Source organism: Nocardiopsis sp. iso_40, from assembly GCF_056173285.1.
In genome coordinates, this window is the sequence record NZ_CM149666.1 from 5,722,813 (window position 1) to 5,780,005 (window position 57,193).

The 57,193-nt window shown below is 71.8% G+C and carries 50 protein-coding genes (2 of these 50 running past the window's edge); 14 read left to right on the forward strand and 36 right to left on the reverse strand.

The features are described 5' to 3' along the window. The 9 genes from AC0VYD_RS25050 to AC0VYD_RS25090 all read right to left on the reverse strand — a co-directional run. A protein-coding gene (locus tag AC0VYD_RS25050) for a PQQ-dependent sugar dehydrogenase (protein WP_475477767.1) crosses the window boundary here: on the reverse strand, window positions 1-829 show its 5' portion. 311 nt of this gene lie to the left of the window's left edge; 829 of the gene's 1,140 nt are visible here — the first part of the coding sequence; its start codon is at window positions 827-829; the stop codon falls past the left edge of the window. Window positions 830-865: 36 nt separating this feature from the next. Beyond that, window positions 866-2,020 carry an FUSC family protein gene (locus tag AC0VYD_RS25055; protein WP_475477768.1) on the reverse strand — a complete coding sequence of 385 codons (1,155 nt, stop codon included), beginning with the start codon at window positions 2,018-2,020 and terminating at the stop codon, window positions 866-868. Between the two features lie 13 nt (window positions 2,021-2,033). Then, entirely contained in the window at window positions 2,034-2,771 is a 738-nt protein-coding gene (locus tag AC0VYD_RS25060; protein WP_475477769.1) for a polyamine aminopropyltransferase, read from the reverse strand. A 105-nt stretch (window positions 2,772-2,876) separates the two neighbouring features. Next, entirely contained in the window at window positions 2,877-3,476 is a 600-nt protein-coding gene (locus tag AC0VYD_RS25065; protein ID WP_475477770.1) for an O-methyltransferase, read from the reverse strand. A gap of 356 nt (window positions 3,477-3,832) precedes the next feature. Continuing rightward, window positions 3,833-5,215: an MFS transporter gene (locus AC0VYD_RS25070; RefSeq protein WP_475477771.1), complete on the reverse strand. Its 1,383-nt coding sequence runs from the start codon at window positions 5,213-5,215 to the stop codon at window positions 3,833-3,835. 348 nt (window positions 5,216-5,563) lie between these two features. Then, complete coding sequence (locus tag AC0VYD_RS25075) at window positions 5,564-5,863, reverse strand: VapC50 family PIN domain-containing toxin (RefSeq protein ID WP_475477772.1); 300 nt, start codon at window positions 5,861-5,863, stop codon at window positions 5,564-5,566. Next, window positions 5,864-6,313 carry a helix-turn-helix domain-containing protein gene (locus AC0VYD_RS25080; protein ID WP_475477773.1) on the reverse strand — a complete coding sequence of 150 codons (450 nt, stop codon included), beginning with the start codon at window positions 6,311-6,313 and terminating at the stop codon, window positions 5,864-5,866. Between the two features lie 128 nt (window positions 6,314-6,441). Continuing rightward, the gene (locus tag AC0VYD_RS25085) at window positions 6,442-6,927 is read right to left on the reverse strand and encodes a hypothetical protein (protein ID WP_475477774.1); all 486 of its coding nucleotides are present in this window, start codon (window positions 6,925-6,927) and stop codon (window positions 6,442-6,444) included. Next, on the reverse strand, window positions 6,924-7,463 hold the full coding sequence (locus AC0VYD_RS25090; RefSeq protein WP_475477775.1) for an ATP-binding protein: 540 nt from the start codon (window positions 7,461-7,463) through the stop codon (window positions 6,924-6,926). The genes AC0VYD_RS25085 and AC0VYD_RS25090 overlap by 4 nt, the downstream gene beginning before the upstream one ends. A 248-nt stretch (window positions 7,464-7,711) precedes the next feature. Between AC0VYD_RS25090 and AC0VYD_RS25095 the strand changes: the two genes are divergently transcribed. From AC0VYD_RS25095 to AC0VYD_RS25120, 6 genes are all read left to right on the forward strand, one after another. Next, the gene (locus tag AC0VYD_RS25095) at window positions 7,712-8,557 is read left to right on the forward strand and encodes a helix-turn-helix domain-containing protein (protein WP_475477776.1); all 846 of its coding nucleotides are present in this window, start codon (window positions 7,712-7,714) and stop codon (window positions 8,555-8,557) included. An 11-nt stretch (window positions 8,558-8,568) separates the two neighbouring features. Then, on the forward strand, window positions 8,569-8,766 hold the full coding sequence (locus tag AC0VYD_RS25100) for a DUF397 domain-containing protein (protein ID WP_475477777.1): 198 nt from the start codon (window positions 8,569-8,571) through the stop codon (window positions 8,764-8,766). A 587-nt stretch (window positions 8,767-9,353) separates the two neighbouring features. Further along, complete coding sequence (locus AC0VYD_RS25105) at window positions 9,354-10,004, forward strand: hypothetical protein (RefSeq protein ID WP_475477778.1); 651 nt, start codon at window positions 9,354-9,356, stop codon at window positions 10,002-10,004. Between the two features lie 108 nt (window positions 10,005-10,112). Beyond that, entirely contained in the window at window positions 10,113-10,709 is a 597-nt protein-coding gene (locus tag AC0VYD_RS25110; protein ID WP_475480367.1) for a class F sortase, read from the forward strand. A gap of 180 nt (window positions 10,710-10,889) precedes the next feature. Then, on the forward strand, window positions 10,890-11,339 hold the full coding sequence (locus AC0VYD_RS25115) for a helix-turn-helix domain-containing protein (protein ID WP_475477779.1): 450 nt from the start codon (window positions 10,890-10,892) through the stop codon (window positions 11,337-11,339). A 1-nt stretch (window position 11,340) separates the two neighbouring features. Then, complete coding sequence (locus tag AC0VYD_RS25120; RefSeq protein WP_475477780.1) at window positions 11,341-11,895, forward strand: PIN domain-containing protein; 555 nt, start codon at window positions 11,341-11,343, stop codon at window positions 11,893-11,895. Between the two features lie 126 nt (window positions 11,896-12,021). Here AC0VYD_RS25120 and AC0VYD_RS25125 read toward each other — a convergent pair whose 3' ends face one another. Genes AC0VYD_RS25125 through AC0VYD_RS25145 form a run of 5 tightly spaced genes read right to left on the reverse strand, consistent with a single transcriptional unit; the run spans window position 12,022 to window position 19,371 of the window. Next, window positions 12,022-13,215: a vWA domain-containing protein gene (locus tag AC0VYD_RS25125; protein ID WP_475477781.1), complete on the reverse strand. Its 1,194-nt coding sequence runs from the start codon at window positions 13,213-13,215 to the stop codon at window positions 12,022-12,024. Next, window positions 13,212-15,503 (reverse strand): DUF5682 family protein, encoded by a 2,292-nt coding sequence (locus tag AC0VYD_RS25130; RefSeq protein WP_475477782.1) that lies wholly within the window; start codon window positions 15,501-15,503, stop codon window positions 13,212-13,214. The genes AC0VYD_RS25125 and AC0VYD_RS25130 overlap by 4 nt, the downstream gene beginning before the upstream one ends. Beyond that, window positions 15,503-16,624 (reverse strand): ATP-binding protein, encoded by a 1,122-nt coding sequence (locus AC0VYD_RS25135; RefSeq protein WP_475477783.1) that lies wholly within the window; start codon window positions 16,622-16,624, stop codon window positions 15,503-15,505. Before AC0VYD_RS25135 ends, AC0VYD_RS25130 begins: the two co-directional genes overlap by 1 nt. Continuing rightward, window positions 16,625-18,127: a DUF5691 domain-containing protein gene (locus tag AC0VYD_RS25140; RefSeq protein ID WP_475477784.1), complete on the reverse strand. Its 1,503-nt coding sequence runs from the start codon at window positions 18,125-18,127 to the stop codon at window positions 16,625-16,627. Next, window positions 18,124-19,371 carry an SWIM zinc finger family protein gene (locus AC0VYD_RS25145; protein WP_475480368.1) on the reverse strand — a complete coding sequence of 416 codons (1,248 nt, stop codon included), beginning with the start codon at window positions 19,369-19,371 and terminating at the stop codon, window positions 18,124-18,126. The genes AC0VYD_RS25140 and AC0VYD_RS25145 overlap by 4 nt, the downstream gene beginning before the upstream one ends. Before the next feature lie 378 nt (window positions 19,372-19,749). Here AC0VYD_RS25145 and AC0VYD_RS25150 point away from each other — a divergent pair, with 378 nt between their 5' ends. Continuing rightward, window positions 19,750-21,132: a cytochrome P450 family protein gene (locus AC0VYD_RS25150; RefSeq protein ID WP_475477785.1), complete on the forward strand. Its 1,383-nt coding sequence runs from the start codon at window positions 19,750-19,752 to the stop codon at window positions 21,130-21,132. 18 nt (window positions 21,133-21,150) lie between these two features. Here AC0VYD_RS25150 and AC0VYD_RS25155 read toward each other — a convergent pair whose 3' ends face one another. Next, a complete protein-coding gene (locus AC0VYD_RS25155; RefSeq protein WP_475477786.1) occupies window positions 21,151-22,122 on the reverse strand; it encodes a TIGR03557 family F420-dependent LLM class oxidoreductase in 972 nt (323 codons plus the stop codon). A 434-nt stretch (window positions 22,123-22,556) separates the two neighbouring features. On the opposite strand from AC0VYD_RS25155, the gene AC0VYD_RS25160 reads away from it, so the two are divergent. Then, on the forward strand, window positions 22,557-23,489 hold the full coding sequence (locus tag AC0VYD_RS25160) for a dienelactone hydrolase family protein (protein ID WP_475477787.1): 933 nt from the start codon (window positions 22,557-22,559) through the stop codon (window positions 23,487-23,489). 666 nt (window positions 23,490-24,155) lie between these two features. Here AC0VYD_RS25160 and AC0VYD_RS25165 read toward each other — a convergent pair. The 6 genes from AC0VYD_RS25165 to AC0VYD_RS25190 form a co-directional block, all read right to left on the reverse strand. Continuing rightward, on the reverse strand, window positions 24,156-25,481 hold the full coding sequence (locus tag AC0VYD_RS25165; RefSeq protein WP_475477788.1) for an ABC transporter substrate-binding protein: 1,326 nt from the start codon (window positions 25,479-25,481) through the stop codon (window positions 24,156-24,158). Window positions 25,482-25,503: 22 nt separating this feature from the next. Further along, window positions 25,504-26,598 (reverse strand): branched-chain amino acid ABC transporter permease, encoded by a 1,095-nt coding sequence (locus tag AC0VYD_RS25170; RefSeq protein WP_475477789.1) that lies wholly within the window; start codon window positions 26,596-26,598, stop codon window positions 25,504-25,506. 6 nt (window positions 26,599-26,604) lie between these two features. Further along, a complete protein-coding gene (locus AC0VYD_RS25175) occupies window positions 26,605-27,456 on the reverse strand; it encodes a branched-chain amino acid ABC transporter permease (protein ID WP_452543380.1) in 852 nt (283 codons plus the stop codon). A gap of 9 nt (window positions 27,457-27,465) precedes the next feature. Further along, window positions 27,466-28,215: an ABC transporter ATP-binding protein gene (locus tag AC0VYD_RS25180; protein ID WP_475477790.1), complete on the reverse strand. Its 750-nt coding sequence runs from the start codon at window positions 28,213-28,215 to the stop codon at window positions 27,466-27,468. After that, window positions 28,212-29,060, reverse strand: a complete 849-nt coding sequence (locus AC0VYD_RS25185) for an ABC transporter ATP-binding protein (RefSeq protein ID WP_475477791.1) — start codon at window positions 29,058-29,060, stop codon at window positions 28,212-28,214. The genes AC0VYD_RS25180 and AC0VYD_RS25185 overlap by 4 nt, the downstream gene beginning before the upstream one ends. A 109-nt stretch (window positions 29,061-29,169) precedes the next feature. Then, window positions 29,170-31,998 (reverse strand): helix-turn-helix transcriptional regulator, encoded by a 2,829-nt coding sequence (locus AC0VYD_RS25190; protein ID WP_475477792.1) that lies wholly within the window; start codon window positions 31,996-31,998, stop codon window positions 29,170-29,172. 421 nt (window positions 31,999-32,419) lie between these two features. Here AC0VYD_RS25190 and AC0VYD_RS25195 point away from each other — a divergent pair, with 421 nt between their 5' ends. Beyond that, complete coding sequence (locus tag AC0VYD_RS25195; RefSeq protein ID WP_475477793.1) at window positions 32,420-33,574, forward strand: carboxylate-amine ligase; 1,155 nt, start codon at window positions 32,420-32,422, stop codon at window positions 33,572-33,574. A gap of 18 nt (window positions 33,575-33,592) precedes the next feature. Here AC0VYD_RS25195 and AC0VYD_RS25200 read toward each other — a convergent pair whose 3' ends face one another. Next, window positions 33,593-34,570 carry a carbohydrate kinase family protein gene (locus AC0VYD_RS25200; RefSeq protein ID WP_475477794.1) on the reverse strand — a complete coding sequence of 326 codons (978 nt, stop codon included), beginning with the start codon at window positions 34,568-34,570 and terminating at the stop codon, window positions 33,593-33,595. After that, complete coding sequence (locus AC0VYD_RS25205; RefSeq protein ID WP_475477795.1) at window positions 34,567-35,853, reverse strand: AGE family epimerase/isomerase; 1,287 nt, start codon at window positions 35,851-35,853, stop codon at window positions 34,567-34,569. The genes AC0VYD_RS25200 and AC0VYD_RS25205 overlap by 4 nt, the downstream gene beginning before the upstream one ends. Window positions 35,854-36,105: 252 nt before the next feature. On the opposite strand from AC0VYD_RS25205, the gene AC0VYD_RS25210 reads away from it, so the two are divergent. Then, the gene (locus AC0VYD_RS25210) at window positions 36,106-38,067 is read left to right on the forward strand and encodes a cation:proton antiporter domain-containing protein (protein WP_475477796.1); all 1,962 of its coding nucleotides are present in this window, start codon (window positions 36,106-36,108) and stop codon (window positions 38,065-38,067) included. On the opposite strand, the gene AC0VYD_RS25215 is transcribed toward AC0VYD_RS25210, so the two are convergent. The 8 genes from AC0VYD_RS25215 to AC0VYD_RS25250 form a co-directional block, all read right to left on the reverse strand. After that, a complete protein-coding gene (locus tag AC0VYD_RS25215) occupies window positions 38,042-38,866 on the reverse strand; it encodes an alpha/beta fold hydrolase (protein WP_475477797.1) in 825 nt (274 codons plus the stop codon). The two genes, AC0VYD_RS25210 and AC0VYD_RS25215, sit on opposite strands and share 26 nt — an antisense overlap. 112 nt (window positions 38,867-38,978) lie before the next feature. Continuing rightward, window positions 38,979-40,352: an acyltransferase family protein gene (locus AC0VYD_RS25220; protein ID WP_475477798.1), complete on the reverse strand. Its 1,374-nt coding sequence runs from the start codon at window positions 40,350-40,352 to the stop codon at window positions 38,979-38,981. A gap of 310 nt (window positions 40,353-40,662) precedes the next feature. Further along, the gene (gene nadE, locus AC0VYD_RS25225) at window positions 40,663-41,493 is read right to left on the reverse strand and encodes an ammonia-dependent NAD(+) synthetase (RefSeq protein ID WP_475477799.1); all 831 of its coding nucleotides are present in this window, start codon (window positions 41,491-41,493) and stop codon (window positions 40,663-40,665) included. A 106-nt stretch (window positions 41,494-41,599) separates the two neighbouring features. Beyond that, window positions 41,600-42,184 carry a putative glycolipid-binding domain-containing protein gene (locus tag AC0VYD_RS25230; protein ID WP_191267785.1) on the reverse strand — a complete coding sequence of 195 codons (585 nt, stop codon included), beginning with the start codon at window positions 42,182-42,184 and terminating at the stop codon, window positions 41,600-41,602. Window positions 42,185-42,329: 145 nt separating this feature from the next. Further along, the gene (putP, locus tag AC0VYD_RS25235) at window positions 42,330-43,889 is read right to left on the reverse strand and encodes a sodium/proline symporter PutP (RefSeq protein ID WP_475480369.1); all 1,560 of its coding nucleotides are present in this window, start codon (window positions 43,887-43,889) and stop codon (window positions 42,330-42,332) included. 583 nt (window positions 43,890-44,472) lie between these two features. Then, complete coding sequence (locus AC0VYD_RS25240) at window positions 44,473-44,664, reverse strand: DUF397 domain-containing protein (RefSeq protein ID WP_475477800.1); 192 nt, start codon at window positions 44,662-44,664, stop codon at window positions 44,473-44,475. A 255-nt stretch (window positions 44,665-44,919) separates the two neighbouring features. Next, the gene (locus AC0VYD_RS25245) at window positions 44,920-45,108 is read right to left on the reverse strand and encodes a DUF397 domain-containing protein (RefSeq protein ID WP_475477801.1); all 189 of its coding nucleotides are present in this window, start codon (window positions 45,106-45,108) and stop codon (window positions 44,920-44,922) included. 18 nt (window positions 45,109-45,126) lie between these two features. Continuing rightward, window positions 45,127-45,960 carry a helix-turn-helix domain-containing protein gene (locus AC0VYD_RS25250; RefSeq protein WP_475477802.1) on the reverse strand — a complete coding sequence of 278 codons (834 nt, stop codon included), beginning with the start codon at window positions 45,958-45,960 and terminating at the stop codon, window positions 45,127-45,129. Between the two features lie 224 nt (window positions 45,961-46,184). On the opposite strand from AC0VYD_RS25250, the gene AC0VYD_RS25255 reads away from it, so the two are divergent. The 4 genes from AC0VYD_RS25255 to AC0VYD_RS25270 are packed head-to-tail and all read left to right on the forward strand — an operon-like array spanning window position 46,185 to window position 47,218. Next, complete coding sequence (locus tag AC0VYD_RS25255) at window positions 46,185-46,406, forward strand: hypothetical protein (RefSeq protein ID WP_475477803.1); 222 nt, start codon at window positions 46,185-46,187, stop codon at window positions 46,404-46,406. Beyond that, window positions 46,403-46,624, forward strand: a complete 222-nt coding sequence (locus AC0VYD_RS25260; protein ID WP_475477804.1) for a hypothetical protein — start codon at window positions 46,403-46,405, stop codon at window positions 46,622-46,624. Before AC0VYD_RS25255 ends, AC0VYD_RS25260 begins: the two co-directional genes overlap by 4 nt. Further along, the gene (locus AC0VYD_RS25265) at window positions 46,621-47,031 is read left to right on the forward strand and encodes a hypothetical protein (RefSeq protein WP_475477805.1); all 411 of its coding nucleotides are present in this window, start codon (window positions 46,621-46,623) and stop codon (window positions 47,029-47,031) included. The genes AC0VYD_RS25260 and AC0VYD_RS25265 overlap by 4 nt, the downstream gene beginning before the upstream one ends. Next, entirely contained in the window at window positions 47,024-47,218 is a 195-nt protein-coding gene (locus AC0VYD_RS25270; RefSeq protein ID WP_475477806.1) for a BldC family transcriptional regulator, read from the forward strand. Before AC0VYD_RS25265 ends, AC0VYD_RS25270 begins: the two co-directional genes overlap by 8 nt. Before the next feature lie 80 nt (window positions 47,219-47,298). Here AC0VYD_RS25270 and AC0VYD_RS25275 read toward each other — a convergent pair whose 3' ends face one another. The 5 genes from AC0VYD_RS25275 to AC0VYD_RS25295 form a co-directional block, all read right to left on the reverse strand. Beyond that, the gene (locus AC0VYD_RS25275) at window positions 47,299-48,381 is read right to left on the reverse strand and encodes a ribonucleotide-diphosphate reductase subunit beta (protein ID WP_475477807.1); all 1,083 of its coding nucleotides are present in this window, start codon (window positions 48,379-48,381) and stop codon (window positions 47,299-47,301) included. A gap of 106 nt (window positions 48,382-48,487) precedes the next feature. Continuing rightward, complete coding sequence (locus AC0VYD_RS25280) at window positions 48,488-51,043, reverse strand: ribonucleoside-diphosphate reductase subunit alpha (protein ID WP_475477808.1); 2,556 nt, start codon at window positions 51,041-51,043, stop codon at window positions 48,488-48,490. A 691-nt stretch (window positions 51,044-51,734) separates the two neighbouring features. After that, on the reverse strand, window positions 51,735-52,307 hold the full coding sequence (locus AC0VYD_RS25285; RefSeq protein ID WP_473037625.1) for a hypothetical protein: 573 nt from the start codon (window positions 52,305-52,307) through the stop codon (window positions 51,735-51,737). Window positions 52,308-52,332: 25 nt separating this feature from the next. Beyond that, window positions 52,333-54,114 (reverse strand): NYN domain-containing protein, encoded by a 1,782-nt coding sequence (locus AC0VYD_RS25290; RefSeq protein ID WP_475477809.1) that lies wholly within the window; start codon window positions 54,112-54,114, stop codon window positions 52,333-52,335. Window positions 54,115-54,313: 199 nt separating this feature from the next. Then, window positions 54,314-57,193, reverse strand: the 3' portion of a protein-coding gene (locus tag AC0VYD_RS25295; protein ID WP_475477810.1) for a sigma-70 family RNA polymerase sigma factor. Its footprint extends 51 nt past the window's final position; 2,880 of the gene's 2,931 nt are visible here — the last part of the coding sequence; the start codon falls outside the window, past its right edge; its stop codon occupies window positions 54,314-54,316.

Below are 57,193 nucleotides of genomic sequence, written 5' to 3' on the forward strand. Positions count from 1 at the left end.
CGGGGCCCTCCACCTCCGGCCAGCCGTAGTTGTTCCCGGCTTCGATCAGGTTGACCTCGTCCAGGGCGTCCTGGCCGAACTCGGTCGCGTACAGGTTCTCCTCGTCGTCCCAGGCCAGTCCCTGCACGTTGCGGTGGCCGTAGCTGTGGACGGGGTTGTCGAACGGGTTGCCCGGCGCGGGCTCGCCCGTGGCGGTGATCCGCAGGATCTTCCCGCCCAGGGAGTCGGTGTCCTGGGAGTTGCCGGGGTTCTGGGCGTCCCCGGTCGCCACGTACAGGTACCCGTCCGGGCCGAAGGCGATCCGGCCGCCGTTGTGGGTGTTCGCGGCGGGGATGCCGTCCAGGATCACCTCCGCCCCGCCGAGGGTGTTCGCGTCGGCGTCGTAGGCGATCCGGCTGACCCGGTTGTCGGAGTCGGTGGTGAAGTAGACGTAGACGTAGGGCTCCTCCGGGAAGTCCGGGTCCACGGCCAGCCCGAGGAGGCCGCCCTCGCCGCCGTGCTCGACCCCCTCGACGGTCCCCGCCCCGTCAGTGGTGCCGTCCGGGGCCACCCGGACGACGGCCGCGGAGTCGCGCTGGGCGACCAGGGCGGAGCCGTCGGGCAGGAAGCCGATCCCCCACGGGACTTCGAGGCCGGTGGCGACGTCCTCGGGCTGGCCGGGGTCGGAGGCGACCGCCTCCGTGGACCCCTCACCGGGTTCGGTGCCCTCCCCCGCACCGGCGCCGTCGGCCCCGGTGGTGGAACAGCCGCTCACGAGAAGGGCGGTGCCCAGGAGGGCGAGGGTTCGGGTGGTGCTGTTCTTCCGTGTGCGTGCCGGTGTCCGTTCCATGTCCGAACCCTGCCCGCGGGCGACCCGTGTGTACCCTCACCTGCCGTCCGCGGGCTCTCCGTGCTCACTGGTGCTGTTCTCGTAGCCCTGACTGATCTCCTCGAAGAGCCGCTCGGCGTCGGTGAGCAGGGCGCCGTGGGCCGGCCAGAAACTGTCGTCCCACTGTTCGCGCATCCGCAGGTGTTCGCTGTGCACCATCCGCAACGCGTCATCGACCTGCGCGCACAGCTCGTCAGAGGCGACGTGGCGTTCGGGCTCCTCGGAGTCGTGGATGGTCTGGAAGATGTCCGAGGCACGCCTGAGCAGCGGGGCGAACTCACGGAGGAAGGTGTCGTCCGGGCCGGGGAAGCGCGAGCTGGAACGGGTGGTGGAGCGCAGGGTCCGCACGATGGACTGCACGTGGCGGGACGCCCTGCTCAGTGCGGAGACCCAGTCCTGGTAGGTGTCCAGGTCCCTGGGCGAGGCCCGGTGCGCGGAGATGGCCCGCCGCGGGTTGAACCGGGTCCGGTCCTGCTGGCGGCGGACCGCCTCCTGGGCGTTGCGGACCGTTCCGTCGAACCCCTCGGCAGCCTGGCCCCAGTGGTCCAGGTCCAGGCCGTCACGGCCCTGGTTGAGCCCCTCCGCCATCTCCCCGGTGAGGGAGCGCAGCCCGTCCGCGAAGTCCAGGACGGCGTTCTCCGCGTCCCGGAACCGGATGGCCGGCGCGAACAGCGTGTTGGTGGCCAGGGCGCAGGCGGCGCCCACGCAGACCATCAGCAGGAGGTCGCCGAGGTCGGAGGGGCTCTCAGCCGTGCCGCCCGCGAGTGCGAAGGCCGCGACCACGGGCAACTGAGTGCCCTGGCTGCCGAAGAACCGGAACTGCCCGGCGACCAGTGCGACCAGGACGACCAGGGCGAACGACCACAGTTGCGCGCCGACGGTGAGCCCGGCCAGTCCGGCGATCAGTGCGCCCGCGAAGACCGCCGCGACGTAGCGGGACGACTGGAGCACCGACCCGTACACGCTCGGCCGGACCACGAGCAGCGCGGTGAAGGGCGCGAACCCGATCTGGGAGGTGGCGCCGAGGAGGTTCCCCACGAACCAGGCGACGGTCGCTGCCAGCGCGCACTTGAGGATGATGACGAGAGTCTCGCGCTCGAAACCGCGCCGTTGGCGGGCGCGCCTGACCCCGTTCCGCAGACGTTCGAACACCCCTGGCCTCCGTTCAGACGTGCGCGGGAGCCGTGGCCAGGTACACCGTGTTGGTGGCGGGCCGCTCCTGGTAGGGGTTGGGAAAGCTGACCACCTCGGCGCGTACGTCCGTGAAGACCTCGCGCAGTACGGACAGGTAGTCCTCGTCCGGCGGGTCGTTGGACCACAGGGCGAAGACCCCGCCGGGGTGCAGGTGGCCCAGGATGCGGCGGGTCCCCTCGGGTTCGTAGAAGGGCGCGTGCGAGGGGTTGAGCAGGTGGCGGGGCGAGTGGTCGATGTCCACGACCACGGCGTGGAAGCGGCGTGCCGGCTCGGCCGGGTCCAGGCCCTCCCCTGCGGCGAGCGCGAAGAAGTCACCCTGGGCCAGGCCGCAGCGGGGGTCCGCGGTGAGCCGTTCCCCTGCCGGGATGAGTTTCTCCTCGTGCCAGTCGACCACCTCGGGGAGGGCCTCGACCACCACGAGGGAGCGCACGTCGGGGTCGTCGAGCACGGTCAGTGCGGTGTGACCGAGTCCCAGGCCGCCGACCACCACGTCGTATCCGCCGTCCGGGACGGGGCCGCGGTGGAGTTCGGCCAGGGCGAGCCGGGCCACGTCGATCTCACCCTGGACGAACAGGCTGGACATGAGGAAGTCGTCGTCGAGTTTGATCTCGTGGACCTCGGCCTTGGCCATCGGGTCCCAGCGGACCCGGAGACTGATGACCCCCATGGGCGTGGGCCGCCAGTCGAGCTCCTGGAAACGCAGGTTCACGGTGCCCCCGGTTGGTTCGTGTACGCGGTCGCGTGCAGTCCCCGAGCCTAGAGCGTGGAGCGGCGCCGGGGGCGGAGTCACACGGGCCGCTCCCGGCGCGTCGCCCTACTTGCGAACCATGACGAGGACCCCGCAGGACCAGCCGAGCAGCGGGAGCCGTTCCCAGCCGGAGCGGGACTCCAGGCCCTCGACGAGGGCCTCCACGGCCAGGCAGTGGTCCTCCGGGGCGGAGGTGCCCGGGGGTTGGCGGGCGAGGTCGTCCACCACGTAGAAGCCGCCCCGGTCCACCAGGGACAGGGCCTCGTCGAGGTGGGTGAACTTGCCCGGGCCGGTGTCGGCGAAGACCAGGTCGTAGCCGGGACCGTCGTCGGTGGCGCGGGCACCGAGCCATTCGCCGGCGTCGGCCTCGAAGATCGTCACCCGGGGGTCGGCCGTGTGGTGCCGACGGGCCACGCCCAGGCACTCGGGGTCGTTGTCGAGGGTGTCCAGCCTGGCGTCCGAGTCCATCCCGGCCAGCAGCCAGGCGGTGCCCGCCCCGGTGCCGGTGCCGAGTTCGAGGAGGCGGCCGCCGGGTTTGGCTGCGGCGAGGGCGCGCAGGAGGTGGCCGACGCCCTCCTCGCAGGACATCCGGAAACCGATGCCCTCGGTGTCGTTCTCGATGGCGTCCAGGGCGGTGGGGCGCGAAGCGGACCGGGTGGCGACCACAGGGGCTCCTCGGCTCGGCGGGCTCGTAACCGAAGGTTATGCCGGAGGTGCCGACCGATCCAGGAGCCGTCCCGGAGGTGGATCGGACGGGGCGGCCCGGACAGGGGGCACGCAGGTCTCGCGACGGACCGCGCCCTCGGCGACGACACGGCCCGAGCACCGTAGGCGGACCGCCTCGCCCCTGGCGTGTGCCTCGCGCAGCCCCCCGGGAGACGGGCCCGACCGAACCAGCGGGCGAACAGGTGAGCGGCCGATTCGGGGAGGAGGTGCAGCACGAGCTCGAACAAGGCGGTGGTTCTCCGGGGAGGGTCGCGGGTGGAGGGCCCGGCACCGTGGTGCGCCGGGCCCTCCGAACGTCACCGACGGGCGGGGGCTCCGGCCCGCGGCGCCCGGGCCAGAACCAGGACCGCGAGGACCGCAAGCAGCACGAACCCGCCCAGTGCCAGGGCGACCCCGTGCAGGGCTCCGGTGAACGCGGGCCCACTGAGCCGACCGCCGGTGAGGACTGCCAGGGAGGCTCCCACGGCGGCGATGGAGACGGTTTCGAGGCTGAGCCGGGTCGCGTTGAACACCCCGGACGCCGTCCCCACCCGCTCGGGCGGGACGGCACTCAACCCCAGCCCGTCGATCATCCCTCCGGTGAGGCCCACACCCGAACCGACCAGCAGGAACGGGAGCATGACCGTCCAAGGGGTCGCGTCCGGTCCCAGGGTGGTGAACCCGAGGACCCCTGCCCCCGACAGCAGGAGCGCTCCGACGACCACCGCCGTGTGCGGCAGCCGGTTGGCCAGCTCGGCACCGACCGAGGGCAGCAGCAGGGTGGGGGCGGTGAGGAACAGCAGCCACAGGCCCGCAGTACCCGAACCGAGTCCGACCACGTTGATCAGGTAGGACGGCAGATAGACCAGGAGGGGTACCAGCACCGACATGAAGGTCGCCGCGGCCAGGGCATAGGCCAGGAACCGGCGGTTGGCCAGCAGGGCGATGTCGACCAGTGGTTCTTTACGCCGTCGCTCCACCGAGACGAACAGGACGAGCAGGACGGAGGAGAGGGCGAGTAGACCGAGGAGCACGGGGGCGCCCCGACCCGGGCCCTCCACCAGGCCACCGATCAGGCTGAGCAGCGCCGCGGTGAACAGAACGCCGCCGGGCCAGTCGACCGGCTGCCCGCTGCCGCGCATCACCGGCACCATCGCGACCAGCAGCAGGACCAGCCCTGCCACCACCGCGGGACCGGCGAAGGCGAACCGCCAACCCAGGGTCTGGACCAGTATCCCGGCCACTGCGGGACCGAATGCGGTACCGGCGCCCAGGACCGTGCCGAGCAGCCCGAAGGCCCGCGCCCGTGCGGGCCCCTCGAAGGCCAGGGCGAGGATCGACCCCCCTCCGGCCACAGCGGCGGCGGCACCGACGCCGCCCAGGGCGCGCAACGCGACCAGGACCCCGATGTGCTGCGCGAACAGGCACAGCAGGCCGCTGACGCAGAAGAGGCCCACCCCGAAGGCGTAGACCCGGCGCCGCCCGACCGCGTCCGCGATCGACCCGGCGCTCACCAGGAAGGCGGCGAAACAGGCGTTGTAGGCGTTGACCACCCACTGCGCCGACGTGAGACCGGTACCCAGGTCGTCCTGGATGTCGGGCAGAGCGACCGAGGCCCCGGTCAGGGACAGCGGGAGGGTGAGGGTGGACAGCAGGACGGTGACGAGCACGATCGTGCCGCCACCCGAAGTTGTTTTCACGGGAACATCCGGTGTGTTTCGAAGGACACCGGGCAGCCCGGAGGACCGCACCGGCAGGGAAGCTGATGCGGCGGTCGGGACGTGGAGTGGGTCAGGCCGCCGCTAGAGGGCGGCCATCTCTTTCGCGAGCGGCATGGGAGGCAGGTTAGCCCGGGTCCGGGCGGGTCGGCCACGGGTTTTCCGTTGTGGTTGCCCGGCCGGATGGGTAAGCGAATCGTGGTGCGGTGGGAGCACCCGGGTCATCGTCCGCAGGAGGGCATCCGGCCCAGCGCCGGGACCGGGAGGATCTGCACCCGAACCGGTGGTTCGGGCGACTGGTTGTCGCCCGAGCCCCGCCCGGCCGCACCGTCACCGCTTGTCCAGGGCCTCCCTGAGCCGGTCGGCGAAGTCAGGCACACCTGCCCTGCTCAGGGTTTCCACGAGGTTCTCGGGGGTCTTCGGCGGTCGACGCTTCTCGGCAGCCAAGCGCACGACGGTCTCCGTGATCTCGTCCGGCGCTCCTTCGAACAGCTCACAGAGGTAGGTGTCCGGATCTGTGACTCTCAGCCCGAGTTCGGCCAGGGCCCCTCTGGGGGGAGTCGGGCAGGTTCCAGGTGAGGACGGTGTGCGCCCCTCCTGCCAGTGCCGCCGCCATGTGATGCCGGTCATTCAGTACGGGAGATCGGCGGAATCGGCTGCAGCAGCGATCCTCCGTCTGCCCTCCCTACGCCGCTCCCGCTTGGCTTGGAAGGCCAGGACGTCCTCCAGTCGGACCAGCCGGTGGCGGCTGTCCGGCAGGCGCTCGGAAGGGATCTCCCCGTCGTCCAGCAGGCGAACCACGAACGGTCGGGACAGACCCAGCATCTCCGCGGTCTCAGCCAGGGTCAGGGTGGTCTCAGAAGCCAGCACCCGGATCGTGTGACCGGCCGAGAGCTCCCCGGCCGAAGCCAGCAAGGCCTTCACCAGCGCCTCGGACAGGGGGAGTTCGCTGCCGTCAGCCAGCTTCAGCGTCAGCCCGGGCCTGTCACCGGCCTCGCGAACCACCTTCCCGGCCACCAATCGGTCCTCAGCGTCGGGCTCGATCCTGGGGGCGCCACTCAGCACACTCGCTCGGGCCATCACGACCACCTCCATCGCATCATCTGAAATAAGTGTGACCAATACTCCGGTGGGCCGCACCGGGTCCCGAGTTCCGGTGCGGCCTCCTGAGTGGTCCGATACTTCGCCGGGCCGATGGTGCTGGTGGTTCAGCCCAGCAGCCCGCTGAGGTTGTGGGCCAGGGCTCCGAGTGCGGCCGAGAGGGTGTAGCCGGTCAGGATCCATCCGGTGCGGCGGCGGGGTTTGCGGTGGCTGGCCGGGCGCCGGGGCCGTCGCGGCAGCGGCGGCCGGGAGGGGCGGGGAGGTGTTGACGGCTCCCGCCCCGGGGCGGGACCGTCGTCGGGCGCGGGCCGTGGGCGCGGCACCGGGGGCACGACCGGTGCCGGTCCGGGGCGCGATGCCTTCCGGCGCTGGGCGACGTGCATCCAGTCGGGGAGGTCGCCGTGCCGGAGCCGGTGCTCGACCCGGGGGTTACCGCGCATCTGCGCCAGCAGGAGCTCTTCGCGGGAGGGCTGCCGGTCGGGCCGCCGGGTGGCCTGCGGGGCTGCCAGGCGCTCACCCGGGCGGCCGAAGCGGCGACCGTGCGGGCTGTCCAGGACCCTTCGCACCCCCGGGGTCATCGTGGTCGCGGTCATCGCGCACCTCCGCAGACGCACGCCCGTCGACGGCGGGCGGCAGGGGCGGGGTAGGTGAACTCCGCCCACAGGACCGCGCCCAGCACGTCACCGGTGTCGGGATCGGCCCAGCGCTGGGTGCCCCACTCGGTGGCCAACTGGTGGATAAGGAGCAGGCCCCGCCCGGACTCGGACTCCTCCCACTCCTGGACCGAGCGCTGCGCGGGGACCATCGGGCGGCTGTCCATCGGCCCGTCGTCCAGCACCGACAGGCGCAGGGTGGTCTGGTGTCCCATCACGACCGGGGTGGAGAGCAGGCGCATCACCGTGCCGCCGCGCCGGTGGGAACGCGAGTGCAGGACGGCGTTGGCGAACGCCTCGCTCGCGCAGAGTTCGACGTCGTCGCGGATCTGGGAGGACGCACCGGCGAGGGACGCGAGGTCCAGGCGCAGGTCGGAGCGGAAGACAGGGCTTGCGGCGAGAGCCCCGGGGTACTGCCGGGCCTCCCACCTCCGGCCCGGGTAGGCAGGGGTCGGGGTTTGAGGAAGAATGGACACGTCGGCAACTCCTGTTGTGGAAGACGGACGGTTGTCGATGCGGCCCTGGCGGGTGGTGCAAGCACCCACCAGGGCCTTTTCGCGCCCGGCTTCGGGCACGTTGCCCACGGGGGGGCAGCCGGTCCACGCGTGCTGATTCACGCGAACCCCCTGCACTAGCGGAGGTAGCCAGCCATAGTTAGAGTATGACCCTGCGTGATTGCTTTGGCAAGGCTAATTGGCAACTCTAATTTGATGGGATCTGATTGATGCCGACCACCACCCCTACCGTCGCCCAGTGGCAACTCGGCCGTGAGCTCCAACAACTGCGCGCACAGCACAGGCTGACCATCACCCAGGTCGCGAAGATCCTTGAGGTGACCACCTCAACGGTGAGCCGCTGGGAAGCCGCCGAACGAGTACCCCGCGAGAAGGAACTGCGGCAACTGACCCGGTACTACGAACTCCCCGAACAGGAAGCAGAGGCCCTACTCCAGCTCAGGCGCCAGGCAGGCAAACGTGGCTGGTGGCAGTCCTACGACCTGGAGCAGCGCTACGGCACGTTCATCGGGTTGGAGGCCAGCGCCTCCGAGATCGAGGCATACACCAGCACCGTCGTCACGGGCCTGTTCCAAACAGAGAGCTACGCCCGCGCGATCATCAGAGGCGTCAACAGTTCGGTTTCACCAGAAAACCTTGAGCGCCAGATCGAAGTCCGACGTACACGGGTCAGCCAGAACCTCGCGGAAGACGGCCCCAAGATGTGGGTGATCCTCGGGGAGAGCGCCGTCCGCCAGCAGGTGGGAGGCGCGGAGGTGATGCGTGAGCAGATCACACACCTATTGGAACTCTCTGCCCACTCGAACATCACGCTCCAGGTCATACCCCATGAGGCAGGCGCGAACATCGGCATGGTCGTGCCGACCTTCATGATCCTCAAGCTGCCCCAAAACGGGCTATCAACCGTATATGTGGAGGGTTACCGGAGTAACCTCTTCCTGGAGAGCGCCGAGGACCTCAGCAGCCACGAAGCGATCTTCAACCAACTCCGGCTCGCCGGTGTCGGCGGCAACATGCTGCGGAACCTGCTGTCCGGGATCCGTAAGGAACTCTAGAGAGACGAGCGATGACGCCAAAGCACCAGCCCAGCACCCCGAGCGCGGCGAACTGGAGGAAGGCGAGCTACAGCGCTGACCAGACCGCCTGCGTCGAGGTGGCGGGAGGGCCGGTCACCGGGGTCCGCGACACCAAACACCGTGAGCTCGGGGCGCTCTTCTTCTCCAGCAGCGAGTGGGAAGCCTTCCTCCGCACCGCCAAGCACTGACACACGACCGGCCCCGGAATCCCCTCCCCCCACAGGGACCCCCAGGGTCGAGGTGTCCCCGACACCGCTCGATCGGCTGCGTGCGCACAGCGGTACGACGACACCTGACCTACATCTGGCGGGCCGAGCAGCGCGGTAACCGCAAGAGGGCGCCAGGCTCCGCCCCTTGCCGCGCTGATCTTGCCCCGAGCGCGGCCCTGAGCACGCGAGAACCGCACTACGAGCAAGATCATCGGCAATGGGACCCGGACTCACCCCGGCAACGACTACAGCCAGTCCGGGAGTGGCCGCTCCACCAACGCCGTCACACGGTCGAGCCAACACTTCCCCTGGGTCGGATTCGGATGTCTCCCACAGCCAGGGCGACATGCCGAGGTTCCACTGCGGTCCAGGCCGCCGCGCAGGCTGGAGACACCCCCGCGACACGACGCTGACCTGGACCAACGAGTTTTGGTGCATAGCGTGTCGGGAATGTCACGAATCGCATTATTCGTGGGTGGATGTCCTGTTGAGCTATTCGTGGCGCCGAGCGTCATGGGTGAGCGCGTGCCTGGCCGCAGGATCCACCGAGATCACGAGGGGGGCACATGAACCTGGCCCACACCGCAACGACCACTGCCGCGACCCTGGCCTGCGGCGCCGCACTCGCTCTGGGAGCGGGTGCCCCGGCCATGGCCGAAAACTCGATCCCGTCACCGCCGCCGGACCTGGACTGCGCGGACATCGATGAGACCGACTTCGAGGTCAGCGAAGGCGACCCGCACAACTTCGACGCCGACGGCGACGGCATCGGCTGCGAAACCAATGGCGGGAACGGCTCCGCTCCATCGGGCTCGATCCCGTCACCGCCGCCGGACCTGGACTGCGCGGACGTCGACGAGACCGACTTCGAGGTCAGCGAGAACGATCCGCACAACTTCGACGCCGACAACGACGGCATCGGCTGCGAGACCTTCGACGACGGCACTGCCCCGCCGGAAGACGGGGAGGACACCGACTCGTCCTCCGACAACGGCGACGATGCCGCCACGGACGACGAGAACGGGACCATGGCCGACGACGAGGGCGAGACCATGGTCGAGGACGAGGACACGGCACCGGTCGGCGGTGTGGACACCGGTGGCGGCGGAACCGCGAACGGGTCGCCGGACGCCTGGCTCCTCGGCGCAGGAGGCGCCTTCGCCGCGGCCACGGTCGGCGGATTCGTCCTCACCCGGAGACTGGGCCACAACGGCTGACCCATGGGCCGACACTCTCGACCCAGTCGTGGCCGCCGCGGAAGCATCATCGCCGCAGCGGCCACGGTGGTGTGCGCGAGCATCAGCACCGTCCTGCTGACACTCGGGATGACGGAGAAACAGAGCCTCCCCCAACCCCCTGTCGCAGCGACCGGGCCCGCCCAACCCTCGATCGCCCCGAGCCCGACCGACGCGCCGAGCAGCGCGGAAGACGTCGCTTCCCTTCCGAGGTCCGCCCCGGTGGCCCTGACCATTCCGGCGATCGAACTGCACACCACACACATGGTCGAGCTCGGCCTCACCCCGGACCGCCGCCTCGAAGCCCCCCGGGAATGGCAGGCGGTCGGCTGGTACGCGCGCGGTGCCGCCCCGGGCCAGGCGGGCCCTGCCGTCCTGGCCGGGCACCTCGACTCCGTGGACGGCCCCGCCGTCTTCCACCGACTGGGCGGTCTACGCACCGGCGACCGGGCGAGCGTGCGCCGCGCCGACGGCACGAGCGCCGAGTTCACCGTGTACGCCGTCGAATCGCACCCCAAGGACGCCTTCCCCACCGACAGCGTCTACGAGGACACCCGCCTGCCCGAACTGAGACTCATCACCTGCGGTGGCGGCTTCGACGCGGCCACCGGGCACTACACGGACAACGTCATCGTCTACGCCCGGCTCGCAGCCGAACACGACCAACAGGGAACGCCTTCGGGGTAGCTGCCAGGAAACCCCGTTTCGGTGACGGCTGGGAGTACGGCTGGGCGATGCCCTGGTGCGGTCGCGGGCGGGGCCAAGGCTCAGGAACAGCGCCAAATCTCTTGCGCTTACTTCGCTTGTTTCGAATAATGCGACTGTAGATTGGGTATCTACTGCTGGACCGAGCGAAGAGGAGGAACCATGGCCGTGTTGTCCTCACACCCGGACAGCAAGCAGATCCAGGCAGCCGAAAGCGCCCTGCCCCAGATCCGCCGCTATCTGGACGAGCACCAGGAGGCGTTGACGCCTGTCCCCGTGATCGTCGAGGACAGCCAGGAAAAGCTCCTGCTCCCTCGGGCGGCTGTCGAACTGCTGGTCGGCGTACTCACGCACATGGCAGCCGGGCGGGGAGTGTCCATCGTTCCGGATCACGCCGAACTGACGACCCAGCAGGCCGCGGACATGCTCAACGTCTCGCGGCCCCACCTGATCGGCCTGCTCCAAGCCGAGGAGATCGACTACCGCAAGGTCGGCACCCATCGCCGGGTCCGGGCAGCCTCACTGATGGAGTACATGCGCAGAGACGATCAGCGCCGCCGCGAGGCCGCAGACGAACTGTCCGAGATGAACCGGGAACTGCGCCTGGACTGAGATGCCCTTCGTCGTTCTCTACGATGCGAACGTCCTCTACCCGAACACGTTGAGGGATCTGCTCATCAGAGTGGCGCAGGCAGGTCTCGTCCAGGCCAAGTGGACACATCAGATCCTGGATGAGACCTTCGACAACCTCAGGAGGAATCGCCCCGAACTGTCGACCGATGCACTGAGGCGCACGAGGGAACTCATGATCTGCGCTGTCCGAGACTGTCTTGTCACCGGCTACGAACCGCTGATCGAAACCCTGGACCTCCCGGATCTCGATGACCGGCACGTGCTGGCCGCCGCCATTCGCGCCCGCGCTCAGGTGATCGTCACGGAAAACCTGCGCGATTTTCCCTCCTCGGTCTTGTCCGCGTGGGACATCGAGGCCAAGAGTCCGGATGACTTCATCCTCGACCAGATCCACCTGGACAGAAAGGTGGTCTGGTCCTGCGCGCAGCAGATCGCCGACTCGTGGCGCAAGCCCCCTGGGACCGTCGCTGACGTGCTGGCCCGCCTCCAGCACAACGGCCTGCACGGTTCAGTGGCGGAATTACAGTCCGAATAATGAGGGCGGTGACCACCGACGATCGGTAAGACCAGGCGTTGAGACTCGCACGGTCCCGGTCAGCTGAGGTAACCGGGCGGGGCCGCAGGGGGTCCGGCCCCGCCCGGTGGTAGGACCCGGCACCCCCTACTCGTCCAGGTGCTTCTCGACCCAGGCGTCCAGCGGCTGGCCCTGGATGGCCGCCGCCATCAGCTCCGGGAAGACGTCCGGGGTGCAGGCGAACGCGGGGACGCCGAGTTCGGCCAGGGCGGCGGCGTTCCGGCGGTCGTAGGAGGGCGCCCCCTCGTCGGACAGGGCCAACAGCACCACCACCTGGACCCCGGCGGACCTCATCGCCGCCACCCTCCGGAGCATCTCCTCCCGGACGCCGCCCTCGTAGAGGTCGCTGACCAGCACGAAGATCGAGTCCTGCGGGCGGTCGATCAGCTCCTGGCCGTAGCCGATCGCCCTGTTGATGTTGGTGCCGCCGCCCAACTGGGTGCCGAAGAGGACCTCGACGGGGTCGGTGAGCTGGTCGGTCAGGTCCACGACCGCGGTGTCGAAGACGATCAGGGACGTCTTCAGGGTGCTCATCGAGGCCAGGACGGCCCCGAAGACGCTGGCGTAGACCACCGAGGAGGCCATCGAACCGCTCTGGTCGACGGCCAGCACCACGTCCTTGTGCACGCCCCGGCTGCGGCGGCCGTGCCCCACCAGGGTCTGCGGGACCACCGTGCGGTGTTCGGGCAGGTAGTGCGCCAGGTTGCGGCGGATCGTCGCGTTCCAGTCGATGTCGGCGACCCTGCGAGGACGGTGCGTGCGGGCGGTCCGGTCGATCGCCCCTCGAACCACCGACCGGGTCTTCTGGGCGACCCGCCTCTCCAGGTCGTCGACCACCGTGCGGACGACCGCCCGGGCACTCTCCCGGGCCTCGGCGGGCATCACCCGGTTCAGGGACAGGAGCGTGCCCACGAGGTGCACGTCGGGTTCGACCGCCGCCATCATCTCCGGTTCCAACAGGAGCTGGTGCAGGCCCAGCCGGTCCATGGCGTCGGACTGCATCACCTGGACCACCGAGGACGGGAAGTACTCCCGGATGTCCCCCAGCCACCGGGACACCCGGGGCGCCGAACCGCTGAGGTCGGCCCCCCGCTCGTCCGAGTCGGGACGGCCCGCCCCGGGGACCCGGTCACCGCGGTTGTACAGGGCCTCCAGCGCCGAGTCCATCGCCTGGTCGGTACCGGACAGGGTGGCGCACCGCGACTCCCGGCCCAGGACCAGGCGCCAGCGGCGGGCCCTCTCGCTCACCGCGGAACCCTCCGTCGTCGCCACCGCACTCATCCGCCGCTCCTGTCCAGTAGTGCCGTCACGGCCGCCACGGCGGGGGCCGCGCGCCCGGTGTCGATCGGGCGTCGGGTCCGGGACGGTGCCGTCGGCCCGCCGTCAGCCCTGGTCACGGCCTCACCGATCTCCTGGCGCTCGGGGCCGACGAAGGCCCCGAAGGTCCTGCGCAGCAGCGGCAGGACCGCGGTGAACCGGTCCTCCGGCAACCCCAGCAGCCAGGTGTCGACGAGTTCGAGCAGCCGCTCGTCGTGGACCAGGACCAGCCCGCTGCCCTGCAGGAAACCCTCCAGCCAGGCCGCGGCGCGGGTGGGTTCGGTGCCGGGCGACATCGCCAGCCCCAACAGTCGGCGCAGCTCCTCGGGTCCGGTGCGGCCCGCGTCCGCCAGGATCCGGTTGACCCGGCCCGCGATCCGGCCCGGGACGTTCTCCCGTAGGGCCAGTGCCCCCAGCGCCTCCGTCCAGTCCCCGGTGCCCTCGCCCAAGAGGCTGGCGGCGTGGTGGGTGCTGTCGATCGCCCTGGTGAACACGGCCGCAGCGTCGTCGTCCAGCCCGCGCACCGCCGGGGCCAGGCCGACGCACACCCGGGCGAGGAGCCGCCGGGCGACGGCGCGCAGCCGGGCCCCGTCGGTGCCGCGCACGTCCCCGTACCTGGCCGCGCGGGCCAGCGGCGGCAGCGCCGACATCAGGTGGGTGATGTCGCTGTCGGTGGCGGCCCGATCGGTGAGCCGGGCGAGCACGTCGGGCAGCGCCCCGTCGAGTTCGGCGAACAGGCACTGTTCGGTGAGCGCGGTCAGGGCGGGGAGTTCGGCGTCGGCGGCGCTCTCCACCGCCCGGGCGGTCGCGGCGGAGGCGACGGTGGTCCCCCACGGCGCGGCCTCGATCAGCGCCACGTCCATGTCGGGGTCCCAGCACAGCCGCCAGGACTCCCGGAAGGTGCCCCGGGCGCCGCCCCCGGAGGTGCGCGGCACGCCCCACTCCACGCCGAGCACGCGCAGCCGGTGCAGCAGGACGCTGCGTTCGCGCTGACCGTCCTTGCGCAGGTCGAGGTCGAGGTCGCGTTCGAAGGCCTCGGGTTTGAGGCGGAGCCGCCGCTGCGCGGCCACGAGGTCGCGCTGCAACGGCACCATGGGCGTGTCCGGGGGGACCGAACCCAGCCGTTCACCGACCGCCATCCGACCGTGCACCAGGGCGGCCCGGGTCCGTTCGCCCTCGCAGAGCACGGCGGTGACCGCCTCGGACACCTCGTCGATCCCGGCGAGCGGGCGCCCGCGCAGCACCGCGAGGCTCTCGGCGAGCCTTACCCCCTCGATGACGTGCGAGGAGGAGACCGGCTGGCCCTCCTGACGCAGGATCCGGGCGGCCTCGGTGAGCCACCGGTGGACCGGCAGGTCGGGGGCGGTGAACAGGTGGTGGTACCAGCCGGGCGCCCGCACCCCGGCGCCGTACCCGCTGGCGGCGGCGAGCCGCCCGTGCGTCCACGGCACCCAGGTGGCGGTGGTCCTGACCCTGGGCAGTCCCCTGAGCAGCGCGGTGTCGTCCTTGACCCGGTAGTCGGCCAGGTCGCGCAGGGCGGGCGCGTGCCAGGCCCCGCACACCACAGCCACCCGCTGGTACCCATCCCTGAGCACGGAGCGCAGCGTCCGGCGCATGTACGCCTCGCGGCGCGCGTCCCGCACGGCCTGGGGCCCGGAGTCGGCGCGGACGGCGGCCATGGCGTCGGCGATCGCGGGGAAGGGCGAGGGTTCACCGTCGCCGCGCTGCTCGACGACGTCGTCCCACCAGCGTTCGGCGTCGTCGTACCCGGCGGCCTCGGCTAGCACCCCGAGCGGGTCGGCGCGGACCCGGGGCGTCTCCTTCGGAGCCTGGTCGGCGGCCTCCGGTTCCTCCTCCGGGGCCCGCTCGGCGGCCTCCGCCCGTGCGATCCGCTCCGCGATCGTGTGGGCGGCGGGCAGGTCGCAGAAGCGTACCGGCACCCCGTTGCCGTGCGCGTGGACCAGGGCGGCCCACTCCGGGGAGAAGGACGCGAACGGCCAGAAGCCCCAGCCCTCCCGGGAACGGACCGTGCCCGCCTTCGGGGTGTCCGCCAGGTGCACCAGCAGCGCCACCGGCGGCTGCAGTCCGCCGACCAGGGAGGTGATCGCGTCGGCCTCGGGCGGCCCCTCGATCAGCACGATGTCGGGTTCGAGCTCGGCCAGGGCGGCCCGCACGGCCCGGGCCGAACCCGGGCCGTGGTGGCGCACGCCCAGGACACTCACCTTCGCGGTGTCCGGTCGGGGTCCCGCCATCAGGCGCCCACCTCCCGGCAGGCCCGGTAGAAGTCGCCCCAGCCCTCGCGTTCGCGGGCGACGGTCTCCAGGTACTCGCGCCAGACCACCCCGTCGGACACCCGGTCCTGGACGACGGCGCCCTGGATGCCGGCTGCGACGTCGGCGGGGCGCAGCCGCCCGTCGCCGAAGTGGGCGGCCAGCGCGATCCCGTTGGTGATCACGGAGATGGCCTCGGCGGTGCTGAGGGTGCCGCTGGGCGACTTGACCCTGGTGGTGCTGTCCTCGGTGACGCCGGAGCGCAGTTCGCGGAAGACGGTGACCACCCGCTGGATCTCGGTGAGGCTGGTGGGCACCTCGGGCAGGTCGAGGGAGCGGCCGAGCTGTTCCACCCGCTGGGTGACGATGCGGACCTCGTCCTCGGCGCTGTCCGGGACCGGCAGCACCACGGTGTTGAACCGGCGGCGCAGCGCGCTGGACAGGTCGTTGACGCCGCGGTCGCGGTCGTTGGCGGTGGCGATGATGTTGAACCCGCGCCGGGCCTGCACCTCGATGCCGAGTTCGGCGACGGGCAGGGCCTTCTCCGACAGGACGGTGATCAGCCCGTCCTGTACGTCGGAGGGCATCCGGGTGAGCTCCTCGATGCGACCGACGGAGCCCCGGGCCATGGCGGTCATGACCGGGCTGGGCACCAGCGCGGCCTCGGAGGGCCCCTCGGCGAGCAGGCGGGCGTAGTTCCACCCGTAGCGGACGGCCTCCTCGGAGGTCCCGGCGGTGCCCTGGACCAGCAGCGTGGAGTCGCCGGAGACCGCCGCAGCGAGGTGTTCGGACAGCCAGGTCTTGGCGGTGCCGGGGACGCCGAGGAGCAGCAGGGCGCGGTCGGTGGCCAGGGTGGCCACGGCGATCTCCACGACCCGGCGGGAGCCGATGTACTTGGGCGTGATCTCGGTTCCGTCGTCCAGGGTGGTACCCAGCAGGTAGCGGGTGACCGCCCACGGGGACAGGCGCCATCCCGGGGGGCGCTGGCGGTCGTCGGCCCCGGCCAGCGCTTCGAGCTCGGCGGCGTAGGTCTGCTCGGCGTGGGGCCGCAGAGCGGAACCGGACCGGAGGTCTCCGTTGGGGGCGGCGGCGGAGGTGGTCAACTAGAGCTCCCTGTGCATGTCGAGCCGGAATCGGAGGGTTTCGCGGAGGCGGAGGTAGGCGGGTCCCTCCTCCGCGCGGGGTGGTTCCGCGGGTAGGAGGTCGAGGTGTTCGGGCGGCATCCGTCCGGCGGCGGCCTCGCAGAGGAGCCGGTAGCCGCGCGGGTCGCGTCGGCCGTTCGGCTCGGCCGGGGCCGCCAGACGGCGGACGACCTCCTCGGAGAGCTCCCGGGTCCACGGTGCGCCGACCGCGAGGAGGGTCTCGCCCAGTTGCGGGGGCTCCTCCCCGGGTCCGATCGCGGCCAGGACCCGGGTGCACCGTTCGGTGACGGGCAGCGGAGCGAGCAGGGCCCGCAGCCGCTGCCGCTGCGGGTGCTGGGCGCCGTGGCGGACCAGGTGGGCCAGCCCGGACCGGGGGTGGTCGAGCACGGCCCGGGTCCAGTCGGGGTCGGCCTGGACGCAGGCGGCGTCGGCGAGGGCCTCGTACAGGTCCTTCTCCTGTTCGGCGAGGGCCAGGACGCCCGCGGGGTCGGTGTCCAGCATCCCGGTCCACACGTCCAGCGGGGTGTGCGTGACCAGGACGCGGCTGTGCTCCCAGCGTTCGTCGCGGGACTGCGGCCGGTTCCCCGGTGCGACCAGTGCGAGGTCGCGCAGCAGGTCCGTGCGCCGGGGGTCGATGGCGGTGACCTCCACCGGGCAGCGCGGGGTCACGTCGAGCCGCACGTGTTCGCGCAGGCAGCCGCGGAGCCGGTGGGCGTGGGCGCTGTCCGGGAGCCGGGTGAGCAGGGCCAGGGCGAGGCCGCGCACGTTGGCGCCCCGGTCGTCCAGGGCCGCGTCGAGCAGGTCCCCGTCGTCGGGGCCGAGGTTGACCGCCAGGGCCTGGAGGAGGCCGCGCCGTTGCTCCCCCCGGCCTTCCCGGGGCCAGGCGGCGGCGAGCAGGGACCGGGCGGCCGCGGGGTCGGTGGCGCGCAGGGCGAACAGGGCCCTGCGGCGTTCGGCGGGGGTGCCGTCGTACCAGGCCGCGTCGGAGTAGGTGTCGGTGGGCAGGGGTTCGCCGGCGACGAAGGACCACGCCCTGTTGAAACCGGCCAGCCAGGTGCCCCGGCCACCGACGACGGTGGCGACGGCGGAGCGCAGTCCGCTGTCCCGTGCGGCGCGTTCGAGCAGGTCGGGGATCTGGGTGTGGCTGACCCGGCGGCCGGACCGGGCGGCGTGGCAGAGCCACTCGGGCAGGAGTTCGGGGCGGTCGACGAGGACGGCGTCCAGTCGGCGGGTGGCGGCGGGGCCGGTTTCGGGGCGCGGGTCGGGTGCGTCGGGGGTGACGGGTTCGGCGGTGTGCGCGGTGTACCCGGCGCGGGTGCGCACGGTGTCGAGGGCGGCCAGGTCCAGCAGTGCGGCGGCGCCCTGCCCGGGGCGTCGGGGCAGGTCGGGGACGGGACGGCGGGAGGTGCCGACCAGGGCGGTGGAGACCAGGCGGTCCCAGGAGGGGGTGTCGGGAGGGTTCACAGGGCGAGGGCCTTTCCGTCGGCGTCCCACACGGTCATCGGGGCCAGCCCCGTGCCCGGCGACCATTCGGCGGCGACGGTGGCGGGGCGTCCTCCGGTGGCCGCGAGGAGCCGCCACAGTTCACCGGTGTCCATGGGCAGGGAGGCCCCGGTGGGGTCGGCCAGGTGCCAGCCGTCGGCTCGGGCGGGGACCGCGTTCTCCAGCGCCACGGGCCAGGACTCCAGCCAGGGGTCCTGTGCCAGGGCCGCCGCGTAGGAGTCCAGTGCCTGGTCGACGGTGCCTCCGGGCGGCGGTGAGGCGGGGCGTTCGGGCGTCCGGCCGACCCGGACCGCCCTGCGCCCGTCCGGGTGGAAGGCGAGTTCTCCGTGGGTTTCGGTTCCGCACCGGAACGGGGAGTCCGGGGCCTGGGCGGGCCGGGCGTAGGTCAGACAGAGCGCCCAGCGGCCTGTGGCGGACCCGTGCAGCCACGTGCGGCGGCTGCGCATGCCGTCGGGGGTGAGGCCGTCCCGGCTGCCGAGGACCCGCCAGGTGTCCCGGACGCGCTCACCGGTGGCCAGGACCTCCTCGGTGCGGGTGCTGATGCCCGCCCGGGACCGCACCAGGGCGCGGAACCGGGCGTCGGTGCCGTCGTCGGCGAGGTAAGCCTCGACCAGCAGGTGCAGCAGGCCGAGGCGTTCCAGGAGGCGGTCGGGCCAGCGGTCGCCGCCGGTCTGGGGCAGTTGGGTGACGAGGGAGGCCGCACCGCCCGCCTTGGCGTCCACCAGGCGTTTGGCCATACGGTCCCAGTGGTCGTAGCCGAGTTCGGGGGCCCCGGCGAGGCCGCCGTCGACCTGGTCGCGCAGCCACAGCCGGAGCTCCTCCAGGCCGGCGGTGACCGCGCGCTCCCTGGCCCGGAGGGTGGCCGCGGCCCGCTGCGGGTCGACGGGGGCGGCGGGGGCGCCGTTCACCTCGCGTTCCCGGCGGGCGTGGCGGGCGGAGAGCCACGCGGCGACCCACTCGGGGCGGTCCCGGCGGTCGGCGACCTCGCCCCGGCTCCACAGCGCGAGCAGCGCGAGGACGTGTTTGCAGGGGATCTTGCGGCTGGGGCAGCTGCACCTGTAGGCGGGACCCCTCTCCCCGTCCAGGTGCGCCGCGGCCAGGTACGGTTCGGCCCCGCTCCCCTCGCACTCGCCCCAGACGGCCGAGGTGCCGCCCCCGTCGGCGGGGACCGCGCCGCTCCTGGGCCACGAGCCGGTCCCGGCCACCTTGAGTGCGGCCTTTCGGGACGAGGGGTCCGGAGCCAGATCCCAGACTTCGTCGGTACTCCATCGATCGCTCACACGGATAACCCTAGGGAGCACCACTGACAATCCGGGGCCTTCGGGACACCGGCCGGAGCGGGACCGAAAAGAAAAACAAACATCCCGCACAAAAGGGTCACGGCCATAGTCGGCGCGTGTTGAAAAAGCGTCGACGGGAATCCTAGAATGCCTCGATCAGGGCGGCCCGATCCCCGACCGCCGCACCACTTCGGCCACGACGCTCCCCGCTTCCCCTTTCCCGTCACCACGGCAGCGCCACGTCTCCTCGAAGGGAGGGAAGCGGACCCCGCGAACGCCGTTCCGGGGGTCCGTGTACCCGAGATGACCACGACCCGGCACGACCAAGAGGACACCGCCCCCGCCCGGGGCTGCCCCGGCGACGTCACCCGCCTGTACGGCACCACCCCGCCCAGCGGCCGCGACGCGCTGTGGGAGCGGCTGCGCGAACAGCACGGACCCGTGGCCCCGGTGGAGCTGGAACCCGGCGTGCACGCCTGGCTGCTGCTCGACTACCAGGAGAACCTCACCCTCCTCCAGCAACCGCACCTGTTCTCCCGGGACACCCGGCACTGGCGCGAGGCGGTCGAGGGCCGCGTCGACCTCGCCAAGACCCTCCCGCTGATGTCCTGGCACCCCAGCGCCCTCTACGCGGACGGCGCCGAGCACGCCCGGCTGCGCACCCCCATCATGGACGCCCTGGCCAGGGTCGACATGACCGAGGTGGCCCACACCGTGCGCCTGCTCGCCGACGAACGGGTGGACTCGTTCACGGCCGCCGGCGGCGCCGAGCTGATCGGTGAGTACGCCGGACGGCTGCCGGTCCTGGTCGTCAACCGGCTCTTCGGGCTCCCCGACAGCTACGGGCACATGCTCGGCGACCTCACCACGGACGTGTTCGGGGAGGACGCGGCGCGCGCCGACGACGCGATCACCCGCATGCAGCAGTACTTCGCCGGTCTGGTGGCCCGCAAGGCCGACAAGCCCGGCCCCGACCTGGCGACCTGGATGCTTGAACACCCCGTGGGGCTGGCCCCGGACGAGGTCGCCTACCAGGCGGCGCTCATGGTCAGTGCCAGCCACATGCCCACCACCCACCTCATCGGCAACACCGTGCGGACACTGCTCACCGACGACCGCATCCGTTCCGCCCACGCCGACGCGCGCCTGTCCACCCATGACCTGCTGGACCACGTCATGTGGACCGACACCCCCTTCCAGATCCTGGCCGGACGGATCGCGCTCCAGGACGTGCGGATCGGTCAGGCACGGATCAGGGCGGGCGACGCCCTGCTGGTCGGGATCGACGCGGCGCACCGCGACCCGGCGGTACGCCGCGGTCCCGCCGACCCCGGCACCGGGGCGGCCGTCGGAAGCCGCGCCCACCTGGTGTTCGGCGCCGGGCCGCACAGCTGCCCGGCCCGGGGTCTGGGACGCCTGGTGGCCTCCACCGCGGTGGACGTGCTCCAGGAACGGCTCGGCGGGCTCCGACTCGCGGTGCCCCCGGAGGAGCTGCGCCTGGTGCCCTCCGCGTTCCTGCGCGGGCTGCGGGAGCTGCCGGTCACCTTCACCCCCGGCAGCCCGGTCGGGCGGGGATCCGTGCCGCCCCGGCAGACGGCACGGGTCCCCGCCGTGGCCGAGGAGGAGCAGCCCCCCGAGGACCTGCTCGGGAGGTTGCTCAGCTGGTGGCGCGGTCTGGGACGCTGACCGCCCGGGCGGGCCGCCTCACCTCAGGACCTGCTCCATGCGGCGGATCTGTGGCGCCAGTTCCTCCTCGTAGAAGGCGAAGAAGCCCTCCGGGTCGGGCCCGGCGTTGATCAGGGCCAGGTGGTCGAACCCCGCGTCGACGAACCCCCGGACCGCCGCGAGGTGCCGTTCGGGGTCGGGGCCGTACCCGAACGCGTCGGCCATGTCGCCGGAGTCGATCAGGGCTGTCGCGGCCTCGAAGTTGACCGGGTTGGGCAGCTCCGACTGCACCTTCCAGCCGGTGAGTCCGAAGCGGAACAGCTCCCGTGCGGATTCCAGGGCCTTGTCGTCGTCCGGGGCCCAGGCCAGCGGAACCTCGCCGTAGCGGGGTCCGGCGCCGCCCGCCTCGTGGTAGGCGCGGGTGAGTTCGGCGTCGGGTTCGGTGGCGAAGAGCCCGCCCCCGGACCGGGCCGCGAGCTCGGCCGCGCGGGCGCCCCCCGCGGCCACGGCGATCTGCGGCGGCTCCTCCGGCAGGTCGAACACCCGGGCGTCCTCCAGCACCAGGTGCCGCCCCTCGTAGGAGTGGTAGCCGCCGGACCACAGCAGGCGGATGATCGCGATCGCCTCGCGCAGCATCTCGTGGCGGGTGGTCGCGTTGGGCCATCCCCGGCCCACCACGTGTTCGTTGAGCCGCTCGCCCGCGCCGAGGCCGAGGGTGAAGCGGCCGTCCGAGAGCAGCGCGGTGGTGGCCGCCGCCTGGGCGACGATCGCGGGATGGAGCCGCAGGATGGGGCAGGTGACCCCGGTGACCAGCCCGATCCGTTCGGTGCGTTCGGCGATCGCGGCGAGCATCGACCACACGAACCCGGAGTGCTGGTGGCTGAACAGCCACGGATGGAAGTGGTCACTGATCTCGACGAAGTCGAAGCCCGCCCGTTCGGCGCGTACCGCCTGCTCCACGATCTCGCGGGGCCCGTAGCCCTCGGCGAACAGCTTGTAGCCGACCTTCATCCCGACCCCCGTCAGGTCTGCCGTGGCCTCCGGGACCGGAGGCCGTCCTGTCGCTCCCCCGCCGTCCCCCGTCGCAGGGCTCCAAGGTTTCGACGGGCTCGCCCCCGCCCCTGCCCGGGGGCGGGTCAGAGGAAACACCGGAGCAACCCAAACGTCACATACAGGACATAGCAGACAGATCTCCGAGTCATACCGCTCAGGGTGACCGTCCCCCCACGGAGAATCCACAGCTGTTCACCGACGCTGAACAGGGGAGTTATCAGCACTGGTGGTTCAACGGATGCACGTTTACCCGTTCGACTTCATAGTCGAACCCACGCCCCATAAGGACGGCCGAGAAGGACGCACTTTCCGGTCACCCCCCTTTATGGGAACCCCGGTCCGCGGAAACAGCGCATTCCGTGGATTCCCGCTGCACGAGAAAAGGAAAAGACGTGCGAACAGAGAATCCCCCCTCCCCCGTCTCCCCCAAGGTCCCGAAAAGCCGTTCCTGGGTGTCCGGGATCGCCGCGAAGTCCGCTCTGGTCATCGGGCTCTCCCTCCTCGGCGCCGGCGCCGTCGTCGCCCCGGCCCAGGCCGCCAACCCGCACGAGCGCGGCCCGGACCCGACCGAACAGAGCGTCACCGCCTCCCGAGGCCACCTCGACACTGACACCACCAGCGTCTCCTCGTTCGTGAGCGGCTTCGGCGGCGGCACCATCTACCACCCCACCAACACCGACGAGGGCACCTACGGCGGCGTCGTGATCGCGCCCGGCTACACCGCGAGCTCGACGTCCATGTCCTGGTACGGGCACCGCATCGCCTCCCAGGGCTTCGTGGTGTTCACGATCGACACCAACACGCGGTACGACCAGCCCGACAGCCGCGGCCGCCAGCTGGACGCGGCGCTGGACTACCTGGTCGACCGCAGTGACGTCAGGGGCATGGTGGACGAGGACCGCCTGGCCGTGATGGGCCACTCCATGGGCGGCGGCGGCACCCTCGCGATCGCCGAGGACCGGCCGGAGCTGCGCGCGGCGATCCCGCTGACGCCGTGGCACCTCCAGAAGAACTGGGATGACGTGGACACCCCGACCCTGATCATCGGGGCCGAGAACGACTCCGTCGCGTCGGTCCGCTCGCACTCGATCCCGATGTACGAGAGCCTGGACAGGTCACTGGACAGCGCCTACCTGGAGCTGCGCGGCGCGAGCCACTTCGCCCCGAACTACTCCAACACGACCATCGCGAAGTACAGCATCTCCTGGTTGAAGCGGTTCGTGGACGATGACGTGCGCTACGACCAGTTCCTGTGCCCGCCGCCCCGGACCGGGTTCGGCACCGACTTCTCCGACTACCGGGACACCTGCCCGCACGGCGGCTGATCATCCCGGCCCCGCTCACGGCGGCGGCCCGGAGGGACTTCTCCCTCCGGGCCGCCGCCCTTTTCGCGTTCCGCCGCGTCCTCGCGCCCGCACCGCCCTGTTCGTACTCCGCCGCGCCCCGTACTTCCACCGCCCCGTGCGTGCCCCACCGCGCCCCAGGACTCAGCAGCATCGTCCGGGCAGCGGGGCGCTGCACCGGTGGGACGCGACGGGGAGGGCCCTCCGGAGCCGACCGGTCGTGGACAGCCGGTGCGGTCGCCGAGAGGCCAACGGGACTCACCCCCTCCCGGGACGGTCCTGTCCGCCCCGGGCACGCGCTACCCGCATCGGAGGACAGGGCCGTCGGCGAGGAGGCTCCACGAAGGCACCGCCCCCGGCCCCGGCCGGAGTCCCGTTCCGCCCGGGGTACGGTCCTGCCCAGGGTTCCCGGGCGGGAACCGTGCCCCGGCGCGCACCGCGCGGCGGTCGCACCGGCCCGGAAGGCACCGACCGGCGGGGCCCGGCAAAGCGGAGTCCCCGCCCGCGCAGCGGACACCCCTCCAGACCCCGTGTGCGGGGCCGTTCGCGGCCCCGCACAGGGCGGCGGCCCGGAGGGACTTCCCTCCGGGCCGCCGTTCGTCCCGTGCTCCGCCGTGCCCTTCGGGCGCCGACGGGGTCGTGACCGCGTTAGTCGTGGAAGGGGAGCTCCTCCGGGGAGAGGCGCTCGAAGTCGACCTCCTCGATGGGACCGCCCTCACGGTCGGTCACCCGGGCCTCCTGGATCATCTCGATGTTGCCGCCCTCCTTGTACTGGACGACGTACACGCCCTGGTGCCCGCCGTGGTCGCCGTCGCTGGAGGAGAACGGCGTGTAGCCGGGCCCCTGCCACTCCTGCGTCTCCATGGCGTCGATCAGGGCCTGCCGGGTGAGGTCCTCGCCCGCGGACTTCAGGACCTGGGCGAACATGACGGCCTGGGTCATGCCGAAGATGTGCGTGTTGGTGAGGGTGCCGCCGTCGCCGTACTCGTCGTAGATCGCGATGAAGAACTGTCCCCAGTCGTCATCCTCGTCCTCCACCCGCGGCATGTAGCTCGTGATGAGCATGTCCTCGAGGAAGGCGTCGGCCGGGACGTCCTCGGCGTCGGAGCCTTCGGTGAACTCGGCCAGCAGCGCCTGCAGCGTCGCGGTGTCACCGCCGATGCTGGAGACCACCCACTGGGGCTCGTAGCCGATCCGGGCGGCTTCGAGCATGGCGAGCGCGGTGAAGGTGGGGATGCAGGAGCAGACGACCACCTCCGCGCCGGAGTTCTCCATCTCCGCGATCTGCGAGCTGAGGTCGGGGACCTCCGACTCGTAGTGCTCCCGGGCCACGACCGCGTCGCTGAGGTACTGGTCGAGACCCGCCTGGGAGTCCTCACCGACGTCGTCGTTCTGGTACAGGTAGCCGACGGCCTCGTCGGGGAAGTTCTCGGCGATGTACTCGCCCTGGATCTTCGCTTCCTTGGTGTAGTCGGTCTGCCACCCGTAGGTGAGCGGGTGCTCCTCGGTGTTGTTCCAGGCCAGGGCGCCGGAGGCCGGGAAGATGTCGGGGACGCCCTCGTCGTTGAGGTAGTCGAGGACACCGCTGTGGGTGGGTGTGCCCAGGCCGCCCACCATCGCGAAGATCTCGTCCTCGATCACCAGCTGGCGGGTGACGTCGATGGTCTGGGACGGGTCGTAGGCGTCGTCCTCGACCCGGTAGTCGATCTCCCGGCCGTTCACACCGCCCTGGGCGTTGACGTAGTCGAACACGGCAGCCGCCCCCTGGGAGACCGCCATGTAGCCGGGCGCGGCCGGTCCGGTCAGGGGCTGGTGGGAGCCGATGACGACGCTGTCGTCGGTGACGCCGGGAGCGACGTCCAGGTCGGCGGCGTCGCCGTCGGTGACCTCACCGGCACCGGTGCAGGCGGTGGCCAGCATGACCAGGGCCAGCCCGGAGGCCAGAAGGGCCCGGGTTCCACTGCGTGTACGCATGGTCTTCTCCTTTACTAGGGGGTCAAGAGGAGTTGCTGCGGGCTCGGAGACTGGCTCTGAGGTTCTGGAGGGCCCCGTGGACGCCCAGGGGCCAGAAGCGCAGGACGAGGATGAGAACGATGCCGAAGAACACGATCGGCAGGTTGTTCTCCGCGTCGGGGCCCATGTTCAGGGAACGGGCCAGGTCGGTGGCCCAGATCTCCAGGTAGACGATGGCGACCGAGGCCCACAGGGCGCCCCACAGACTGCCGATGCCGCCGAGGACCAGGGCCGCGAGCAGGGTCAGCGAGAGCACCAGGGTGAAGGTGCTCGGTGTGACGGTGCCGAGCACGTAGGCCTGGAGACCTCCGGCCAGACCACCTGCGGCGGAGGCGATCACGAAGGCGACCACCTTGGTCTTGCCGACGGGGATGCCCGCCATGGAGGCGGCGGTCTCGTCGTCGCGGATGGCGCGCATCCGTCGGCCGAGCCGGCCGGCGGAGACGGTGGCGAGCACGGCCAGGCCGATGACGACCGTGGTCCACACGACCAGGGCCCGCCACTCGCTGGTGGTCACGATGCCGTCGAGGAAGGGCGGGGCCCCGGCCATGCGGATGTTCAGACCGTTGCTGCCGCCGAGGAAGTCGTGGTAGCGGTGCGTGAGCCCGGGCAGGCCGACGGCGAGGATCAGGGTGGCACCGGCCAGGTAGGGGCCGTGCAGGCGCGCGGTGGCGGCGCCGACCGCGACACCCGCAACGATCGAGACCACGACGATGATGCCGAGGTTGACGACGATCGGCAGTGTCGGCTGGTGCAGGACGAGCAGGGCCATCGAGTAGGCGCCGATCATCATGAACGCGCCGTGGCCGAGGGAGACCTGGCCGGATCCGCCGACGAGCAGTTGCAGGCCCGCGATCGCGAGCATCGTGTACCCCACGGCGGCGATCCGCAGGGCGGTGAGGTCGCCGGTGGCCAGCAGCAGCCCGGTCACGGCGGCGAGGCCGAGGGCGGCCAGCAGCAGGTGGCGGGCGGGCAGGGGCAACGCTCCCCAGCGGGAGGTGCCCGGGGTCCGGGGCGGGTTCGTTCCGGCGCCGGAGGCGGTGGGGCGCTCTTCGCGCTGTGTGGTGGGCGAGGTCATGACTGGCTACACCTTTCGCGCGGTCGGTCGGGACAGGATGCCGTCGGGGCGCACGCTCAGGACGATGACGACGATGGCGAGAGCGGTCAGGGTCGCCAGTTCGGGTCCGACGTAACCGGACACGTAGGACATGCCGAGACCGATGAGCAGGCCGCCGATGACGGCGCCGAAGGGGTTGTCCAGTCCGCCGACCACAGCCGCGGTGATACCGAAGACGAACACGACGTCGAAGACGTTCGGCGAGATGAACGGCGGCCCGGCGAGCATGCCCGCGAGGGCGCCGATGAGGGAGGCGATGCCCCAGCCCGCGGTGAGCATCATGCCGACCTTCACCCCGCTGAGCCGGGCGGCCTCGGGGTGGAAGGCGGCGGCGCGCATCCGCAGCCCGAGCGGGGTGAACCGGTACAGGGCGAACAGCAGCAGGGCGGCGATGCCCACGGAAACCAGCGCGAACACGTCCGAGGGGGCGAAGCGGCCCACGTAGCTGAACGCGTAGCCGAAGCTGTGCTGTTCGTTGCCCCAGATCATGCCGACCCCGCCCTGGACCACCAGGAGGAGGCCGAGGGTGACGATGATGGCGTTGAGCTGGGAGGTGCGGGCGATGGGCCGCACGACCACGCGTTCCACGAAGGCGCCGACGAGCAGACCCGTACCGAGGGCGGCGGCGAAGCCGATCCAGTAGGAGCCGGTGAGCTGGGTGACCGTGAAGGCGGCGTACACCGACAGCAGGGCGAGGGCCGGCTGGGCGAAGTTCACCAGCCGGGTGGCCTGGTAGATGATGACCAGGGCCAGCGCCAGTGCTGCGTAGGCCGCCCCGGACGCCAACCCGTTGAGGGTCAGGGTGATGAAGTAGTTCATGGGTCTCCCTCAGAAGCCGAGGTAGGCGTGGCGCGTACGGTCGTCGGCCAGGAGTCCGCCGGAGGGTCCCTCCGCGGCGACGCGTCCCTGGTTGAGGACGAAGCCGTGGTCGGTGACGGACAGGGCCCCGGCGGCGTTCTGCTCGACGAGGACGACGGTGAGGCCGGTCCGGTCGCGCAGGTCGCGCAGCAGACTGAAGATCTGTTTGGTGATCAGCGGCGCGAGGCCGAGCGAGGGCTCGTCGAGGAGCAGCACCTTGGGCCTGGCCATGAGCGCGCGGCCGATGGCGAGCATCTGGCGCTCACCTCCGGAGAGGGTTCCGGCGGGCCTGGACCGGCGTTCCACCAGGGGCGGGAAGAGGTCCATGACCTCGTCGAGCGTGGTGCGGTCGCGCCGGTCGGAGCGCCACAGGGCGCCCAGGCGCAGGTTCTCCTCCACGGTGAGCTCGACGATCACGCCGCCGCCTTCGGGAACGTGGGCGAGGCCCCGGGTGATGACCTTCTCGGTGGGCAGCCGGGTGATGTCCTCACCCGCCAGCAGGACCTTCCCCGAAGTCGCCCGGTGCAGGCCGGTGAGGGTGCGCAGCAGGGTGGTCTTGCCCGCGCCGTTGGCGCCGAGGACGGCGCACAGGCCGCGTTCGGGCACGTTCAGGCTGACCTCGTCGAGGGCGCGGACCGCGCCGTAGGAGGCGCTGAGGCCCTGCACGCTCAGGAGCGTCTCGCCGGTCGGCGGGGTGCTGTTCAGCGGTGTGTCGCTCATCCGGCGGCTCCGTTCCCGTTGCCGTGCGTGGGTTCGACGGCGGCTCGGCCGCCTCCGGAGGCTTCTTCGGAGGCGGGTGTGCCCAGGTAGGCCTGGGTGACGGCGGGGTCGGCCCGGACCTGGGCGGGGGTCCCGGAGGCGATGACCTTGCCGAAGTTGAGGACCACGATGTGGTCGCAGACCTCCATGACCAGGTCCATGTGGTGTTCGACGAGGACGACCGCCATGTCCTGGCTGAAGCCGCGGATCTGCTTGGCGAGGGTGTCCATCTGCTGGCCGGAGAGCCCGCTGGCGGGTTCGTCCAGGAGCAGGAGTTCGGGTTCGCCGACGCAGGCCCGGGCGAGGGCGACCTGCTTCTGTACGCCGTAGGGGAGGGTGCCGGGCAGGCGGAGGGCGTGCTCGGCGACCCCGAAGCGCTCCAGGGCGGCCATGGCGCGCTCCCTGAGCTCGCGCTCCTCGCGGTGGTGCCGGCCCAGGCCGCTGAGGAGGGAGAACGCGCCGCCCCTGGCGAGGCGGTCGGCGCCGACCATGACGTTCCCCAGGACGGACATCATCGGGAAGAGGTTGAGGCCCTGGAAGGTGCGGGCGATCCCGGCCCTGGCCAGGTGGTGCGTCCGCTTTCCGGGCGTCGGCGCCCCCTTCCAGGAGATGGTTCCGCCGGTGGGGCGCAGCACCCCGGACAGGACGTTGAAGAGGGTCGTCTTGCCGGCTCCGTTGGGGCCGATGAGGCCGACGACGGAGCCCGGCTCGACCTGGAGACCGACGTCGTCGAGCGCCGTGAGCCCTCCGAAGCGCACGGTCACCCCGTCCGCTCTCAGGAGATGTTCCGGTGCGGTCGTTGTCATGACTGCCTTTCTCTCGGTTGCGACCAGAGAACCCGTACCGACCAGTTGGTATGACCCTGTTGGTATGCGGGGGCGCCGTCCGCCTCGTCGCGGCCGGCCCCGGGATGGTTCAGTTCAGGAGACGGGCCAGGTCCACCCGGGACCTGATGTTGAGCTTGCGGAAGATGCCCCGCAGGTGGTGCTCCACGGTGCGGGGGCTGATGAACATGTGCGCGGCCACCTCGCGGTTGGTCGCGCCCTCGGCCACCAGCCGGGCGATCTGCTGCTGTTGGGCGGTGAGCTCCCCGGTGGCGGGGGGCTCGGGGCTGCGCTCGGCGGTACCGATGGCGCGCAGCTCGGCGCGGGTCTGTCGGACCCACAGCCGGGCACCGAAGCGCTCGAAGGTCTCCAGCGCGTCATACAGGTGTTCCCGGGCCCGTCCGGGTAGGCGGGCCCGACGTAGGAAGGCTCCGAAGAGCAACTGGGTGCGTGCGTGTTCGACGTCGTCGTCCCCGCAGGCCCGGTGCAGGGCGAGCGCGGCCTCGAAGTGGTCCGCCGCCTCGTCGCCCGCCGCGAGCAGGGCGTCCCCGCGCGCGGCCAGGGCCAGCGCGCTCGGGCTGTCCACGGCGTCGGCCCAGCCCCGGTACCCGGCCTGGGAGGCGCTCGCCCACTCGGTCTCACCCATGCGGACCGCGGCCTCCACGAAGTGCGGGGCGGTGAGCAGGCGCATGGTGGGGTGGCCGTGCCCGGGCCCGGCGTGCACCAGGGAGCGCAGCCGGAAGAAGGCCTCTGCGGCGTTGCCCCGCGAGAGCTCCAGGACGGCCAGGGCCCAGGCGGCCAGCGCGGCGGGCAGGCCGAGGCTGTTCTCCCCGGCCTGGGCGGCGACCGCCCGCGCCCGGATCCGGCAGGTGTCAACGTCGCCCTGGATGGCGGCGATCATCGCCAGCGACGCCAGGTGCTGGGTCGCCCAGATGGACTGTCCGGACTCGCGGGAGGAGCGCAGACCGGCCAGCGCGGTCCCGGCGGCCGAGGGGAAGCGTCCGCTCCAGAACTCGGAGAAGACGAGGAAGGCCAGGGCCGAGGGGACGAAGGAGTGCTCTCCCCGGGAGCGGGCGGCCTCCACCGCGCGGGAGGTGATGGTGCGGACGTAGGGCGTGTCGGCCAGGCGCAGACCGCAGATGCCCGCCCACACCATCTCCGAGGGCTCGTTCATCTCGTTCGAGAGCCGGACGGCCTCGCGCAGCAGCGGGGTCGAGTTCACGTAGTCGCCCCGGAAGGAGACCGTGCACCCCTCCAGGTAGGCCGCTATCAGCCGCATCGAGGCCGAGTCGTCGGGCCGGACCAGGGGGACGGCGAGGTCCGACGCCTTCTTGTGGCGGACCGGGTCGCCCGCGTAGGAGGCGCTGTCGGCCGACCGCACCAGCGCGCGCAGGGCCAGGTTCCGGTCGTGCGGGACGAGGTCGCGGCCCACCTGGTACAGCCGTTCCGCCGCGTCGATCGCGTTGCAGTCCCGCATGTCGAACTCGGCCTCGATGAGGGCGACGGTGGCCCGGCGCCGGTCCGAGACCGCGAGCGGCCGGGCCTGGCCGAGCAGGCGGGCGGCGCGGGCGGAGTCGCCGGCGACGTAGGCCTCGTAGGAGGCGGTGGCCAGACGGCAGGTGCGTTCGTCGGGGTCGGGGGTGAGGGCGGCGGCGCGCTCGTTGGTGTGCGAGGCCGGAAGCGGCCCTTCCAGGCGCTTGGCGCGCCGGGCGGCGGACGCCACGTCGTCGGCGAGCGCGGCGTCGGGGGCGTCGGCCCCGCAGGCGGCGTGCCGGGCGAACTCGACCGGCGAGTACTCGCGGTCGGTCACCCCGGCCAGGGCGCGGTGGGCCTCGCGCAGCCGGCCGGCGGGGGTGCCCTGGGCGATGGCCTTGCGCAGGAGGGGGTCGACGAAGAGCACGGCGTCCCCGGCCACCCGGACCAGGCCGCGTTCCTCGGCCGGTTCCAGGGTCGTGACGGAGGCGCCGGGGCCGCCCGCGGCGTCGAGCAGCCGGTGGACCCGGGGTTCGGCGGCCAGCGCCGCGAGCAGGAGGATCCGCCGCGTCTCCTCGGGCAGTTCCCGGTAGGGGGCGAGCTGGGCCGAGCGCAGGCGGGCGGTCAGGGGCAGGGGGTCGGGCAGGGGCCGGTCGCCCTGGACCTGCTCCGTGGTCAGGGCTGACAGGAAGCCGAGGACGGCGGCGGGGTTGCCGTGGGCGGCGAGGACCAGCGCGGCGCGGACCGAGGAGGCCAGGTGGGCGGGGGCCCGGTCGGTGAGGACGTCGTGCACCGCACGGTCCTCCAGGGGGGCGAGCACGTGTTCGGTGACCCCAGGGACCAGGGCCGTGTCGGCGCCCTCGCCGCGGACGGCCCCCTCCGGGGCATCGGTCCGCCGGGGGCCGACGGGTTTCCCGCGTCCGGCGCAGGCGGCGAACACCGCGGCGACACGGGTCCCGGTGAGCCGCCGGGCGACGAAGGCCAGGGCGTCGAGGGAGGCGCCGTCGAGCAGGTCGGCGTCGTCCACGCACAGCAGGAGGGGCTGCTCGGCTCCGATCAGGGAGAGGAGTTCGAGCAGGGAGGTGTAGAGCGCGAACCGGTCGGTGTCGGCGACGCCGCCGCGGGTGAGGGCCTCGCGGAGGAGGTCCCGCCGGGGCGCTGGGAGCCGGTCGAGCACGGGTTCGACGGGACGGAGGAGGCGCTGGAGTCCGGAGAGGGCGAAGTCCGCCTCGTCGGCGACCCCGGCCACGTGCAGGACGGTGAAATCACCTGCGGTGTTCCGGGCCTCGTCGATGAGGACGGTCTTGCCGTGGCCCGGGGCTCCCGTGAGGAGTACGGACGCGCCTCGGCCGGACCTCGCGTCGCCCAGGGCGTCAGCGAGGATCCGTCGTTCGGCGTTCCGGCCCCGGAGGCGTACTCTCGGGTGCTCCGCGTACCTTTCTGTCACGTTGATCACATTCGCACAGCTCGCCCCTGTTACGGCAGGTCTCTATGGTCACACTGGTCGTTTCACCGATACCCGCACGGAGTCGCACACGGTACTCGCGCGGTGGGGCCCCGGGGCCCTCGGGGTATCCGCGACCGGAGGCCCCCAGAGCGCGGAACCCGGTGTCCACCTGCGCTTCCGACACCCGGTGAAGTGACGCCGGTCACCGTCGAACCCCCGGCGGACACCCCTCGCAGGCCGCCGCCCGACCCGATCCCGGTTATCAAGACGTTACGTGCGTGCAACACCTCACCCGCGAAACCGGCAAACCGTACATACAACCCTCCGGATAGCTTTTTGTCCTCCCGGGGACACTGTCCCGGCCGTGCCGCGCGGGATATCCAGTGCGGGACGCACTGGATCGGACAGCCGGAGGACCCGTATGGAGAACTGCTCCCTGACAGCGGACGAGCGAGCCGTCCCCGTCGGCAGCGCGAACCGACCCCTCACGTTCGGTGTGGAGGAGGAGTTCTTCGTCGTGGATCCGCGCACGCGCCGCATCCTCTCCCGGGCCCCCGACGTCCTGGCCCGCACCCGGACGCTCGGGGCCCACCTGTGCGGTGAGTTCACCGGCGCCCAGGTGGAGGCCAACAGCCCCGTGTGCACCACCGCCGAGGACGCCCGCGCCTTCCTGGAGAGCGCGCGGGGCGAGCTCCGCCGAGCCGCCGGCGACGCTGGACTGGCCGTGGCCGCCACCGGCACCGCCGTTCTCGGCGACCCCGGGGCGGCCGCGGTCAGCAGGGGCCGCCGCTACGCCGACATCGCCGCCTACTTCGGCGCCCTGCGCGACGCCCACGTGGTGTGCGGCTGCCACGTGCACGTCGGCATCCCCGACCGGTCGACCGCCGTGGCCGTCAGCGACCACCTCCGCCGGTGGCTGCCCTTCCTCGTCGCCCTCTCCGCGAACTCGCCCTTCCAGTCCGGCAGGGACACCGGCCACGCCAGCTGGCGGACCGTCTCCTGGAACCGCCTGCCGTCCGCCGGGCCGCCGCCCCTGCTGCGCACCCTGAGCGGGCACGAACGCGCGGTCCGGGGTCTGGCCGCCAGCGGGGCGATCCTGGACCGGCACATGGTCTACTGGGACATCCGCCTCTCCGACCACCTGCCCACCCTGGAGATCCGGGTCGGCGACGTGGCCGCAACCGCGGAGGAGGCCCTGCTCTCCGCCACCCTCACCCGGGGGCTCGCCGCCCGGGCCCTGGCCGACGTGCGGCACGGCGTACCCGCCCCCGACCTCAGCGGCCAGACCCTGCGGGCCGCCGTGTGGCGCGCGGCCAGGGACGGTCTGGAGGGCGTCGTGCCCGACCCGTTGACCGGCGAGGCCCTGACCGCGAGCGCCGCGATGGAGCGGGTCCGCGGAGCCGCCTTACCCGGCCTGGCCCTCACCGGCGACACCGACCTGGTGTCCTCCCTGCTCGACCGGGTACTGACCGCCGGATCGGGCGCGGCCCGGCAGCGCTCGGCCTACGCGCGCAGGGAGCGGATGAGCGACGTGGTGGACCACCTCGTCGCCCAGACCGGTGAGGGCCTGCGGTGAGCGCCGTCCGGCCCGGCGCTAACCGCCCCGGACCGGACCCGCGCCCAGCTCCGCCGCGGTGGGCGGGTCCGCGCCCTCCCTGGTGACCGTGTACGCGGCCACCGCGGCCGCGTAGGACAGCAGACCGGTCAGGTCGTCCCCGGTCAGGCCGGACAGGCGGCTCCGGGGGCCGGACCCCAGCCGACCGTCCGTGTCCAGACGGTGGAGCAGGGCGCCCATGAAGGAGTCGCCCGCGCCCACGGTGTCCACGACCTCCACCTCCGGAGCGCGGACCGAGACGGCCACCCCTCCGGCGAGGGCGAGCGCTCCGTCCCCGCCGAGGGTGACCACGACCAGGGAGGGGCCGAGTGCGGCGAGTGCGCGTGCGGCCTGCTCGGGGGTGTGTCCGGGGTAGAGGAAGTCGAGGTCCTCGTCGCTGGCCTTGACCACGTGCGCGTGGGCGGCGTGGCGCAGGGCCAGGGCGCGGGCGGCGTCCGGGTCACCGACCACGTCCTGCCGGATGTTGGGGTCGAGGGTGACGGTAACCCGCCCCCGCTCGTGTTCGCGCCGCAGCAGCTCCCCGATCCGGGAGGCCCCGGGTTCCCGGAACAGGGCGATCGAGGCCGCGTGCACGGCCCGGACCCCCTCACCCGGGGACTCCGGTAGTTCTCCCGGACCCCACCGCCAGTCCGCCGCGTCGTCCATCCGGAAGTCGTAGCGGGCAGAACCGTCCGCGGCCAGCGTGGCCAGGGCCAGCGCCGACGGCTCCGACGCGGTGACCAGGCCGGAGGGGTCCAGCCCCTCGGCCAGGAGGCGGTCGCGGATGAGGTCGCCGAAACCGTCCGAGCCGATCCGGGCGAGCAACCGGGTGGGCAGGCCCAGCCGGGCCGCGGCCACCGCCGTGTTGGCCGGGCCTCCCCCGGGGGCCGCGCGTAGGATGCCGGGCCCGTGCTCGGTGGGCAGCAGGTCCATGACGTTCTCCCCGACCACGAGGAGCCGGGCCGATCCGGCGCTCATGCCGTCCCTCCGTTCCGACGCGCGGCGGGCAGGGCCGCCGCGATGGAGCCCGCGAGCCCGATCTGGGGCAGGAGCGCGGCCTGGTAGGCGTGGTAGACGTCCGGTTTGCCCGCCCACACCGAGCCCGAGGGCTGGTTGGCCGGATCGAGTTCGTGCCGCCAGCTGCCGTGTTCGCGGTCCACGTGGAACCGGTCCGCGTAGGACCACCAGCGGTCGTAGTGCCCGGTGTAGGCCTCGTCCCCGGTGCGCCGGGCCAGCGTCCACGCGGTCATGGTGGCCTCGGCGACCACCCAGTGCATGCGCTGGCGCACGACCGGCCGGTCCTGCCAGTCCAGCGTGTAGGCGAACCCCTCCGCACCGTCGACCGCCCAACCGCGGCGGACGGCGTTGGCGAAGAGGAGTTCGGCGTCGCCGAGCAGCCAGTCCGGGGCGCTCTCCCCCGCGCGTTCCAGTGCGAGTTCGAGGTGGACGAGGAGACGGGCCCACTCCAGGAGGTGGCCGGTGGTGCTGCCGAACGGCCGGAACGGGTGGTCGGGGCGGTCCCGGTTGTAGTCCGGGAGCGGCTTCCAGTCCGGGGTGAAGTGCTCGGGCAGCCGCCAGTCGTGCGCGGCGGCCACCCCGTGCACCAGGCGTTCGGCGACGGCCAGGGCCCTACGGGTCCAGAGGGCGTCCCCGGTGGCGTCGGCCGCGGCGAGGAACGCCTCGACGCAGTGCATGGCGCTGTTGGCCCCGCGGTAGGGCTCGGTCGCGCTCCAGTCCGCGTCCCAGCTCTCCCGGACGCAGGCCGCCTCCTCCTCCCAGAAGTGCTCGTCGACCACGCGCAGGGCCTCGTCGAGCAGTCCGCGCGCGCCGGGGCGGCCGGCGAGGACGGCGGAGGACGCGGCGAGGACGACGAACGCGTGCGGGTAGGCGGACTTGTCCGGGCGCTTGCCCCCGGCTTCATGGGAGCGCTCCCGGAGCTCGTTCGCGGCAGCCTCCTCCGGCACCTGGTCGAACCACCCGCCCAGGTCGGCGTCGCGCAGCGGCCCGGAGAGGGCGGCCAGGCCGTGGTCGGCGAGCTTCGCCGCTCCGGCGTCGCCGCGCAGGTGCGCGAGGGAGAACACGTGCGTCATGCGCGCGGTGATCCAGGTCTCGGTCGGGCGGTCGGGCTCCACCTCGCCCCGGGCGTCCAACCAGCCGAACCCGTCGGGGACCGCGGCCCCCGCGGCGAACTCGGCCAGGTGCCGCTCCTGAGCCCTCAGCCAGGCGGGATCGCCCGGTACCGGATGTGTCGATGCGGTCAAAACCAGTGCCTCCTCGGGAGTCGTTGCGCGCGTAACCGTATCCCGTGCCCGACCCTGTGGGGAAGGCCGAGGTGCGCCGTTGACCGGCGCGAAGACGGGTCCCGTCCGGTTGCGGCACCGCCTCGTCCGGTGGTTACGTCTGTCCGGGCCGCCCCGGGAACGCCCGCGTCCGAGCGTCCGGGGGCCGAGGCGCCCACACCACCAGGAACGCCCAGGAGGCAGACAGTGATGCTCGCTGCGGGGGAGACCCCCGTGTACCTAGGCCCCATCGTGGCCCTGCTCGTCACCGCGGGGCTCATCGGGGCGCTCTTCGTCCGGTTGAAGGTCGTCCCCATCGTCGGGTTCCTCCTCGCGGGCGTCCTGATCGGCCCGCACCAACTGGGGGTGGTCGCGGACGAGAGCCAGGTGGAGGCGGCTGCCGAGATCGGTGTCATGCTGCTGCTGTTCACCATCGGCGTGGAGTTCTCCGTCGAACGCCTCGCCAGGATCAAGAGGTTCGTGCTCGGCGGCGGCACCCTCCAGGTCCTGCTGACCACCGCCGTCGTGACCGCCCTGTGCACGGTGTTCGGGGTCGACTGGCGGGTCGGCGTCTTCACCGGGTTCCTCGTCGCCCTCTCCTCCACCGCGATCGTGCTGAAGGTGGTCGCGGCGAAGGGTGCCACCCAGCAACCGGTGGGCCAGGCCTCGGTGGGCACCCTCATCCTCCAGGACCTCGCCGTCATCGTGATGGTCCTGCTGATCCCGATCCTGGGCGGCCAGAGCGAGGGGGTGTGGGGCATCGTCCGGGCCCTGGGCACCGCCGCCCTGGTCCTGACCGCCGTGATCGTCATCGCCCGCAAGGTGATGCCCCCGCTGCTGGAGCGGGTGGCGCGCCTGTGCTCCCCCGAGGTCTTCCTGCTGTCCATCGTGGCCATCGCCCTGGGCGTGGCCTACCTGACCTCGCTGGCCGGGGTCAGCGACGCGCTGGGGGCCTTCCTCGCCGGGATGGTGCTGAGCGAGTCGCGGCACAGCGCCCACGCGCTGAGCGAGATCATGCCGCTCCAGATGATCTTCAGCGCCGTCTTCTTCGTGTCCATCGGCATGCTGCTCGACGTCGCCGTGCTGGCCCAGCTGTGGTGGATGGTCCTGCTGGCCGCCCTCGCCGTCGTGGTCGTCAAGATGGTGACCGCCTACGCGGCGATCTCCGTCCTCCGGGTCGGAGCGCCGACGGCGGTGGGAGCGGCCTTCCTCCTCGCCCAGATCGGAGAGTTCTCCTTCGTCCTCCAACAGGTGGGCGCCGAGTACGGGCTGAGCCCTGCCGGAATGGGAGCCGACGGCGACCAGTTGCTCGTGGCCGTCACGGTCGTCCTCATGACAGCCACGCCCGCGCTCGGAGCGCTCGGCGAGCGCCTGGCCAAGCGGGTGGGCGGGCGGACGGGCGGGCGTCCCGCCCCGGCGGACGGCCGGAGCGCACCGGAACCCGGCGACACCCGGGACCGGGTCCTGGTCTCCGGCTGGGGCCAGGTGGCCCGGCACCTGTCCTCCTACCTGCGGTCCAACGACGTCCCGGTGACGGTGACGACCCTCAACCCGGACCTGGCGGCCCAGGCCGAGGCCGAGGGGCACACCGTCGTCCGCGGGGAGGTGACCAAGGCGAGCGTCCTGCACGAGATCGACATGGACCGGGTGAAGCTGATCGTGGTCGCCGAGAACACGGCGGAGGAGGCCACCCACATCGCCCACATCCTGGGCGGGGTCGCCCCCGGGGTCCCGATCGTGGTGCGCCCCGTGGACACCCCGGACGTCCCCGGCCTGTACGAGGCGCACGCCGACCGGGTGGTGGACACCCAGCGAGCGGTGACCGAACCGCTGGGCCGTACGGTCCTGGACCTGCTCGGCATCGGCCGCGCCGGGGCGAAGCGCCCCGACCCCACCGTGATGTCCCTGTTCACCCCGGACCCGGACTCCTCCTGCGTGCACGCCGAGAACCTCCAGCCCGTCCTGCCGAAGAGCCCCGGATGCACCGAGTGCCTGCGCCAGGGCAGGCGCGACTGGGTCCACCTGCGCCTGTGCGCCCACTGCGGTTTCGTGGGCTGCTGCGACGACTCCCCCGGCAGGCACGCGACCGGCCACGCCGAGGGGGTCGGCCACCCGGTCGCGACCTCGGTGGAGCCCGGCGAGGACTGGGCCTGGTGCTACCTGGACTCGGTCAGGATCGAACCCGCGACGGGCTGAGGAGCCGGTCCCCGGCACGACAGGTCCAGCGGATGTGTCCGGCGACGGCGAGCGGGTCGTCGGCCATCGGGATGTGCCCGGCCCCGATCAGCGACACCATGCGCGCCCCGGGTATCCGCCGGTGCGCGTGCCCGGCGCCGGAGGGCGGCAGCATCCGGTCCCGGTCGCCCCAGGCGACGGTGACCGGGCAGGGGATCGGGCGCGCCGTGAAGTCGTAGTCGGCGACACGGGGCACCAGCCGCACGTAGGAGCCGCCGGGTTCGAGCTCCCGGACGCCGAACCGGGCGGTCCTGGCCCCGGGGGAGGCGGGGTCGCCGCGCAGTGCCCTGCGCGCGGCGGCCCGAGCGGGCGGGGTGTCGGCCAGCCGCTCCCGGACCGTCAGGGGGACGCGGGCGGCGAGGTTGGCCGCCAGACCGGCCGTGCGCATGCCCCAGCGGGCGAACCTGTCGGAGAAACCGGCCGGGGAGAACACCGTCACCGAACCGGCGACCCCCTGGACCCCCAGTTCCAGGGCGATGGAGCCGCCCAGGGAGTTGCCCGCCAGGTGCGGGCGCTCGAAACCGTGGAGTTCGCAGAACTCCCGGACCACCCGCACGAGGCCGGCCACGTCGTAGGGTTCGTCCCGCTCCGGGGCCGGGGACTCGCCGAAGCCCGGCAGGTCCACGGCGACGACCTCGTAGTCACCGGTCAGGCGGGGAGCCACGGCCCGCCAGCTCTGTCGGCGGTCGCCGAGCCCGTGCAGGAGGATCACCGGTCGGCCGCTGCCCCACCGGTCGTAGGCGATGTTTCCGGGGTTCATGCCACCGGTCTACCCGAAGCGCTCCGCCCCGCCGTCGGCGACAGGCCGTGCGGTCGGGCCGGGCCGGGGCCCGGTTCGGCCGCCGTGGCGGGCCCCGGCCCCGGGACGGCCGTCAGCGCTGCCACGCCCACAGCCGGGGACGTTCCCCGGCCGGGCCGGGTACGCGCGGGGCCGCGGTCAGCAGCAGCCCGGACACCACGGCCACCAGGCCCAGCACCGGGGCCAGCCCGAAGCCCAGCCCGGCCACCGTCAGCGCCAGCAGGCCCCCGCCGATCAGCGCCGCGGCGGCCAGCGCGCGCACCGTCCCGGGGTCGCCGCCCAGGACCTTCGGCGGCTCCTCGAACCGCACCGCCCAGTGCGCCAGCGGAAGGATCAGCGGCAGCAGGACCGCCACACCGAGCACGCCCCACAGCAGCCACAGCCCGGTCATCGGCTCGGGCGTGTCGACGCCCAGGCCGTACACCAGGACCCCCGCGACCACGCTGATCGGGAGCATGTGCCACAGGTACACCGTCATCAGCTGCGGCGAGACCCGGTCCAGCATCCTGGCCGGTCCGGAGCGGTCCGTCCACGCGGCGATCCGGTCCCGGAGCAGCATCGCGACCCCGACCTGCACCGCGCCCGCCGCGGCCAGCACCAGGGTCGGCGGGGCCACGTTCGAGTTCTCGGCGGCGAACACGCCGGTCATGTTCAGCGAGTAGGGCCCCGCGGTCACCAGGACCACGGCGGCGACGGCACCGGCGCCGGCGAACCACGCCGCGTGGGAGCGTCGGATCGCCCCCGTCGCGTACCGGAAGCCGAGCTGGTGCACGGCCAGCCAGACGAACGCCACGTTGAGGAAGCCGAAGGCGTCCACACCGGACGCGTACCGGGCGGAGTCGACGAGCACGGCACCGGTCAGCAGGCCGACCGGGACCCACCAGCCGAACCGGTCCTGCGCAGCCGCCAGCAGCGGCGTGGCCACGACCACCAGCACGTACGTGGCCAGGAACCACAGCACCATGCCCGCCGCGCCCGCACCGACCAGCACCGGCTGTTCGGGGGCTCCGGCCAGCACCAGCAGGTGGCAGGCGAGGATCCACACCACCGCGAGGGGGACCACCGGCCACGCCAGCCTCCGCAGCCGCTTGGCCCACCAGACCGAGGCGGACTCCCCCCGGGCCGAGGCCGAACGCCAGCTGATCAGGTTCGCGGCACCGCCCACGAAGAAGATCAGCGGCATGACCTGCGAGACCCAGGTCAGCGCGAAACCGCCCGGGGTGCTCAGGACGCTGCCCGCGGCGAGTTCGCCCTCGGACTGCACGGTCAGTACCGGCAACCACCAGTGCTGGGCGACCACCAGGACCATGACGAACAGGCGCAGGGCGTCGAGGAAGCGGTCGCGGCCCCCGCCCGGAGCGGGCGAGGTGCGCACCGGTGCGGCGGTGCGGCCCGGGGAGGGGGTGGGGGGCCTGCCCCCGTCTGTCGGTTCGACGGTCACGGTCATCGGCTGGCGCTCCTTGGTTCTACCGGACTCGGGCCGACCCGGGTACGCGGCGGTGCCCTCGTCGTACTGCCCGGGGTCAGGGGGGTGTCGACACGTTCCGGCGTGTCGTGTGTCCACGAACGCACACCGGTACGGGTCATCGAGACGGTGACGCGTCGTCGGAAACGACACTAGGTGCGACGACGGATTGTTCGCGAGGGCCCTGGAACCCCTCCCGTCCCCACGGCCTGCCCACCCTCGTGAGGTGGTGCCAGCACCACCGGTGCTCCGGAGGCACCGGCGGGAAGGGGCCGGGCGGGCCCGGACGCGGTCAGGGCGCCGTGGGCAGGGCCCGCTTGTGGGCGGTCGCGCGGTAGCGGTCGACGAGGGTGCGTACCACCTGGTCGGAGACCGGGAGGCCTTCGAGGAAGTCGTCGATCTGATCGTAGGTGAGGCCCAGGGCCTCCTCGTCGGGCTTCTGCGGGGCGAGCGTCTCCAGGTCGGCCGTGGGCACCTTGCGCACCAGGTCGTCCGGGGCGCCCAACCGGGCGGCGACCGCGCGCACCCGGCGCTTGGTCAGACCGGTCAGGGGGACCAGGTCCGCCCCTCCGTCACCGTACTTGGTGAAGAAGCCGGTGACCGCCTCGGCGGCGTGGTCGGTGCCGACCACGAGGCCGCGCAGCCCGCCAGAGACCGCGTACTGGGCGATCATCCGCTGCCGGGCCTTGACGTTGCCGACCACGAAGTCCTCCGCCGCGGCGTCGGCGTAGGCCATGCCCGCCTCGGTGAGCGAGGCCGCCATGGCGTCGGTGGCGGCCCGCACGTCCACGGTCAGGCAGCGGTCGGGGGCGCCGAACTCGACCGCCCGGACGGCGTCCTTCTCGTCCTTCTGGGTGCCGTAGGGCAGGCGCATCGCCACGTACTCGGCCGTGTGCCCGGCCTCCCGGGCCCGGTCGACGGCCAGGCGGCACAGGCGTCCGGCCGTAAGCGAGTCCACCCCGCCGCTGATCCCCAGGACCAGGGCGCGGGCGCCGGTCGTGGTGAGCCTCTCGGCGAGGAAGGCCGTGCGGCGCGCGATCTCGGCGTCGGCGTCGAAGCTCGCGGGAACCTCGAGGTCGCGGATGATCTCGCGGCGCTCCTGGCTCAGATCGGTCTCGGTCACGTGCGCTCCCTGCGTGTGGTGCATGCGTCCCCCGATTATCACCCGTCCCGGGGAGCGCTTCACCATCCGGGCCGGTGATCGCCCGGGTGTTCGGCCCCCGAACAGGTCAGGCGTCGGAGCGCAGGCGGCGGGCGAACCGCTCGTAGTCCACCACCAGGCCGTTGCCGTCCACGGACAGCCGGTACTCGCCGTGGAGGGGGTCCCGGTAGGTGTACCGCTCCAGCCCGTCCTCGGCCGGGTACCGGGTGTAGCGCTGGCGGACGCGGCGGACCCGCAGGGAGGGGATGTCGATCCACACCACCGCGATGTCCCGGTGCTCGCCGGGGCGCAGCCCGAGTCGGCGGATGGGGAGCGTGTTCGTCAGGGGGGTGGCGGCGACGTCGACGTCCAGGCATCCCACCAGCTCGGCGAGGGGGCGGCCGTCGGCGTCGGTCCAGTGGCCGTCCTGGGCCCGGAGGGTGACGGACTCCGGGCCGGAGGCGGACAGCACCTCGGCCCGGACCTCACGGGTCGTCCAGGCCAGGTCCGTGCGGACGGTGAAGCGGGTGAAGAAGCGCTCCTCCCCCTCCACCACGGTCTCCCCCGCCTCCAGCCGGTGACCGTCCGGTTCGGGCAGGAGCGTGCCGAGCCCCAGACCCTCGGGGACGTCGGTGCGGGTCCAGGCTGCCGGGTGTTCCGTCAGTGACGACATGTCACCGTTCTACCGTTCCCGGGCGGGGGACGCCAGAGCGCCAGCGGCCCCGTGCCGCATGCGACACGGGGCCGGAAGCCGTTCGTTACGGGCCCGGGGCCGCCACCCCCCGCGGAGCGTGGGTCCCGGGCCGGAGGGGACGGGGTCAGGCGGTCGGTTCGGCCGCCGGGGCGCGGCCCTGGCCGATCTCGCGGACGACCTTGTCGAAGTCCTCCTCCATCTGCGCGCTGACCCGGCCGAGGCCGTTGAGGGCGAAGATGGCGACGAAGCTGAGGATGACGGCGGGCACCATGGCGTACAGGCCGGTTTCGAGGTAGGCGCTGTCGACGATGTCCCAGATGATGGCGGTCGCGCCGCCGACGACCATGCCCGCGAGCGCACCGACCCAGGTCATGCGCTTCCAGAACAGGGCCAACAGCAGGACCGGGCCGAAGCCGGCGCCGAAGCCCGCCCAGGCGTAGCCGACCAGGTCCATGACGGACTGGTTGCCCCACAGGGCCACACCGGCGGCGACCGCCGCGACGGCGACCACGGTGCCGCGGCTGATCCACAGCAGCGACTTGGGCGAGGCGTTCTCGTTCACGAAGGCCTTGTAGCCGTCCTCGGTGAGGGTCGAGGCTGCCACCAGGAGCTGGGAGTCGGCGGTGCTCATCACGGCGGCGAGGATGGCGGCCAGCAGCAGACCGGCGACCAGCGGGTGCGTGAGCGCCTCGATCAGGCGCGGGAAGACCTGCTCGGGGGTGTCGAGCGGGGTGTCGAAGTAGGCGATGCCGATGAAGCCGACCACGACGGCCAGGGCCATCGCGGAGACCGCCCAGGCCACACTGACGAAACCGGCCTTGGGGATGTCCCTGACCGAGCGGATGCCCATGAAGCGGGCCAGGATGTGCGGCTGGCCGAAGTAGCCGAAGCCCCAGGCCAGACCGGAGACGATGACGACCCAGCCGAGGGTCTCGGTGGAGACCCAGGCGCCGGCGTCGGTGTCCAGGGCGGCGCCGCCCACGGCGGACAGCAGGTCCTCGCCATTGGCCGCCACCCCGTCGGCGAGGCCGGAGAAGCCGCCGATGCTGGTGAGGGCCATCACCGGGACGACCAGCAGGGCGGCCCACATCATGACGGCCTGGATCACGTCGGTGTAGGAAACCGCGAGGAACCCGCCGAGCACCGTGTAGAGCACGACGATGCCGACGCCGATCACGATGGCCGGGGCCGGGGACAGACCGAAGACCTGGTCGAAGAGGGCGGCCATGGCGACGAGGCCGGAGGCGACGTAGAAGAAGTAGAAGACGATGATGAGCACGGCCGAGACGGCGCGCAGGGCCCGTGAGCGGTCGTTGAAGCGGTTCTCCAGGAAGGAGGAGAGCGTCAGCGAGTCGGACTCACCGCCGAAGCGGGAGTCGCTGACCCGCTCGGTGTAGACCCGCAGGCGCGGGGCGATCAGGATCCAACTGCCCGCGAATCCGGCTGCCAGGCCGACGGCGATCCAGGCCTCTCCGAGACCGGAGACGTAGATGGCTCCGGGGAGTCCCAGCAGCAGCCAGCCGCTGAAGTCGCTGGCGTTGGCGCTCAGTCCGGCGACCCAGCTGTTGAGCTGTCGTCCACCGAGCACGAAGTCGGACTGCGAGACGGTCCTCCGGTAGACCCAGAGCCCGATGGCCACCATGACGGCGAGGTACACGCCGAAGGTCGCGACTGACGCGAGCATGGAGTCGTTCACCCGTCTCCTCCTTTCCCTTGGAGCGCGGCGACTGTGCTCACGCGCGCTTGACGAACTTTGTCCGTGATCATCACCTCTCGTAGCCCGGACCACAATGCCCTGTGTGCGGAACAACACCTGTTCGAGACCTCACCGAGTTCTTGACCAGGCATTATTGTCCGCTTGGCCATCGCCGGGAACGTCCGTTTGTCTGATCGGACATACGCGACATCCGGTAATCGGACCACTGGCTGTGCGGGGCCTGCGGGGCCGGGGAGGACGTCCGGCCGGAACCCGGTCCGCCGAGGGCGGCGGGAGAAGGTGGTGGGCGGGGGCGAGGAGGGCTACCGTTACGGCATGGACGCACAGCCCGCCGCCATCCGCGCACGCAGCATAGGACCGTCCGGGATATGTCCTCGCGGGGAGCACGACTGGCAGCCCTCGTCCCCCGGGTCGGCCCGACACCTGTGCACCAGGTGCAACTCGATGATGACCCGGAACTACACCCCGGATCCGGTTCCGGCAGCCCCGGAGGCGGACTGACCCGCCAAGCGGCCCGGCCCCGGGTCCGGAAGGTCCCGCGCGCCTCTGGCTACGCCTCGCTTCGGGTGACGCCGAGCAGGGCGCGCCACTCGTCTGACGGAAACGCCAGGTGCCCTGCGGTCGGGTTCTGGGAGTCGCGGACAGCCGCGCCGGTCGGTGCGCCAGCCACCTCGACGCAGTCTTGTGTCTGTCCTCCGCTGTAGCTGGACTTGCGGAAGACGAGGTCGGAACGCTCAGACATGGTCACCTCTTCTGCTGGGGGGCACAACTTGCCTCCAAGGATCGCACCCTCGCGTTTGGCATCAGCAGAGTTCCCTGGGGCTTCGAGCACGACCGCCGGGAGTGGTGGGGTTCTGCTTCCTGGCCAGACGGAGGGGTTCGCCCCCGCTCCCTTCCGAGCCTTACGCCCCCGGGGTAGAGTGAGCGCGGGACATGCATCGGGTATGCATGACGAAGAACCCCCGGCTCCGGCCGGGGGTTCTTTGTGTCTATAGGGCTACTTGCGAGTAGTGGTCAGCAGAGCCGCCCACTCGCTGCTGGGGAACGAGATGTGCCCGAGCTCCCTGTTCTGGGTGTCACGGACAGCCGCGCCGGTCGGTGCGCCAGCCACCTCGACGCAGTTCTCCTGTCGGCCACTGCTGTAGCTGGACTTACGGAACTTCAGTTCGTGGGACATGGCGAGCATCGGGTGCTCCTTCTCAGATCAGGTCACGGACTCCAGCACTTCAGCGATGAACTCCATGGAGTCGTCGACGGAAAGCGCGGAGGCCTGAGCGTAGTCGTACATCAGCTCATGCTGGCGGATGTCGTCTTCCTCTTCCAAGAACAACGTGTTCAGGCCGCTGGTCTCCAGGTATACACAGCTCGGGTCCTCTGGGAAGTCCAAGACCGTGAACCCGCCGGGCATCACCGCGTGCGGGCCGAGCCGGTTGGGAAGCACTTGGACCCGAAGATTCGGGCGCTGCACGTCAATCAGGTACTGGAGCTGATCGGCCAGATCTGGTGTGACCTTGCGGAGCGCAGCTTCATCGACTACAGCCCACAGCTTCGGTGCATCCGGCCGGGCGAGAATCTGCTTCCTGATCATCCGCGCTTCAATGGCTCGGGCAACGGCATCTTCGTCAGTGATGCCGTGGCCTCGGATGACCGCGCGGGCGTAGGACTCGGTCTGGAGTAGACCCGGAATAAGCAAGGTCTCGACAGTACGGATGGCAGACGCTTCCATCTCCAGCCCGACGTAGGCGCCCTTACCGAGCACGTCCTGGTAACCCACCCACCAGCCCTTGAGTCGGGACTGTTCAGCGAGCGTGATGTAGGCACTGCGCTCATCAGGATCGTCGACCTCGTAGACGTCGAGGAGCTTCTCGATGTCGCCAGGCGCCGGAAGTACCCACTCGTTGCGTTCCATGCGGGTGAGCTTGCCTCGGGAAAACCCGGCCTTCTTCGTGGCCGCGTCCGAGGTCAGCCCGGCGGCCTCCCGTAGCTCGCGGAGTTTCCTGGCCAGGCGTCGGCGGCGCACGGTGGGGCTGCCAGCCACGTGGTCGTCTCCCCTCAGTCCTTCAGCAGTACGCCTTGATCCTATGGCTGAGCGCTGAGAATCAGACATTCCACACACCTCTCACATTAAGACTGGCAACTCTCATTTATTTCAGCGATCATTCTAGATCTGAGCATTGCATATTTCTGCGCAATGGGTAACTATGGCTCTACCCGATGCTCTTGCCGGACCTCCCATCCGGCATCTGAACCCAGGAGTTCGCCATGCAGCGATACCTGAACCTGTCCGAGCTGGCACACGTGCGCTGGCTGACCACCGAAACCACGCGCCGCCGACGCCCCCGCCGCCCCCGCCGGGCCTCCCGGGTCCGTGCCTTCGCCCCGCTTCCCCGCATCCCCGCACCGCGCCGCCCGCTGGAGGCCGCTCCCCTGGACCTCCTCCACGCCGTCCTGGCCGGACTGCACCGCCTGGGGGCGGCCCGATGAACCACGTGTGCGACATCCGCGAACTGCCCGACACCGACGCGCTGCGGACCTGGGCGCGCACCCACCACACCGCGATCGGCTACGTGGGCCCCGACGCCGAGGGCTACCCCGTCTACGAGGCCCACCGGGGCCACGTCACCCGCCTGGCGCGGGGCACCGAGCGCGACCCCCACTCTCACCCGCTGGTGTGGCACTCCCCGCTGGAGCGGGTCCGGTGAGCGCCCGCCCCGGCACCGACCGGGTCCTGGACGAACTCATCGCGGGCCGCTGGATCCTGACCATCGAGGGCGCCCCGCCCGACACCGAGTACGTGGCCTACCGGCCCATCGGCTGGACCGGCCCCGGCAACCCGCACGAACGCATCGCCGCACCCACTCGGCCCCGACTCCTGGCCGCGCTGATCGACCACCACAGGAACGGAGAAACCCCCGTGGCTGAGCCCAAACCCAAGCCCGCCCCCAAGCCCACCGCACCCGAGCACACCGCACCCGGGACAGGCCCGGACCGACCGCTCACCCCCAGCGAGCACCGACACGACCAGGCCATGGCCCGCTACGGCCGCTACCAGGACCAGACCGCCCCACCGGAACAGACACAGGACCGGGCGGACAACACCCGTGGCTGAGCCCCAGCACGTGGACGCCCTGCTGACCTCCGTCGAGGTCGCGGCCCTGTTCCGGGTGGACCCCCAGACCGTCTCCCGGTGGGCCGCAGCGGGCAAGCTCACCTCGCTGCGCACCCCGGGCGGACACCGCCGCTACCACGCAACCCAGGTCCACGCCCTACTCACGGACCGCACGACCACCACCTAGACCCGGACACGCGAACGGCCCGGGGCGCGCGCCCGCCCCGGGCCGTTCAGGGGAGAACCAGCGCTCTCCCCGGAGAGGACCTAGTCCCAGTCCAGGCCGCCACCCGTCTGGTACTCGATCACTCGGGTCTCGAAGAAGTTCTTCTCCTTCTGGAGGTCCATCATCTCCGACATCCACGGGAACGGGTTCTCCGTCTCACCGAAGATCGGGGCCAGGCCGATCTGCTCGGCGCGGCGGTCGGTGATGAAGTGCATGTACTTCTCGCACAGCTCGGAGTTGAGCCCCAGCACGCCGCGCGGCATGGTCTCGCGGCCGTAGGCCACCTCCAGCTCGCAGGCCTCGGTGAGCATCTGCCGGACCTCGGCCTGGAACTCCTCGCTCCACAGGTGCGGGTTCTCGATCTTGATCTGGTTGATCACGTCGATGCCGAAGTTCAGGTGGATCGACTCGTCGCGCAGGATGTACTGGTACTGCTCGGCGATACCGACCATCTTGTTGCGGCGGCCCAGCGACAGGATCTGCGCGAAGCCCGTGTAGAACCACATGCCCTCGAAGATCACGTAGAACGCGACCAGGTCACGCAGGAAGGCCTGGTCGGCCTCGGGCGTACCGGTGCGGAACTCCGGGTCCTCCAGGTTCTGGGTGTACTTGAGCGCCCAGGCGTCCTTCGCGGTGATCGAGGGGACCTCGCGGTACATGTTGAAGAGCTCGCCCTCGTCCAGGCCCAGGCTCTCGCAGATGTACTGGAAGGTGTGCGTGTGCACGGCCTCCTCGAAGGCCTGGCGCAGCAGGTACTGGCGGCACTCCGGGTTGGTCAGCTGGCGGTACACGGCCAGGACGATGTTGTTCGCCACCAGCGACTCGGCGGTCGCGAAGAAACCGAGGTTGCGCTTGAGCATGAGGCGCTCGTCCTCGCTCAGCCCGTCCTTGGACTTCCACAGCGCGATGTCGGCCTGCATGGCGACCTCGGTGGGCATCCAGTGGTTGTTGCACCCGGACAGGTACTTCTCCCACGCCCAGGTGTACTTGAGGGGCAGCAGCTGGTTGACGTCGGCGCGGGCGTTGATCATCGACTTGTCGTCGACGTTCACGCGCTCGGCGTCGCGCTCGATCTCGCCCAGGCCGCTGGTGGCGGCGGCGCTGTTCTCGGAAACCGCGGTCATGCTCGGTACTTTTCCGTTCTCCGGTCGTGCCGGTGTCGTCTCGGGGAGGGGCTGTGCCGTCGGGGGTGGGCGCCCGCCGCGCTCGGCGGGCGCCCGGCCGGACCCGTTACTGGCAGGCCTCGCACTCGGGGTCCTCGATGCCGCACGCCTGGCCGTCGACGATCTCGAACTCGTCCTCGTTCGCCTCGGGCTCGGCCGCGGGGGCCGGGCTCGGAGCCGGGGAGGGGGACGGGCTCGGCGCCGGGGAGGCGGGCACCGCGGCGGCGGCCGGGGTGGCCGACACCGCGTTGAGGCGGCCGTCCGTGCCCTTCAGGGTGCTCTTCTCCACGTGGGTGGCGCTCTGCGAGCGCAGGTAGTACGTGGTCTTGAGACCGGAGCGCCAGGCGCGGCGGTACAGGGCGTCCAGCTTCCTGCCGCTGGGAGCACCCATGTACAGGTTCAGCGACTGGGCCTGGTCGATCCACTTCTGGCGGCGCGAACCGGCGTCCACCAGCCAGTCGGGGTCGACCTCGAAGGCGGTGGCGTACAGGGCCTTCAGGTCGTCCGGCACGCGGTCGATGGCGCCGAGGCTGCCGTCGTGCATCTTCAGCGCGGACACCATCTCGTCGTCCCAGAGACCGCGCTCCTTGAGGTCGCGGACCAGGTAGTCGTTGACCACGGTGAAGTCACCGGACATGTTCGACTTCACGAACAGGTTCCGGTAGACCGGCTCGATCGACTGGCTGACGCCGGTGATGTTGGCGATGGTCGCGGTCGGCGCGATCGCCATGACGTTGGAGTTGCGCATCCCGGTGGACTTGACCCGCTCGCGCAGGGAGTCCCAGTCCAGGGTCTCGCCGCGGTCCATGTCCAGGTCGCCGCCGCGGGAGTCGGCGAGCAGGCGCAGGGAGTCGATCGGCAGGACGCCCCTGCTCCACAGCGAACCGTCGAAGCTCTCGTAGGCGCCGCGCTCGCCGGCCAGCTCCATGGACGCCTCGATGGCGTAGTAGCTGATCAGCTCCATGCTCTCGTCCGCGAAGGTCACCGCGCCCTCGGAGCCGAACGGCGTGCGGATCTTGAACAGCGCGTCCTGGAAGCCCATCAGGCCCAGGCCCACCGGACGGTGGCGCATGTTCGCGCGGTGCGACTCGGGGATCGTGTAGAAGTTCACGTCGATGACGTTGTCGAGCATGCGCACGGCGGTGCGGACGGTGCGGCGCAGGCGCTCGACGTCGATGCCGTCCGGGCCCACGTGCTGGGCCAGGTTGACCGAGCCGAGGTTGCAGACCGCGACCTCGTCCTTGCTGGTGTTCAGCGTGATCTCGGTGCACAGGTTCGACGAGTGCACCACGCCGGCGTGCTGCTGCGGCGAGCGCAGGTTCGACGGGTCCTTGAAGGTGATCCACGGGTGGCCGGTCTCGAACAGCATGGTGAGCATGCGGCGCCACAGGTCCACGGCGGGCAGCTTCTTGGAGACCTTGATCAGCCCGGCCTCGGCGTCGGCCTCGTACTTCTCGTACGCCTCGACGAAGTCCCTGCCGTACTTGTCGTGCAGGTCGGGGACCTCGTCCGGGGAGAACAGGGTCCAGGTGCCCTGCTCCTCCACGCGCTGCATGAACAGGTCCGGAACCCAGTTCGCGGTGTTCATGTCGTGCGTGCGGCGGCGCTCGTCGCCGGTGTTCTTGCGCAGGTCGAGGAATTCCTCGATGTCGATGTGCCAGGTCTCCAGGTAGGCGCAGACCGCGCCCTTGCGCTTGCCGCCCTGGTTGACCGCCACGGCGGTGTCGTTGGCGATCTTCAGGAACGGGACGACGCCCTGGCTCTTGCCGTTGGTGCCCTTGATGTGCGAGCCCAGGCCGCGGACCGGGGTCCAGTCGTTGCCGAGGCCGCCCGAGTACTTGGACAGCATGGCGTTGTTGCTGATGCCGTGGAAGATGTCGTGCAGGTCGTCGCCGACCGTGGTCAGGAAGCAGGACGAGAGCTGCGCCCGCACCGTGCCCGAGTTGAACAGGGTGGGCGTGGAGGCCATGAAGTCGAACGAGCTCAGCAGCTCGTAGAACTCGATCGCGCGGGCCTCGCGGTCGTCCTCGTTGAGCGCCAGGCCCATCGCCACCCGCATGAAGAACGCCTGCGGGAGCTCGTAGCGGACCTCGTCGCTGTGCAGGAAGTAGCGGTCGTAGAGGGTCTGGATACCGAGGAAGGTGAACTGCTCGTCGCGCTCGGCGTGCAGGGCCCCGCCCAGGCGCTCCATGTCGAACTTGGCCAGCGCCGGGTCGAGCTGGCCCAGGTCGATGCCGCGGCCGACGTAGGCGGCCAGGTAGGTGGCGTAGCGCTCGGACATCTCGGACTGGCTGGCGGTCTCGGGGGCGCCGCCGACGAAGCTCAGGGCCTCGGTGCGGAGCTTGTCCAGCAGCAGGCGCGCGGCCACGTACGAGTAGTTCGGGTCGACCTCCACGAAGCTGCGGGCGGCCATGACCAGGGCCAGCTCGACCTCGGAGTCGGGGATGCCGGGGTAGAAGCCGCGACGCGCCTCGGTGAGGACCTTGTCCGCCGAAACACCGGTGAGCCGCGCACAGGCCTCGGTTACGACGTGCTCGATCCGGTCGATGGCGGCGCGGGCGCCACCACCGTCGGTCGGCTCGGGCCGAACGGATGCGGGCACGGCCTCGACGTCAAGGGTCATACAGCGGCTCCAACCTCGGTAAAGAAGAGTCCCGGCGGGGAACGGGGGTTCACGAGTGGCAGGCGCGCGGCTCGCACCGGTGGACCGCCGCACTGGATGCGGAGGATCCTGTGACCGGTGGGTCGCGGCGACTCCCCTCGACGCCCCCTCGTCTGGGTAGCTGGTGGCAGGGCCTGGGGCCCGCGGGTGACCTACTCGCCCACCGGCGTCCGGGGCCGTTCGGACCCCGGTCCGGGTGGCGGTCGTCGTTCCCGCCTGCTTCACCAGGGCGGGAACCCCGGTGAACCACCAACGGGTCCCGATACTACATCTAGGGGCTCCCGCCTTGGAACACCGCAAGATACTGGCGTGTTGCGGATTTCTCAGATTCTTCGACACCCGTCGAACACACGCATGGAGCGTGGTATGAGTGCCTCGCGAACACCCGATTCCGGTGCACGCCCCGCCGGGTTCGCAGGCTTTCGGAGAGGGTCGGACACAGCCTAGAACGTCACCGGGGCGCACGTGTCCGAGCCGCTCCCGGAGATCGGCCACAGAACGGCACAGGAGCTCCGGGAAGGGGTCCGTGAACGGGGGGCCGCACCGACGGAACCCGGCGTACCAGGTCGCTGCGGTGCGATGGGGCCGCCGTCACGTGTCCGGAACCGGACGCGGACCCCCGGCACCGGATCACCGGGGCGCGTCAGAAAGCTCACTCCTCGTCGAGACGGCGGTCCAGGTCGTCCTCGGACAGACCCAGATCGGTCCGGATCCGGAAACGGATCCTGAGGAGTTCCACGAACAGGTCGCGGACGTAGGCGGGCAGCGCCCCGCCCGCGAACCGGCGGGCGCCCTCGGTCGCCCAGCGTTCGGCCCCCTCCAGGTCGTCGTGGGCGTAGAGGACCTCGGCGACGTGGATGTGGGTCGCCAGACCGGCCCGGGGGCCGCTCTCCAAACGCTTGAGGTGGTCGTAGGCCCGTTCGCGCTCGTCCAGCTGGAGCAGGGCTCCGGCGCTCAGGGCGCGCGCGTCGACCACGGTGGGGCCGCCGTCGTCCATGGCCCGCTGGTAGGCGGCACAGGCCCGTTCGAACTCCTGGGCGATCTCCCACTGCTCCCCCGCGCGCACGAACAGCTCCGCGCGGGTGACCTCGCTTCCGGCGTCGACCCGGTTGGCCAGATCCAGCAACTGGGCGGCGATCCTGCCGTGCTCACCGGATCGGACGGCGTGGAATTCCAACCGGTCGAGTTCTGCAGTCGTCACCTGGGTCAACCGCATCGCCCCCATCCCCTACTCGCTCCCCCCGCGCCCGTCAGGCCCTGGCACGCTCCAACGCCTGCCAGAACCCGTGGCGCAGTCCGTCACGGACCTCGTCGCGCAACAGGTGGTCAATCGGGAGCGAGGAGCCCTGGAGCAGGCGCGCCTCCAGGTCGGAGGGCATCCGGGGCCTCCGGGCCAGTACGGCCTCGACCCACAGGGCGGGTGCCTCACGTGCGATCGACTCCGCGAAGTCGTTCCCTTCCTTGTGCGCGACACGCACCGCGTCATCAACGGTATGCGCGGCGGAGCCAGTCTGCTGGGCATATCCAGGACTGTGACCTGATTCCTGGTAACCACCGGTACTGAACCGGCTGTCGAACTCGGGACCAGTAGGCTGCCGTTCCCCGAAGCGGAGCCCGGCGTGACCGCGGCGTGCGGCGTCAGTTTCCGTACTGGTCCCATAGGTAGGGTTTGCTTCTGCCCCACCTCCGAAGCCTGGATCCTCGCCGGGTCCGAACCTCAGGTCCTGTTGGGGTGGCGGGGTCTTTCTCTGCGGCGGCCTCTGCTGGGGTGCGAAGGAGGCCTGTGGGCCGGTCCCGCTGTCGAAGGCCCTCTGCGGCCCGGTCCCGTGGAAGGACTGCTGCGGCCCCGTTCCGTGGAAGGACTGCTGCGGCCCCGTTCCGTGGAAGGACTGCTGGGGTCCGGTCCCGTGGAAGGACTGCTGCGGCCCGGTGCCGTCGAAGGGCGGCTGGGGGCCGGTCATCGGCTGCCCCTGGCCCTGCGCCGGTCTGTTGGGGAGCCCGTAGCCCCCCTGTTCGGCGCCGCCCATGGCCTGGTGTCCGCCGGTGCCCGGGGGCGCGTATCCGCCCTGGCCGTTGGCTCCGTGCCCGTTCTGGGCCGAGTGCCCCCCGGCGGCGCCGGGGTAGGCCCCGTTGCCGTTGGGCGGGGCCTGGCCGCCCGAGGGGAAGCCGTTCGCGTCGATCCCGCCGGGGGCCGGGGAGGCGTTCTCCGCGCCCGGCCCGGCCAGGTGGTCGACACCGCGCTGTTGCGCTATCGACCGGCGCATCGCCCGCAGCTGGTCCATCGCGCTGCCCTGGGGGACGGACTGGCCGCCGGTGCCCGCGAACATCGCCTCCAGCCCGCCGGTGGAGGTGTCGGCCGGTTCGCCCCTGCCGGCGTCGGCGGTCGCCGCGGGCTGGCGCGGTCCGGGCTGGCGCGGCGTCTCGGGGGCGGACCGGGCGCGGCCGTTGGCGAAGGGCGTGGTCGTCTTCGCGGCGTTCTCCTGGGTGGAACCCCCGCCGGAGAGCAGGCTGACGTGCGGACGCAGGTGCCCCGCGCCGATCTCGATGAGGTCGTCGCACTCCCGGCGCAGCACGCGGGAGATGGTCCAGTTGCCCTCGACCGAGATGTGTACGACGGTGACCCGCACACCCATGTCCTGGACGTCGGCGACCACCGGGGCCATGTCCTCGTCCCCGCTGACCAGGACCGCGTCGCACAGGACACCGGTGCGGGCCAGGGTGGTGAGGTCGCGCTGGACGTAGCTCTCCACGCCCTCCCTGCGGCCCGGCCGTATCCGGGCGGCACGGAACTTGACCCCGGGGATGTCCGCGATCCCGTCCTGCTCCTGGGCCCTCCGGTCGTCGGCGACCGCCTCGTACCAGTAGCAGCGCAACAGCGGCAGGCCCGTCCGGTCCCGCGCCACCTCGTTGAGGAACTGGACGAGACCGGAGTAGTCCCAGGCGACGGAGTCCCGGTTACGGGTTCCGTGCACGGCCATCGCACCGTCGGCGAGAAGGTATCCCGCGTCGACGAACAACGCGCAACGGTCCACGTGACACCGCCCCCTTCCCTGTCGATCTCTGGGCCATGTCCATGACCGGGGCACAGCCTAGCCAAGTCTGTATCGGTTTGCGTGCCCACCATGAACACTGACAGTTACGGTCTTGCTACGCACAAACGGACCTCCAGGGTGGGGTCCGGCCTGCCGGCCACCCCCTGAGGACCGGAAACCTCCTGCCGGTAGCTGGCTCTCAGGACCGCATCGGGGCGGTGAGGGCGACGACGCCCACCATCACGGCATCCTGCCCGGAGGAGATTCGGATATCCGTTTCGCGCCCGAGTACTGCGTCGAATCGGACCACGTCGACCCCGAAGACCATCGGGTCCCCGACCGCCCCCCTCGCGGAACCCGTGAAGGCGTTGTCCGCGCTGCCGTGGCCCCCGATCGGCGCGAGCGGGCTCCCGCCCACCGTCACCCGGTCGCCGCCCAGATCGGCGTCGCCCTCCCAGGCCACCACCTCGAACCGCGCCGGGACCGACTCCGGCAGCAGACCCGACACCGGGACCCCCGTTCCGGCCCGGTCCTGGAAGACCGCGGTGGTCTCGTCCAGGACCATCGCCTGGTGGACGCCCTCCACCGCCGGGTCCTCCAGCACCACCACCAGGCTCCAGCCCGCGTGGACGCCCCGGCCCTCCCGGGCGGGGATGTCACCGACCCACCACTGACCGCCGCCGCTCTCCCGAACCAGCTCGGTGACGTTCGCGAACGCCTGGTAGGCCGGGTAGCCGGGCAGTTCGGCGACGCGGGTGTCGGAGGAGGCGACCGTCGTGTAGGCGGCCATGCCCGGCCCCTTCACCCGGGCGGTCGGCGAGCCCGGCTCCCCCGCCGCGGAGAAGTACAGGCCCGCCCAGCGCACCGAGCCGCCCTCGGGGAGTTCCCAGCTGGCGGAGCTGGAGGAGGTGGTCGTGGGGTCCTGGTCCCGGTCCAGCGGAGCCATCACCCAGTTGTCGTTGTCGAGCCGCTCGCCCGAACGCTCGCGCGCCCGAGCGCACTCTCCGGGCGCCTCGTGAGAGCCCTCCTCGTCGTACCCGGGGGTGGGAGAGGGTTCGGCCGGGACCTCGGGTACGGGCGGGCCCGTACTCCCGGCCCCGTCCGGGGCGCCCTCCTGGCCGGTGGCCTCCTCCTGCCCGGTGCCGTCCGTGCCCTGTTCCGCCCCGGGAACATCGTTACCGGATTCGCCCTCGGAACCGTCGAGAATCCCACCGCCCCCGAGAACATCACCGAGCCCATCATTCACACCGGTCCCAGGGCTCTCCTGGTCGGCCGGGGCCCTGCGCAGGTCGGCGCCCTCCTGCTCCTGCGCTCCGGGCACCACGGGCCCCTCCTGAGGCCCGGGCGTCGCGGCCCCCTCCTGCGCGCCGGGCGTCGCGGATCCCTCCTGAGGCCCGGGCGGGACGACGGGGCGTTCGTCCGGCGGGCTCTCCGGCAGCTCCGGCCACCCCCACCACGGCCAGGGCCACCCGCCATGCGGCGGTTCCGGTTCGGTACAGGTCAACAGGGCGTTGCCGACGGTCTCCGTACGCACCTGGCCCGCGGTGGCGTAGCGCGCCGTGGTTCCGTCCGGGGTCACCCCCCGCTCACCAACAGCCCGGAAACTCACCCCGCCCGAGGTGATCACCACGCTGGCGGGCACGTCGACGTCGGCGTCGGGCGCCACCCGGACGTCGAGGAACTGGGTACTGCTCTCCCCCTCCTCCATCCCCGAACGCACGCACTCGCCGCCGCCGCTCCCGGCCGCACAGCCCCAGTCGCCGTGGCCGACCGCCATCGGGACGGCGCTCCCGGCGCCGCCGGAGGAGACCATCTCCACTCCGGGCGGCAGCGTGACGGCGGCGATCACGTCCTCCACGGTGGACGCCCCCGTGTTGAGCACGTCCAGGACCATGATTCCGTCCTCCCCCGGCACCAGCGCGCCGACCGGGTCGATGCCCGCCGCGAACAGGGGCTGGGGCTCCTCGGCCTCCTCCGGAGGGTCGGGGGCTTCCGGGGGCTCCGACTCCTCGGGCTCCTCCGGGGGCTCCGGAGCGGGGGCCGCCGGGACGTCAGCCGGAACCGCGGGCACCGGTTCCGGTTCCGGGGCCGGGGCGGGCGGGTCCTGGGCGGGCGGGGCCGCCGGGGGGTCGCCGGGGGCCGGTTCCCCGCCGGGCCGCTGCTCCGGCTGGGGGGCCGCGGCGGGCGGAGGGTCCGCCGGGGGCGCGCCCTCCCCGCCGACCAGGGCGAGCGCCACCGCGACGGCCACACAGGCCGACGCCGTCGCTCCGGCCGTGGCCTGCTGCTGGCCCCGGGACATCCGGTTCCACCAGGCTCCGGCCGCGATCCCTCCCGGGGTCGCGGTGAGGTAGCCCGTGGCACCGAAGCCGACCACCAGGGGGAGGACGATCCCGCGCAGACCGACGTTGACGTCCATCAGCTCCGCGTACACCTCGCGACAGTCCGCGCAGTCGTCCAGGTGCCGGTCGACCTTGGCGGTGTCGCGTTTGGACAGGCCGCCGCGCACGTAGGCACCGAGCAGCCCGAGCGTGGGCCGGCAGGCCTCCGCCGCTCCCCCGCCCGCCAGGTGCATCTGGAGGTAGGCCTGACGCAGCCCCTCACGCGCCCGGTAGGCCAGGGCGGCCACACCGTTGGCGTTCATCCCTAGGATGGTCGCCGCCTCCGCGGGCTTGACCCCCTCGATCTCCGTGTGCCAGAGCACGGACTGCCAGCGCTCGGGCAGGGAGAGGAAGGCGCGGGCGATCAGTGAGCGTTCCAGGCCCTCCAGGGCCGGGTCGACGAAGGGTTCGCCGGAGTCGTAGCTCTCCATGTCGTCGGTGACGACCTGGCGCTTCTCCCCTCTCCCCCGGTCGTAGGCGGCGTTGCGGACCGCGGTGAGCAGGTAGGGGCGGAAGGCGTCGCTGGGCCCGCCGCCGCGCTGGATGACGCTGAGCACCTTGGTGAACGCCTCGGCGACCGCGTCCTCGACCTCGGCCTCACCGCGCAGCAGCTGACGCGCCAGACCGCGGGCCGCCCCGGCATGGCGTTCGTAGAGGGTTCCGTAGGCGACGTTGTCACCGGACTTCACCCGTTCGATGAT

Coding starts and splice junctions, on each gene's coding strand:
- AC0VYD_RS25075 (WP_475477772.1), bottom strand. CDS start 5,863: ATGACCGGCATCACATGGCGGCGGCACTGGCAGGAGGGGCGCACACCG.
- AC0VYD_RS25080 (WP_475477773.1), bottom strand. CDS start 6,313: ATGGCCCGAGCGAGTGTGCTGAGTGGCGCCCCCAGGATCGAGCCCGAC.
- AC0VYD_RS25085 (WP_475477774.1), bottom strand. CDS start 6,927: ATGACCGCGACCACGATGACCCCGGGGGTGCGAAGGGTCCTGGACAGC.
- AC0VYD_RS25095 (WP_475477776.1), top strand. CDS start 7,712: ATGCCGACCACCACCCCTACCGTCGCCCAGTGGCAACTCGGCCGTGAG.
- AC0VYD_RS25100 (WP_475477777.1), top strand. CDS start 8,569: ATGACGCCAAAGCACCAGCCCAGCACCCCGAGCGCGGCGAACTGGAGG.
- AC0VYD_RS25105 (WP_475477778.1), top strand. CDS start 9,354: ATGAACCTGGCCCACACCGCAACGACCACTGCCGCGACCCTGGCCTGC.
- AC0VYD_RS25110 (WP_475480367.1), top strand. CDS start 10,113: ATGACGGAGAAACAGAGCCTCCCCCAACCCCCTGTCGCAGCGACCGGG.
- AC0VYD_RS25115 (WP_475477779.1), top strand. CDS start 10,890: ATGGCCGTGTTGTCCTCACACCCGGACAGCAAGCAGATCCAGGCAGCC.
- AC0VYD_RS25120 (WP_475477780.1), top strand. CDS start 11,341: ATGCCCTTCGTCGTTCTCTACGATGCGAACGTCCTCTACCCGAACACG.
- AC0VYD_RS25125 (WP_475477781.1), bottom strand. CDS start 13,215: ATGAGTGCGGTGGCGACGACGGAGGGTTCCGCGGTGAGCGAGAGGGCC.
- AC0VYD_RS25130 (WP_475477782.1), bottom strand. CDS start 15,503: ATGGCGGGACCCCGACCGGACACCGCGAAGGTGAGTGTCCTGGGCGTG.
- AC0VYD_RS25150 (WP_475477785.1), top strand. CDS start 19,750: ATGACCACGACCCGGCACGACCAAGAGGACACCGCCCCCGCCCGGGGC.
- AC0VYD_RS25155 (WP_475477786.1), bottom strand. CDS start 22,122: ATGAAGGTCGGCTACAAGCTGTTCGCCGAGGGCTACGGGCCCCGCGAG.
- AC0VYD_RS25165 (WP_475477788.1), bottom strand. CDS start 25,481: ATGCGTACACGCAGTGGAACCCGGGCCCTTCTGGCCTCCGGGCTGGCC.
- AC0VYD_RS25170 (WP_475477789.1), bottom strand. CDS start 26,598: ATGACCTCGCCCACCACACAGCGCGAAGAGCGCCCCACCGCCTCCGGC.
- AC0VYD_RS25175 (WP_452543380.1), bottom strand. CDS start 27,456: ATGAACTACTTCATCACCCTGACCCTCAACGGGTTGGCGTCCGGGGCG.
- AC0VYD_RS25180 (WP_475477790.1), bottom strand. CDS start 28,215: ATGAGCGACACACCGCTGAACAGCACCCCGCCGACCGGCGAGACGCTC.
- AC0VYD_RS25185 (WP_475477791.1), bottom strand. CDS start 29,060: ATGACAACGACCGCACCGGAACATCTCCTGAGAGCGGACGGGGTGACC.
- AC0VYD_RS25195 (WP_475477793.1), top strand. CDS start 32,420: ATGGAGAACTGCTCCCTGACAGCGGACGAGCGAGCCGTCCCCGTCGGC.
- AC0VYD_RS25200 (WP_475477794.1), bottom strand. CDS start 34,570: ATGAGCGCCGGATCGGCCCGGCTCCTCGTGGTCGGGGAGAACGTCATG.
- AC0VYD_RS25215 (WP_475477797.1), bottom strand. CDS start 38,866: ATGAACCCCGGAAACATCGCCTACGACCGGTGGGGCAGCGGCCGACCG.
- AC0VYD_RS25220 (WP_475477798.1), bottom strand. CDS start 40,352: ATGACCGTGACCGTCGAACCGACAGACGGGGGCAGGCCCCCCACCCCC.
- AC0VYD_RS25230 (WP_191267785.1), bottom strand. CDS start 42,184: ATGTCGTCACTGACGGAACACCCGGCAGCCTGGACCCGCACCGACGTC.
- putP (WP_475480369.1), bottom strand. CDS start 43,889: ATGCTCGCGTCAGTCGCGACCTTCGGCGTGTACCTCGCCGTCATGGTG.
- AC0VYD_RS25240 (WP_475477800.1), bottom strand. CDS start 44,664: ATGTCTGAGCGTTCCGACCTCGTCTTCCGCAAGTCCAGCTACAGCGGA.
- AC0VYD_RS25245 (WP_475477801.1), bottom strand. CDS start 45,108: ATGCTCGCCATGTCCCACGAACTGAAGTTCCGTAAGTCCAGCTACAGC.
- AC0VYD_RS25255 (WP_475477803.1), top strand. CDS start 46,185: ATGCAGCGATACCTGAACCTGTCCGAGCTGGCACACGTGCGCTGGCTG.
- AC0VYD_RS25260 (WP_475477804.1), top strand. CDS start 46,403: ATGAACCACGTGTGCGACATCCGCGAACTGCCCGACACCGACGCGCTG.
- AC0VYD_RS25275 (WP_475477807.1), bottom strand. CDS start 48,381: ATGACCGCGGTTTCCGAGAACAGCGCCGCCGCCACCAGCGGCCTGGGC.
- AC0VYD_RS25280 (WP_475477808.1), bottom strand. CDS start 51,043: ATGACCCTTGACGTCGAGGCCGTGCCCGCATCCGTTCGGCCCGAGCCG.
- AC0VYD_RS25285 (WP_473037625.1), bottom strand. CDS start 52,307: ATGGGGGCGATGCGGTTGACCCAGGTGACGACTGCAGAACTCGACCGG.